The following is a 54,177-nucleotide window of genomic DNA, read 5'->3' on the forward strand; positions in this document are numbered from 1 at the left end:
CGGCCTGATCCAGCAGGAAACCGGGTTTGATGGCCGGCGTACTGCCTATGTCTACGACCTCGCCGGGCATCTGCTGGAAAAGACCGAATACGGCGATGACGGCAGTCAGTTGGTTACTGGCTATCAGCGGGACAGCGCCGGTCGCCTGGTAAGAAAAACCCTGCCCGACCGCAGCATTGTCGATTACACCTACGACCGCCTCGGCAACCTTATCAGCGTCGACGACGGCCACTGGCCGCTGCATTACGAATACGACCTGCAAAACCGCCTCACCGCCGAACACCAGGGCTGGGGCACGTTGCGCTACCGCTACGACGAATGCGGGCAACTTAACTACCTGCGCCTGCCCGACAACAACCGCCTCGCTTTCCACCACGAAAAAGGCGGCGACCTCGCCACCATCGAACTCAACGGCAACCTGCTCACCTCGCACCTGTTCAAATCCGGCCGCGAACATCAGCGCCAGCAAGGCCAACTCCTCAGCCACTACCACTACGACGACCAGGGCCGCCTGCACGCCCACGCCATCACCCAACAGGAACAACGCCACCAGCGCCGCCAATACAACTACGACAAACGCGGCAACCTCACCCGCATCCTCGACACTCGAAAAGGCCAGCACGACTACCACTACGACCCACTCGACCGCCTGACCCGCGCCAACCACTCGCACGACCTGCAGGAACGCTTCGTCCACGACCCGGCGGGCAACCTGCTGATGCAAGACCGCGTCGGTCCGAGCGTCGTCAAAGGCAATCGCCTGTTGATGCAAGGTGACCGCCATTACGACTACGACGCTTTCGGCAACCTCCTGCGGGAACGCCGGGGTCGGGCGCAGCAGTTAGTTACCGAATACAGTTACGACTGCCAGCACCGACTGATCAGCGTCACCCAACCGGACGGCACCCAGGCCAGCTATCGCTACGACCCGTTTAGTCGGCGTATTGCCAAAACGATAAAAAGCCAAACCACCGAGTTCTTCTGGCAAGGCGACACGCTGATTGCCGAACACAGTGCTGATCACCACCAAAGCTATATCTATGAACCCAACAGCTTTCGCCCATTAGCGCTGCTGAAAGGCTACGGCCCGGAAGACGCAAAACCCTTCCACTACCAACTCGACCACCTGGGCACCCCACAAGAACTCACCGCCTCCGACGGCGAAATCGTCTGGTCCGCGCACTACCGCGCCTACGGCCAAATCGCGAAGCTGGACGTCAACACCGTTACCAACCCGCTGCGCTTCCAGGGCCAGTACTTCGACCCGGAAAGCGGGCTGCACTACAACCGACATCGCTACTACAATCCGGATATTGGCCGCTACCTGACGCCCGATCCGGTGAAACTGGCGGGCGGGCTGAACGGATACCAGTACGTGCCCAACCCGACGGGGTGGGTGGATCCGTTGGGGTTAAGTACCTGTCCGGGAGGGGATGGGTGTAAACCAAGTGCAGGCGTAGAAAAACCGACTGCGAAAGTTGATGACAGCGAGCCGCCTCTACCCAAACAAACGCAAGCCGAGCGCCGGACAAAAATTGACGAGCTAACGGAGGCAAATGCAAAAAGGCGGGTATTAGAATTTGAAAAGAAATACGACATGCATACTGTAGTCAAGCATGGACCAGAAATACCGGGCAGGGCTATGAAGCAACGTGCGATAGATGGAACTAACCCAACCAATGGCAAAAAAGGAAAAATAAGTTCAAGCTCTCAATTTAAAAGTTGGAAAGTGCAGCTTCATGCAATCAATAAAGCTTTGTATAAGATGCAGGGTAAAAATCCTTCATCTACAGGTTTTGACAATGAAGGCAACCCAGTAGTCGTTATGGAGTTACCAAGAGCAGGACATGGATACAGGCCGAATAGTAAAGACAAACAAAATCCAAAATATTCGGAAAATATGAACAAAGCCGAAGTCCGGTTTGACAAAAACAACGTCAGCCGCCCCTTTACCGCATTCCCTGTGAGATAACAATGTTAAAGGTCCCATTTATAGATGCACCCTATGAGCCAAAGCTCTCTCACATACTGGGAGCGCTTTCGATATATGATCAAGAAGAAACTAAAGGCGAAGTACTTTGGCAATACAACCCTAACGACCCTGAGGATCGAGAAAAAATCATCAAGTCATTTATTTTAAAAGATCTTGAATATTTAACTTACAGACACCGACTTGTTTTAATTTCCGTTCTGAAAAAGGCACTTGAAAACCCCAGTACTGATTTTTCAAAAGAATTTGAAAGCGATCACGACAAACATATAACAATGGCTTGGGATGAAACAGAGATAGATGAGCCGCGAGTTTTTTTTGAAGAGATTTATAGATTAGCGAGCAATGATTGGGAGGAGGAACTTCAAAAAGCGAGCGTTGAGGATCGGTCTACTTGGTAGTTCTAATATTTTTAGCGCCTACCAAATCGACATCGCAGGCAAGCCAGCTCCCACAGTTGAGCTGTGTACGTCAATGAAATGCCTGCCCCCCCTATCCCACCTGATGCAACCGCCCAGCCCGAAAATCCTTCGGCGACACTTCAAACTGCTTCTTGAACGAGCGACTAAAGTGCGCCGAATCCGTAAACCCCCATTTATACGCAATCGACGTAATCGACTCACTGATGCAGAGACCGGCCAAATCAAGCAGTTCAGACATATCAGAATGAAAGACTTGCAGAACAACGAGATCCTTGACGAAAAAGGAAAAGTTATCCTTACTAGAGAGTATGAGTACACTCGCAACGACGGTTCAAAAGTTGTAATTCAAGAACATAGTGCCGGACACACGTTTGGGGCACCTGGCGGTATAGGTGATCAAGGCGCACATTTCAATCTGCGCCCAATCAGCAATACTCGAACTGGAAAACTGCCTGGCGCATACGATCACTACTACTTCGAGGTGAAAAAGTGAAATTCTGGAACGATTTTGACGGAAGCATTTTATTCAACAAAGTGTTCACTACCCCCATACCCATTGGAGAAATCACTTTATTCTCAGTAGACATCAATAACGATCACTCACACATCCACATAGCATTTGACATTTCTGAAGTCCCTGACAATCCACCTTTAAAATGGGTTACAGCAGGATTCAACACTTGCAGATTAGGGTTGAGTTGCGGCGGCCTTAGCGACGTACTAATAAAAAATATACCCAGCACTCAAAAAATGAAACTCACCATCGAAAAGCATGAAAGCTATTTTTTGGTTCGTGCTCAATCATCTAAGTCTTTGATCGAACTCAAAACTAAACATCCTTCGCTTTGCGGCCCATCGGTCTATACAAGTGCCCCTGAATCAGCATGCTATTAGTAAGGATCTAGCTAGCAACAGAAACGACTACGATGCTAAATACAAAACCAAAAACAGCGCCTTATCACAAATTTGACAACATAAAAAAACAAAATCTAGAAACCCTAATTCATGAGTACCTCACTCAAGTCGAAAAGGCGACCATTTTACTTGAACAAACGTTCGGAACAAAAAACATACTCCAGCTATGGCGCAGCAAAGAAATCCCGCAACGCGGGAGGATCACTGACAACATCTCCTACGAACTACACGGAATTGGCTGCAGAGTCGATTTTTCCGGAGTATGTATCGATTTCGACTATGGCCCAGACGAAAGAGTGGACGGCTTCGACCCATGGCGGCTTTACATTTACGCATGCGAATTACCACACCGGTACAAAAAGTACACCAACCAGAACACTCTCAAACTAGAATTCAATAATTATGTAGCGCAAGGAAAAGCACAAAAAATCACTGACTCCATGTCCAACCTATACTTCCTGAATCCTTGACCCTGCTCACCCCCTGACCAGCTGTCGCCAGGCGAACATTCGAGTTTACCCAGCGTAAAACTCACTCTTTCGCGGTAAACACTCCCCCTCAACTCCACGCCACCACCAACAACCCCGCCCCCAACACCAAACATAGCGGCGAGTAAAAAAATGTATCCAGCCGCGCAAACCGCGACCCGCCGACCTTCTTGAAAAAACCCACCAGCTCTGAATCCCCAATCGCCCGGGCAAACATCACCAGTGCTACTGCACTAATCCCCCACTGCAACGCATGGTTGGACACCGGCTCGAAATACAGCCCGGCCCGCAAACACACCAGCACCGCAATCGCCACCAACCCCACACCCACCAGCAACGTTCCCAGTGCCGACGGCTTGAACGCCGGTCGCGGCCCGCTGGCGAATTCACCCGGCAGCTGCGGAATAGCCGCCGTCACACCCAATTTGCCGCCGGCCGCCCAGTACAAATGCACCAGGCTGATAAAGCCAAAAACCCCGACGATCCATCGCGCGACTAAAAAGCTCATGGCTGGATATCCTTGGAAAAGTCCGAGAGAGGATAGCCCTCTTGAGATTTTTTGCAGGCAATTCGTCGGCGGCTGATGGTAAAGTGCCGCCCCATGAAACTCGCCCGTACCGACCGCTCGCTCATTGCCTGGATGCTCTACTGCTGCGTCCTGTTCAATGTGTTCGCCTGCAGCATCGGCCACGGGCAAATGGTCGGGATGCAGCTCAACGGCATCGGCGGCCAGTTCTGTACGGTGGACCCGCGCACCCAGGCGCCGGCGCCTTACAAGTCCACCGATGAATCCCTGCCCACGCTCTCGAAAGCCTTCGGTTGCCCGCTGTGCTCCACCGGCGGCATGGGCCCGGCGCTCAACTCCAGCCTCAACGTGGCGGTGCTTCCGCAACCCCATGCGCCGCCGCCCGCCATCGTTGCCAGTGCCGACATCCCTGCCCGCTTCACCTGGCCTGCGGCTAATCCGCGCGCCCCGCCCGCCTTCGCCTGATACCTGCGCTTTTCTGATTGGCCCACGCGGCTGCCTCCCCCGGGAGTGCGGACGGCACTGGGTTGTTTTCAAGCCAAGTTTTTCAGGATTCAACCATGAAACATTTACCCCTTTTGGCGGGCCTGTTCGGCTGCCTGCCTGTCAGCACCTGGGCGATTGAGCTGGCACCGACCACCATTGATGGCGAGCAAACCGGTGATGCCGGCCTGGCCCTGGATCAGTCCAGTGGCATGGCCTCGCGCCTGGGGCTGAGCGTGCGGGAAACCCCGGCGTCCATCAGCATTGCCAACCGCAATGACATCGAGCGCCGAGGCGCCAAGACCTTCCAGGACGCGGCCAATACCCTGCCCGGGGTCAACGCCAGCGCGCCGCCGGGGTTTGGCGGTTTCATTTCCTATCGAGGGTTTACCAGCAGCCAGATTACCCAGATGTTCAATGGCGTCGCGGTGTCCGGCGGCCTGGCTCGCCCCGTGGATGCGTGGATTTATGACCGGGTCGAACTGGTGGGCGGGCCCTCCTCGCTGATCAACGGCGCCGGCTCCGTCGGTGGTTCGCTGAACTACGTGACCAAGCTGGCCACCCGTGAGGAACAGGCCGCCGAAGGTCAGCTCACCTATGGCAGCTACGACACTGCCGGAATGGCCTTCGGCCTGAACCACGCCCTGACCGAGCCGGGCGCCGATGTCCAGCATTACGCGCGCCTGGACGTAAGCCGCAACACCAACCACACCTATATCGATCGCCAACAGCGCGATGCCTGGAGCGTGGCGTTTTCCCTGCTGAGTGATTTCACCCCGAACCTGTCCCACACCCTGGCCCTCGAATATCAGGACGAACACGAGGACAGCCCCTACTGGGGCACACCGGTGCTCAACCCGAAGTCGGGCGAGTTGAAGATCGACAAACACAACCGCTTCAACAACTACAACGTGGCCGACGGTCGTTATGAGCAACGCACGATCTGGGTGCGCTCGATCATCGACTACCGGATCAATGACAGCACCACGCTGAAAAATACCCTCTATCACCTCGACAGCCAGCGCGACTATCGCAACCTGGAAACCTACCAGTACAACGCCGATAACAGCGCGGTGAATCGCTCGACGGCCTATCAGGTGCGGCATCAGGGTGAGCAGAACGGCAACCAGTTCGAGCTGCGCCATGACGACACATTCTTCGGCTTGAGCACGACCTGGTCGGGCGGCTTTGAGTACAAGGTCAACAGCACCACCAACAACCCGTTGAACGTATCCGCCAAAAACACGGTGGACCCGAACAACTACGATCCGGGGCATTTCTATGATCTTCCCGGCACCAAGCCCGGCTTCGACCCGGACAAAACCAACGCCGTCACCACCAAGGCGTTGTTTGTCGAAAACCGCCTGGGTCTGACCGACAAACTGTCGCTGCTCACTGGGCTGCGCTACGACGCGATTGACCTTGAGGTCACCAACCACCGGGACATCACCGCCAGCAATCCCCGGCACGTCAAGCGCAGTTGGGAACCGGTGACCGGGCGCATCGGCCTGACGTATCAGTTCATTCCACAAGCCAATGTCTACGTGCAATACAGCACCGCCGCCGAACAGCCGAGCACCACCACCCAGGTGTTCGACGTGTCCACCGGCAAGCAATGGGAAGTGGGCAGCAAGTTCGATTACCTCGACGGTCGCGGCTCCGCCACGGTGGCCGCCTACCGGATCGAGCGCAAGGACTTCGCCGTCACCGACCCGCTGGACCCGACCAATAGCATTCCGGTGGGCGCGCAGACGTCCAAGGGTATCGAGCTGGCCAGTTCGTTGCGGGTCACGCCCAAGCTATTGCTGGAGGGCAACTATGCGTGGGTCGATGCCGAATACGAGGACTTCAACGAGAAAACCGCCAGCGGTGCCGTGGTGTCGCGCAAGGGCAATACGCCGACCAATGTGCCCAGGCAGGTGGGTAATCTGTGGCTGACCTATGACTTTGCGGAGGATTGGCAGGGAGGTGTGGATGCGCGGTATGTGGCGTCGGTGTACGCCGATAACGCCAACACCCTGACGGTGCCGGCCTATACCTTGTTCGGGACGTTTTTGACTTACAAGGTGGATCAACACACCTCCGTGACGGGCCGGGTGCGCAACCTGACCAATGAGGTGTATGCCGAGTTTGCCCATGTGTCGCCGGCGTATTACCTGGGGTCGCCGAGGACGTTTGAGCTGGCGGTGCAGACGAAGTTCTAAAGCGCAGCAAGTTTCAAGGCAAGAATGAGGTCAGTGTGGGAGCGGGCTTGCTCGCGAAAGCGGTGAGTCAGTCAATACAAATGTTGGCTGAAAAACCGCTTTCGCGAGCAAGCCCGCTCCCACATTTTTGATCGCAATCGGGCTGTTATATCGGTGTTACTTCAGGCTGGCTTCGACCTTCTGCGCCACATCCTCAGTCAGCCACGCCTTCCAGACTTCCGGATGATCCTTGAGAAATGCCTGGGCGACCTCTCGCGGCTGGCTGTGCTTCTCGCTCATTTCGGCCAGCGCCTTGTTCAGCGGCTCGATCGGAAAGTCGACCTTGGCAAAGAACTCGGCGATCTGCGGATGCTCCTTCTGGAACGGCGTGGACACTCCGATGCTCAGCTTGGAGGCCAGGGAACGTGTAGGTTTCGGGTCAGGATTGTCTGCATCGGTCAGCGTTTTCCACGCCTCGGCATCAAATGGTGGCTCTTCCAGCTGGATCAGCTTGTAGCGCCCCATCAACGGTGTAGGCGACCAGTAATAGAACAGCACCGGCTTGCCCCGACGGATCGAGGAAGCAATCTCGGCATCCAGCGCAGCACCCGAACCACTGCGGAAATTCACATAGCTGTCGTCAAGCCCATAGGCCTTGAGCTTTTGCTTGTTGACCACTTCCGAGGTCCAGCCAATCGGGCTGTTGAGGAAACGGCCCTTGCTCGGTGCTTCCGGGTCCTTGAACACGTCCTTGTAGCGCGCCAGATCCTTCACGCTGCGCAGGTCCGGCGCGAGGGGCTTGATGCCTTTGGCCGGGTCGCCCTTGACCACGTACTCCGGCACCCACCAGCCTTCAGTGGCGCCCTTGACGATATCCCCAAGGCCCACCACTTTGCCTTCGGCCTCGGCCTTGACCCACACCGGGCTGCGGCCGGCCCATTCTTCGCCGATCACCTGGATGTCGTTTTTCGCCAGGGCGGTTTCCAGGGTGATGGTGGTGCCGGGCAAGGTGTCGGTGGGCAAGTCATAGCCCTTTTCGACAATCACCCGCAGCACCTCGGTGATCAGGCTGCCGCTTTCCCAGTTCAGGTCGGCAAAATGAATCGGCGCCTGGGCCGCTGATACCGGCAGCGACGCCACCGACAGACTCAGGGTCGTCAGTGAGGCTGCCAACAGTGCTCGAATTCCTTTCATGCTTTGCACCTCATGCCTTACAGCAATCGCGAATGGCTTTGCTGTAACACCGCGAAGCCTCTGAATACTTAAGTCAACTCAACTGTAGTAGAGGTTCCGGGGAACATGGCAGGTTGCCGGTTTTTACGCAGGATTGTTCAGCCGCTGCAACTCGCGGCGCACCATGCTGGCGAATTCGGCGGGCTTGAGTTCATACAGTTGGCCGGCGACCCAGCTCAACCAGGCGCCCTGTAACTCGGCCTTGCGGGCAAACAATTGAGCCGCCGTGGCTTGGGCATCGAGCAGGTGGTGCTCGTGGAACTGCGCCCTACCCTGGCTCATTACTCGCTGGCCTTGAAGGTCACGAGTTCACCCTTGCGCCATTTGGCGGCCTTGCCGGTGACGGCCTTCAGGGTCTTGGTCAGGCCTTCTACCAATTGCTCATTGGCGGCAAACACCAGCATCACGCTGTGGCCTTCCTTGAACACGATGCCCTGGCCTTCGGCCGAGGACACAAAGGCGTAATCGCCCAGGCCATACACCGTCAACTTGATATCGCGAAACTTCAGTTCGAACTTGCCGCCTTCGCGGCTGGGCAATACAGCGGCCCGGAAATGATCACCGACCTTGAGTTCCAGGCGCGGTTTGTCGTCTACCACCAGTGCCGCTTCGGTATCGATCTCGGCGATATAGATACCTTCAGGTGTCTGCTCAGTGACGTAGACGAAACGGGATTGAAACTGCTTGACCAACTTTGCGCGCAAATCACCCAGCACGAATAACGCGTGCATATCCAGATTACTGACTGCCAAGGAAACGCCCCCACATCAAAAGGGTGCTGTCCGCCCAAGCGGGCAGCACAAAAAAACGGCCGGAAACGGCACGATCACACAACAAATCCACTGATAAAAACTGAAGAAGATCACGCTGCCAGGCCATGAGACTAGTACAGGCGTGCCCGACGCACCTTACGCAGGTCGCCAGGCGTTGCAGGAAATCACAGGTTTAACGACCAGAGAATACTGGCCGACCCACTTCAGACAATAACCCTTTAAAAAATGCAGTTTCCGACATCCAACACAGAAACTAATGCTTTGGATGGAACCGGACGCCGGACACTGACGACAATACTAAAACAGCAACACAGGTCAAAACCACTCGAAATACTGCGAGCGGGTACGCAATGTCGATCGACAGGAGCTGATTATGCAACGACCTCAACCGATTGCCACACCTTCGAACACAGGTTCATCTTTTATCGATGACGGGGAATTCTACTCCCTATACACCCACGACAGTTGCCTGCATTCGGCGCTCTATCGGGTAGTCCCCGCCGGGAGAAACTTTTTCCATATCCTTGAAGTGCCCAGTGGGCGGATCAAAGGTTTTCGCAGCGGCCATAGCCAGGCCTGCGAACTGGCCCGACAGCTGGAAGCCATCCTGCAAGCGCCACACGGCTGAGGCGCGGCTGGCGTTTCGTCATCTGGTTGACTTTACTGCGCCGCCAGCGCGTAACAACTGCCATACTGGTCCGTCCATTGAGATTTGTGCCCTTGCGGTTCAGGTTTCATCAGCGCAATTACCTCCAAGGGAAGGCTATACGTGACGGAATTTGATATTGGCGAATTTTTCATCCATGGCGAAGCCAGGGAAGTAGACGGTGAGTTCCAGGCCGTGATTGTGATGCGGGCCAAGGCTCCCCTGACCACCGTGACGACTCACCAGGTAGAAAAGGACCGCTGGTTCAAAACCGTAGACGCTGCCAACACGGCTGCCAAGGAAGCCGCAAAAGCCCTTAAGGCCGCCGTTGATTCCGGCGCGCTGACCTCCTGATTACCCGGCGCGACAATCCGATCGAACTCTGTCCCGCAACAACCCTCCCATGCATACGATGATCAGCCCGCATGGAGAACGATATGGAAGCGCAGACCTACACCCTCGAAGACCTGTTTGAACAACTTGGACTGGAATCGTCCCCCGAGGCGATTGACGCCTTTATCGGCAAACACACCCTGCCCAATGACGTAAAGCTGATTGACGCGGATTTCTGGTCACCGCAACAAGCCCAATTTCTTAAAGATGAACTGCGTGAAGACGCAGTCTGGGCAATTGCGGTCGATGAGCTGAACCAGCGCCTGCACCAGCAACCCTGAGCCTTCAATGCAGGCTGTCTGACTGCTCCAGGTGCAACAGCGCCTCCCAGGCAGCCCTGCACTCTTCAGCCTCATCGCGGCTGGCGAACGCCGTGCCGCGCTGCTCGCCATTGAGCAACACTACCCAACAGGCCTTTTGCCCCAGTGCACGCAGGGTGGGCGGTACGCCACTGCCAATCATCACAGCCACGTCGACTTTGGTTTGCATGGAGCGCCTCCGGAAAATTAGTTAGCTGGCTAACAATGTTTGCCATGCTACGGTTTTCTTCCAGTTGGAAAAAGCTATCCCCGGAATAGCTCCCTTGCATAACCTGCAACAATCCCCCGCTGAATCAGCGCCCCTCGGGTTTGTAGCCCAGGCGCAAGCCACCCCAATGCCGGCCATTGACCGTGATCGGCACCGACAGATCGTGCATCAACTCCCCGGTATCGCGAGTGTAGGTCTGCAACAACACCGCCTGCTGGTGGCTGCCGCAGCGGATTCCCGTGCGGTCTTCAAACTTGCGCTTGGTACGATTTTGTACCGCGTCCACTTGGGCATCGCCGGTCAACGCTTGGGAGAACACCTTGTTGTGGGTTGGCACATAACCCTGTGGCGTGCAGGCGATGGCGAATACCAGGCCCTCATGCCGGGGCAACAGGGCTTCCTGGATGGCCGGCAGCACCTGGTCGGTGTAGCCGTCAAAACGCGTGTGGTACTTGCTTGGCCGCGTGTTGGGAATGGCGGTATAGCTGCGGTCGAACAGGTCATCGAGGCTGATGCGGTTTTGCAGGACGTCGGCTTCAAACTGCGCGGCAATGCGGCTCGCGCCTTCGCGTGCCAGGTCATAGATGCGCTGGTGGTAGTCGTCCAGGCCGACCTCGGCGAGGCGTTCACTGATGGTTTCGGCCTGGCCTTCCATTTGTACGGCGGCGGCAGCCAACTGTTGGGTCTGCTGGTCGCTGACGGTCAAATCGCTGCGCATCTGCTCCACCGCATGGAACAGGCTGTCGAGTTGGGCCCGGTTGGTGTCGGTGCCCTGGGCGATTTCATTGACCTGGCCTTCGACATCAGCTGCCAGGCTGGCAATGCTGTCCAGTTGCTCGCCGGCGTGCTCCACCTGCTCTACACCGGATTGCAGATCGGCCGACAATTGCCGGATCTGCTCCACCACCTGGGCGGTACGCTGCTGGATATCCGCCACCATCACCCCGACTTCATCGGTCGCCGTGGCGGTTCGCCCTGCCAGGCCACGCACCTCGTCGGCGACCACCGCAAACCCGCGCCCATGCTCACCGGCCCGAGCCGCTTCAATCGCCGCGTTCAAGGCCAGCAGGTTGGTCTGGCTGGCGATCGACTGGATCACCAGGGTGACGCGCTGGATTTCTTCGCTGCGCTGGCTCAAGGCCTCGATCAATTGACGGCTGTCGTTGGCGCGCTGGCTGAGCTGGTGCATACGGGTGATGGACTGCGCCAGCACCTCGCGCCCTTCGGTACTGCGCTGATGGGCCTGGCTGGCCGCACCGAGGGCCTGGCGGCTCAGTTGCGAGGTGATCTGCTCGGTGCCGATCATCACTTCGGCACTGCTGACGATCTGCTTCGCCGCGCCCAATTGAGATTGCAGCCTGGCCGCCAGTTGCTTGACCGAATAGGCCACGCCGGCAGCAGACAGTGCGTTATGGCTGGTGGTGTAGGACAGGTCGCGGGTCAGCTCGCCGATCGCATCGGTGGCTTCGGACGCGGCAACGCTGGGGGTGCGATGTGTCAGGCGAGGTAGCCAGATCAGTAGCAGGGCCACCGGCAGGCACAGGTAAATCGAGAGTTGGGCGAACGCCAGGCCCAGCAGCAACAGCACCAGGGCGGTACTTTGCAAGAGCGGCGTCAACCAGCCGGGCAACTGTCGCGCCACCACGGGTGGTGACACTGCTGCGCCCATGAGAGATCCGTCTCCAGCCATGTTCGTTACCCCACTGCTTGTCGTTATTGTGACTGCATTAGACGCCACTATGTGGCCATTATCCATGGGCCTTTAGTGGGGGGCTTGCAGCAGATCAATAAACGGGGGGAAACGGCTGTTTTCTGCTGGGAACCGGGTAACCCGGCTCCAGCAGTTCACCGCATCAGGCTTGACGCTGGTGCTTGTCGATTTGCTCGTGGCGTTCTTGCGCTTCGATGCAGTACTTGGTGGTCGGGCTGATCAGCAGGCGCTTGAGGCCGATAGGCTCGCCGCTGTCGTCGCACCAGCCGAAGGAGTCTTCCTTGATACGGCCCAGGGCCTGCTCAAGTTGCGGCAGCATGCGCTGGTCGCGGTCGATGGCGTTCACCAGCCAGGTGCGCTCTTCTTCGACAGAAGCAGCGTCGGCCGGGTCTGCCGGGGTGTCCAGGCTTTCAATGGCGATGCGGTTCTGCTCGATGCGCTCGTGGTGTTCCACTTTCATGTCCTGCAACAACTTCTCGAAAAAAGCGTGCTGCTCGGCATTCATGTAGTCATCCGCCGGCATGGCCAGCAACTTTTCCTTTGTCATTGATTTCTCTATAAAAAATACGTGCATTAAGGCGAATAAGGGAGCGTTCCGGCCGACCTCTGCAGGTCTCGGAAAGGCGCCGTCCATTTCAAGCGCCACCCGGCACTCAATTTACGAGGGGCGGCAGTCTAAGGCCGACTTGAGGGCTCAGCAACTGAAATGACAGGCATTTTTTCCAAGATAACCCGCAAAGGCACCAGGACGGGCTCGGCGAATGGTCATCGGAGTGCGTTTATAGCAAGAAATTCAGTGTTGTGGAGCTATATAGAAGACAAACGGTTAAATGTGGGAGCGGGCTTGCTCGCGAAGGCAGTGTGTCAGTCACTGAATGTTTAACTGATACACCGTCTTCGCGAGCAAGCCCGCTCCCACATTTTGACCGATGCGGCCTTGAGGAACGTGTCAGCGCTTGAGTTTGCGCTTGTTGCGATACTGGTCGATCACCACCGCCACCACGATGATCAGGCCCTTGATGATGTCCTGGATGTAGGCATCCACGCCGACGAAGGTAAACCCGCTGGCCATCACGCCGAGGATCAACGCGCCGATCACGGTGCCGGTGATGCGCCCTACCCCGCCCGCCAGGCTGGTACCGCCGATCACCGCAGCGGCAATCGCGTCCAGCTCATAGGACATGCCCATGCCCGCCTGCCCGGTGGCCGCCCGTGCCGACGCCACTACACCGGCCAGGCCTGCCAGCAGGCCGGCGATGCTGTAGACGATGATCAGGTGGCGCTTGACGTTGATGCCCGAGGTGCGCGCCGCCTGCATGTTGCCGCCGATGGCGTAGGTGTACTTGCCGTACTTGGTGTAGCGCAGGGCGATATGGAAGATCACCGCCACCACCAGGAAGATCACCACCGGCATCGCGCCGTGGCCGATGGCCGTGTAGGAGTCCGAGAGCATGCTCACCGGCTGGCCTTCGGTGTAGTAACGCGCCAGGCCACGGGCCGAGACCATCATGCCGAGGGTCGCAATAAACGGTGGAATCCCGGTGACCGCAATGATACTGCCGTTGATCGCCCCCGCCAGCAGCCCCACGCCCAGGCCCATCGCCACCGGTATCCACACCGGCAGGTCAGTCAATGACGGAAACACCGCACGGGAAAAGTCGGAAGTCTGCGCCAGGCTGGCGGCGATCATCGCCGACAACGCCAGCACCGAGCCCGAGGACAAATCGATACCGGTGGTGATGATCACCTGGGTCACGCCAATCGCCAGCAGGCCGATGATCGAAACTTGCAGGATCATCAATACAAGGCGCTGGGAGTTCATCAGGAAGCTCTGGTCGCGCACGATCCAGCCGAACAACTCAAACACCAGGCCGATGCCAATCAGCACCAGCAGGATGCTCAGCTCGGTGGGCATGCGTCGACGGTGCTTGACCGGCGCCGCAGCGGGCTTCTTTTCCTCGGGTTTGCTTTCCAGTATCGCGTTCATAACCACTCACCTTTTTTATCGCGTTGCGCCGGCCACAACGGGCCGGCGCCGTCTGTTCGTTAGTGGACCGCCGTCATACCGGAAGCCAGTTGCATGACTTTTTCCTGGGTCGCATCCGCGCGGTCCAGGGTGCCCATCAGGTCGCCTTCGTGCATCACCATCACCCGGTCGCTCATGCCCAGCACCTCGGGCAGCTCCGAGGAAATCATGATCACCGCCATGCCTTCGCTGGCCAGGTAGGAAATCAGCCGGTAGATCTCGGCCTTGGCGCCCACGTCGATACCGCGAGTGGGTTCGTCGAGGATCAGCAGCCGTGGGTTGGTCATCAGCCAGCGGGCCAACAGGGCTTTTTGCTGGTTGCCACCGGACAAGGTGTCGATGCACTGCTCCAGCGACGGGGTTTTCACCCGCAGCTTGGTGCACATGTCTTCGCACAGGGCACGCAGGGCTTTTTGCTGGATAAAGCCATTGCCGGAGTAATGCGGCAGCACAGCCATCTCCATGTTTTCCAGCACCGACAGGCAGGGGAACAGGCCGCTGAGCTTGCGGTCTTCGGTCAGCAGCGCGAAGCCCTTCTCGATGGCCATGTGCGGGTCGGTGATGCGCACGGTCTTGCCGTCCAACTGGATCTCGCCGCCGGAGCTTGGGGTGATGCCGAAAATGGTTTCGGCCACATTGGTCCGCCCGGAGCCCATCAGCCCGGCGATACCGAGAATTTCCCCGGCATGCAGGTCGAACGACACGCCCTGGAATACCCCATCCAGGCGCAGGTCGCGCACCGACAGCAGCAGATTGCCGATGGGCTTGTCGCGCACCGGGAACAGCTGGCTCAGCTCACGTCCCACCATCATCGAGATCAGGCTGTCGCTGTCCATGCTGTCGGCCCGCTGCAGGCCGATATAGGCGCCATCGCGGAACACCGCAACTTCATCGGCGATGGCGAATACTTCGTTCATTTTATGGGTGATGTAGATGATGCCTTTGCCCTGGGACTTGAGGTCGGCAATGATCGAGAACAGGTGGGCCACTTCCTTGTCGGTAATGGCGGAGGTCGGTTCATCCATGATCAGGATGTCGGAGTCATAGGACACCGCCTTGGCAATCTCGACCATCTGCCGCTCGGCAATGCTCAGGTTGCCGACGTGTTCCTCCGGGTCGAGGTTGATCCGCAGCCGCGCCAGCAGTTCGGCGGTGCAGCGGTGCATTTCCCGATGGTTGACCATGTGCAGGCCGTTGAGCTGTTCGCGACCGATCCAGATGTTCTCGGCGATGCTCATGTGCGGCATCAGGTTGAGTTCCTGGTGGATCATCGCGATCCCGGCCTTCTGCGCTGCCAGCGGTGTTTCGAATTTGATCGGCTTGCCACGCAAGCGGATTTCACCGGCGTCGGGCTGATAGATGCCGGCGATGATCTTCATCAGTGTCGACTTGCCCGCGCCGTTCTCGCCCATCAGCGCCAGCACCGAGCCGGGGCGCACCCGCAGCTGTACATCGGCCAGGGCCACGACGCCGGGAAAGCCTTTGCTGATGTTGGAGATCTCCAGCAGATAGGGTTCTTCCAGTACCAAGGGCTGGATACCGGGAGGCTGGGAAGCAGTCGCTTGAGCAAACATATCGGGTACTCCGTCAGCAGGGCCGCCGTGGCTGCCCTGCCGGTTTATTGTTGTTATTAAGGGCTACTTGAAGTCTTTGACGTTGTCCGGGGTGATCAGCTTGAACGGGATCACCACGTTCTGCTCGACCGGCTCGTGCCTGGCCATCTTGCGCGCCGCTTCCACCGAACCCACGGCCTGGCCATTGGCGTCCTGGAACGCCGACGCGGCCATGTCGCCCTTGGTAATCGCGTTCAAACCGTCCGGTGTGCCATCCACCCCGGCGATCAACACGGTGCCCGGCTTGGTGCCCGCCGACTTCAACGCCATGGACGCACCGATGGCCATCTCGTCGTTGTTGGCCAGCACCGCGTTAAATTCACGGCCTTGGGTCAGCCAGTCGTTGACCAGGGTCATGCCCTTGTCACGCAGCCAGATGCCGGTCTGTTCCTGCTCGATGGTGATGCCTGGGTATTTGGCCAGGACTTCCTTCACCCCCTTGGTGCGGTTGGTGGTGGAGTTGTTCGCCAGGTCACCCAGCAGGATCACGATCTTGCCCTTGCCGCCGAGCTTTTCGGCGATGTACTGCATTTGCAGGCGACCCGCCTCGACGTCATTGGAGGTCACGGCCACGATGCCTTTGGGCAGATCCGTCTGGTCGGGACGACGGTTGACGTACACCAGCGGAATGCCCGCTGCGAGGGCCGCTTTACTGATATTGGCGGTAGACGCCGTGTCGACCGGGTTGACGATGATGGCGTCGACTTTCTGGCTGATAAAGTTCTCGACCTGGCTCAGTTGCTTGACCACATCGGCGCGGGCGTCTTCGAACTGCAGCTGCACGCCGTCACCCTTGGGGTAGGACTTGGCTTGCTTGTCCATGTCCTCGCGCAGGTAAGTCAGGAAGGTGTCATCGAACGCCGACATGCTCACGCCCACCTTGATATCGGCCGCCGTGGCGAAACCACTGGCGAGCATCATGGACAGGGCCAGCGCGGTAAAACGGATCGGGGTCTTCATGAACGGTCTGTCTCCAATTTCTTGTTGGTTTTGTGGACGTTGCGTTTTTCAGAGCGAAGCGGTCGGCAGTCGAACGATCGGCGCCCCCGGAATGCAGCACACCAGGGAACCCTTGCTTTCGACGCACAGGACATTCAGGAGGGAAAAGTAAAACGGCCGGGCGCGGGGCAGACCGCGAGGCTGGAGGGCAGGACGTAAAACTCGCAGTACAGCGTTGAAGATTTTCATCTGACGGTACCTGGTTGTTTTGATCTTGTTTTTGTCGAGTCGCCCGAATCGAGTCCGAACGTACTTTATGCAACCTGGAATGACTTTATTGGAAAATAATTTCCATATCAACCTGTTTTAGAATTTTATTCTATTTTTCATCCATGAGGCTCCATAGCCGCCATTTCCACTACCTGCTGGCGCTCTGAACTCAGGCGCGCGGCGTCCAGTACGCGGGTGGTTGCCAGCGCATCCAGGACGTTCACCGGCAACTCGCCGCGGCCTTCCACCGCGCTTTGCAGCTGACTGTAGAACTGATTCCAACGGCCCTTTTCCGACGGCACCCGCTCACGATCCGGCCCCTGCTCGAACCAGCCCCAGCGTCGATGTTCTTCAGCGCCCCAGTGCTCGCCTTCGGTTTTCGGGGTCTTGCCGGCCAGCAGCGCCTCTTCCTGGCCATCCAGCCCTTCGATGGTGTAGCAACCGGCCGTGCCATTCACCCGAAACCGCGGGGCCTGGCTGTTTTGCAGGGCGCTGCCCCACAGGTGTGAAATCACCCCGTTGGCGTGGGTCAGCGATACAAAGAAGCCGTGGTCCACGCTCCGCTCATCGGCGGTGTAGTGCAACTGCGCGAACACCCGGTCCACCGGGCCGAACAGTTGCATGGCCTGGTCCACCAAGTGGCTGCCCAAGTCCCGCAGGAAGCCGCCGCCGCTGGCATTGCCCACCGAGCCCGGGTTGTAGCGCTCCACCCGGGATTCAAAGCGGGTGACGGTGCCCAGGGCTCCGGCGTCGATCAGCTTGCGCACGGTGAGGAAGTCCGAATCCCAGCGCCGGTTCTGGTAGACGCTGAGCAGCACGCCCTGGCGCTCGGCGGCGGTGATCAAGGCCTGGGCCTGTTCGGCATTGCTGGCAAAGGGTTTGTCGCTGACCACCGCCACACCGTGTTCGATGGCCTCCAGCACCAGGGCCGGACGGCCCTTGAGGGTGGTGGAGATCACCAGCACGTCGACACCGGCCTCGGTGATCTGCCCGATACTGTCGAAGGCCTTCACACCGGGGTGATCCGTCGCCAGTTGCTGGCGACGTTCGGGTGACCGTGTCACCACGCCGACAAAGGTCGCCCCCGGCAGGCTGGCTATCAGGGGTGCATGAAATACACGGCCGCCTTTGCCGTATCCAACCAGTCCGATTCGCATACAAATACTCCTTGGTTAATTGTGGCGAGGGAGCTTGCTCCCGCTCGACTGCGTAGCAGTCGCAAGCTTTTGGGGGCGCTTCGCACCCCAGCGGGAGCAAGCTCCCTCGCCACAGGGCAAGCCACAACGGTCTAACAGCACAACTCGCGGGTCACCCGCTCCAGCATCATCCGGTTGGACTCATCCGGCCGGTCTTCCCAGGCAAACACCGACACCGTGGCAATGCCGTCGAACTTGATTTCCCGCAGAGTGCCGAAAAACGCCTCCCAGTTCACCTCGCCCTGGCCGATGTCCAGGTGCTGGTGCACGGTGGCGGTGACGCCCGGCGGGTTGACGATGTAGCGCAGGTTGGACGACGCCCGGTGGTTGTAAGTGTCGGCAATGATCAAGTGGCTGAGCTTGGAGCCTGCGTACTTGAGCATCGAGGCGATATCGCCCTTGCCGTCGTCATAGAAGAAGGTGTGCGGCGCGGCGTAGAGGTAGTTGATCCAGTCGCGGTCGAGGCCGCGAATGATGTCCACCGACTCGTTGTTGCGCTCGCAGAAGTCGTACGGATGCGCCTGGATATCCAGCTTGATGCCTTCGCGCTCGAACTCCGGCATCAGCTCGTCCATGGAGCGCATGAACTGGTTTTCGCACACCAACGGATTGTCGGACTGGCCGGTGAATTCGGTGTTGACCAGCTCGCAGTCCATTTCCACGGCGATCTGGATCGCGCGCTTCCAGTTGCGTACGGCGGCAACCCGCAGGCCTTCGTCGGCGGCGGCCCAGTGGTACATGGGCAGCAGGGATGAGAGTTGCACGCCGGCGTCGCTCAGGGCCTTGCGAAATTCCTTGATGCGCGCGCGGTCGACCCGGGGGGCCTTGTAGAACGGCAGGAAGTCTTCCCGGGGCGAGAGTTCGATGTGCTGGTAGCCGAGCTCGGCGGCCTTGTCGACCATTTGGCCGAGGGGCAGGTGGCGGTACATGTAGGGGTCTAATGCGATGCGCATGCTTGAGATCTCCCGAATCTGAGGTAGGAACTCGGTCAAATGTGGGAGCGGGCTTGCTCGCGAATGCGGTGGGTCAGTCGATGCAAATGTTGACTGAAAGGCCGCATTCGCGAGCAAGCCCGCTCCCACACTGACTGCGTTACATCAGTGAGGATTGTGGTTAGCCGTAGAAATGCGGACGCGGTGGCAGGCCCACTTTCACAATCTGCCCACTGTTCTGCGCCTCAATGCACGCATCCGCCGCCACCGCCGCGGCAAAACCATCCCACGCCGACGGCCCCCCCACTTGCCCTGCCCTCACACCGTCGATAAACGCCTGCAGCTCAACGTCATACGCCGCGATGAACCGGTCTTTCCAATCCATAAGGATCGCGTTCGACAGCTTGGCCCCGCTGCGCATCTGCACCTGGGACGGCTCCGGCAATTTCGCAATGCCAGTCTCCCCCACCACTTCGCACTGGATGTCGTAGCCGTACTGGCAGTTCACAAACACTTCCACATCGATGCGCGTGCCCTTGGCGGTTTCCAGCAGCACGATCTGCGGGTCACGCAAGTGCGCCAGCGCCTTGCTCGATTTACGCGGGAACACCACCTGCACCGACACGTAGTCATCGGCCAGCAACCAGCGCAACACATCCAGCTCGTGGATCAGGGTGTCGGTGATCGCCATGTCGGTCTTGTAGTTCTCACCCACCCTCGGGTTGCGGTGGGCACAGTGCAGCATCAGCGGCTCGCCGATCTGGCCGCTGTCGATCACGGCTTTCAAGGCGCGATAGCCTTGGTCATACGGACGCATGAAACCCACCTGCACCAGGCGCTTGCCGTGGGCCACTTCGGCCTCGACGATCTTGCGGCAGCCTTCGGCAGTCACCGCCAGCGGCTTCTCGCAGAACACGGGTTTGCCGGCCGCAATCGCCGCCAACACAAATTCTTCGTGGCTCGGGCCCCATGAGGTCACCAGGATCGCCTCGACCTGCGGCGAATTGATCAGCGCATGGCCGTCCGGGTACACCTCGGCGGTGAGTTTCAGGTCAGCGACGACCTTGGCCGCCTGCTCAAGGTTGATGTCGGTCACGGCCACCACCTGGCTGTTGAGCAAGGTCTGGCTGCAGCGACGAATGTGATCCTGGCCGATGGCGCCAGTACCGATAACACCCAACTTCAAAGACATGAAAACACTCCTCTTGTTATTAGTACTGCCGGGCCTTGGCCAGGCGTTCATTGAGTTGTTTGGCCACCGCATCGGTGCGCGCGCTGGTGGACACCTGCGCCACACCGACGCGCCACCACGACAGGTATTTGTGGATCATGGTTTTCGGCAGGACCTTGATATCAATCAGCGTCGACACGGTTTGCGTGCGCGCATCGGCCAGCGCCGCCTGCAACTGCTCCACGGTGTTGACCTTGTAGGTCTTGCAACCATAGGCCGCCGCACTCATGGCGAAGTCCACCGGCACAAAACCGCCGTCGAGCTTGCCGGTCTCGGGGTTGCGGAAGCGGAACTCGGTGCCGAAGCTGTCCATGCCGTGTTCCATCTGCAAATTGTTGATGCAGCCGAAGGTCATGTTGTCCAGCAGCACCACGTTGATCTTGCGCCGCTCCTGGATCGAGGTGGCCAGCTCCGAGTGCAGCATCATGTACGAACCGTCGCCCACCAGTGCGTACACCTCGCGCTCGGGCTCGGCCAGCTTCACGCCCAATGCGGCGTTGACCTCGTAGCCCATGCACGAATAACCGTATTCGACGTGGTAGGTGTTGACGCCCTTGCTGCGCCAGCTGCGCTGCAAGTCACCCGGCAGGCTGCCGGCAGCGGCGACGATGATTGCGTCGTCGGCCAGCGCTTCGTTGAGCACACCGAGTACGCGGCTTTGGGTCAGGCAGGAACCGGTCAGCTCGATAAACTCACGCAGCACCGCCGGGTCCATGTGGTCGTTGATTTCAGGGACGAAGTTTTCAGTCTGGTATTCCGCCTGGTAGATGCGGTCGACTTCGACGTCCAATTGCGCCTTGGCATCCCGTGGCTGATCCCCCCAGCTGGAACGGTAGTCGCCCAAGGCTTCAGCCAGTGCTTCCAGGCCAACCTTGGCATCCGCCAGCAACTGCACGCCATCGAGTTTCAGTGCGTCGCACGGGCTGATATTCAGGTTGAGGAACTGCACCTCAGGATGCTTGAACAGTGACTTCGACGACGTGGTGAAATCGGTATAGCGCGTGCCGATACCAATGATCAGATCCGCCTCGGGTGCCAGCAGGTTCGCCGCCAGGCAGCCGGTTTCACCAAGACCGCCGAGGTTCAGTGGATGGCTTGAAACCACCGCACTCTTGCCCGCCTGGGTTTCCGCGAAAGGAATGTCGAAGCGTTCGGCAAAGGCTTGCAGCGCGGCATTCGCCCCGGAGTATTTGACCCCGCCGCCACACACGATCAGCGGTTTGCGCTTGCCCTTGAACGCCGCCACGGCATCCCCCAGCATCGCTTCGGTCGCCGGGCGACGGTCGATACGGTGCACGCGTTTTTGCAGGAAGTAATCCGGGTAATCCCAGGCTTCGCCCTGTACATCCTGCGGCAGGGCCAGGGTCACGGCGCCGGTTTCCGCCGGGTCGGTGAGCACGCGCATGGCGTGGATCGCCGCCGTCATCAGCTGTTCCGGGCGGTTGATGCGGTCCCAGTATTTGCTGACCGCACGAAACGCGTCGTTGGTGCTGATGCTCAAGTCGTGGAACTGTTCGATTTGTTGCAGTACCGGATCGGGCTGGCGACTGGCGTAGACATCACCGGGCAACAGCAGCAACGGAATCCGGTTGGCGGTCGCGGTCGCCGCGGCGGTCAACATATTCGCCGCACCCGGCCCCACCGAGGAGGAGCACGCGTAGATCTTGCGGCGCAAATGCTGCTTGGCAAAACCAATCGCCGCGTGGGCCATGCCTTGTTCGTTGCGGCCCTGATGCACCACCAGGTCGCCGCTGTCCTGCTCCAGGGCCTGGCCCAGGCCCAGCACATTGCCGTGGCCGAAAATCGTGAAGATGCCCGCGACAAATTTGCTCTGCACACCGTCGACTTCGATGTACTGGTTATCCAGAAACTTCACCAGGGCCTGGGCCATGGTCAATCGGGTTGTGGTCATGAGGTGCCCCTTATCGTTTCTGCAGGTGGGCGATACTCGCCCCCAACGCCTGCTTGATATCTGCCAGGCCGTGCACGCTTTCGGCGAACGGTTCGAATGACAGGTGGCCGCTGTAGCCGGTGCTGAGCAGCGTGTCGATCTGCGCGGCATTGCCGAGGATGTCAGCCTCGCCCACCAGCACGCGGTGGCCGTCGCGGATCGAGTTCAGCGGTGCGTCGGCATCTTCCACACCGGAGATATGCACCAGCCCGGTCAGTTCGGGGAAGAACTCATGTTCACTGGCCAGGTGGTGGTGGAAGGTGTCATGCACCACGCGGAACACATCCAGCCCGCCGATGGCCTTGATCGCATCCACTGCCACGCGCTTGCGGCGCAGGGAGCATTCTTCAAACCCCAGGGGTTCGACAAAACCGAGAATCCCGTATTCCCGCAGGATCGGCGCCAGTTCACTCAAGGCGGTGCGCAAACCGGCCGCGCGCTGGGCTTCGTTGCGCGAGTCGGCGCGGTCGTTCAACGGGCACATCACCAACGCCTGCGCGCCGCATTCGCGGGCATAGGCCGCCAGCTTGATGGCCTGGGCGCGGCGTTCGTCATTCCACACATCGAAGGGGTACAGCGCGTTGATCGACAGCACCGTGATGCCATGCACCGCGCACAATTCGCGCACGCGGCTGGCAGGGGTGCCGTCTTCAATCTCGACGCCCTTGAGGTCGTTGCGGATCTCGATGGCGTCGCATTTCAGGGTCACCGCCAGCTGGATAAAATCCGCCAGGGAAAGGCTGGGGGCGACCATGCGGTTCAGGGCAAAACGTAGAGGCGACTTCATTATTGTTGTGCTCCACACTCGAAAACGTTACTTGGCAGTTGGCATGCTGAATTCAGGGCCCTTGGCGATGCTGTCGGGCCAGCGTTGCATGACGCTCTTGTAGCGGCTGTAGAAACGAATGCCTTCTTCGCCATAGGCGTGGTGGTCGCCGAACAGCGAGCGCTTCCAGCCACCGAACGAATGCCAGGCCATCGGCACCGGAATCGGCACGTTGATGCCGACCATCCCGACCTTGATGGTGCGGGCAAAGGCACGGGCAATGCCGCCGTCGCTGGTAAAGCACGACACGCCGTTGCCGAACTCATGGGCGTTGATCAAAGCCACGGCGCTGGCAAAATCCGCCACCCGCACGATGCCCAGCACCGGCCCGAAAATCTCTTGCTGGTAGATGCTCATTTCGGTGGTGACGTTATCGAACAAGGTCGCACCGACGAAGAAACCACCCTCCGCGCCCGGCACCTTGAAGCCACGACCGTCGACGATCAGCTTCGCGCCCTGGGCCACGCCCTGGTCGATAAACCCTTCGACCTTGGCCTTGTGTTCGGCGGTAACCAGCGGGCCCATCTCGCTGTCTTTTTGCATACCGTTGCCGACCTTCAACTGGTCGATACGCGGCAGCAGTTTTTCGATCAGCCTGTCGCCGACATCGCCCACCACCACGGCAATCGAGATCGCCATGCAGCGCTCGCCGGCCGAGCCGTAAGCCGCGCCGATCAAGGCGTCAGCCGCCTGATCCAGGTCGGCGTCGGGCATCACGATCATATGGTTCTTCGCCCCGCCCAACGCCTGCACACGCTTGCCGCGCTGAGTGGCCTGCTGGTGGATGTACTCGGCAATCGGCGTGGAGCCAACAAACGAAATCGCCTCGATATCCGGGTGCTGCAACAGGCCGTCTACCGCGCTCTTGTCACCCTGCACCACGTTGAACACACCGTCGGGCAGACCGGCTTCGGTCAGCAGGCGGGCCATCAGCAAACTGGCGGACGGGTCGCGCTCCGACGGCTTGAGGATGAAGCAGTTACCGGTGGCCAGCGCCAGCGGGATCATCCACAGCGGCACCATCACCGGGAAGTTGAACGGGGTGATGCCGGCGCACACGCCCAGTGGCTGACGCAGGTTCCAGTTGTCGATGCCGCCGCCGATGTTGTCGCTGAAATCGGTTTTCAACAGGTTTGGCGCGCCGCAGGCGAACTCGACGATCTCGATACCACGGGTGACTTCGCCCTTGGCGTCGGAGAACACTTTGCCGTGTTCGCGGCTGATGATTTCAGCCAGCTCATCGTGGTGCTGGTCGAGCAATTCCTTGAACTTGAACAGCACCCGCGAACGGCGCAGGGATGATTGCTCGGACCACGCCGGGAAGGCTTTCAGCGCCGACGCCACGGCCTCATCGACGGTCTTCTGGCTGGCCAGCCCGACGCGGGCCTGGACTTCGCCGGTGGCCGGGTTGAACACATTGCTGAAACGCTCACTGGCGCTGTCGTGCACCTGGCCGTTGATGTAATGGCCGATTACCGGGGCGTTGCTCATTATTGTTCTCCGTCGAAAGTGCTTAAAGATCCAGCAGCCAGCTGTGCTGCGGGTCGTTATGGAAATGCCAGGCGCGCTTGGGGCCGGCCATCACGTTCAGGTAGTAGGACTCGTAGCCATACGGCACGCTGACGGGGTGATACCCCTTGGGCACCACCACCAGGTCGCTGTTTTCCACGGCCATGGCCTGGTCGATGCTGCGGTCGTCGGTGTAGACGCGCTGGAACACAAAGCCCTGGGGCGGGTTGATCTGGTGGTAGTAGGTTTCTTCGAGAAAGCTCTGGTGCGGCAGATCGTCGGTGTCGTGCTTGTGGGGCGGGTAGCTCGACGAGTGACCGGACGGCGTGCGCACTTCCACCACCAGCAGCGAATGGGCAGGCTCGCTGTCGGGCAGGATGTCGCACACATAGCGGGTATTGGCGCCCTTGCCGCGTATGCTGCGCTTGCATTGCTCGGGGCGAATCAGACGGGGTGCCAGACCTGCGTCGGTTGAGCCGGGAGCGGCGCAGACGGCAATTTGCACGTCGCTCAGCGCGGTGACCTGGGCGTCGGTGCCTGGCGGCAAATAAGCGGCGAAGGGCGACTTGTCTTCGAACACCGAGTGGCGATCACCGAGGTTTTCCCAGTTGAAGCCTTCGCCCTGGATAGTCACCCGGCCGCTGAGCAGCACCAGGCACAGTTCCTTGTCGCCGGCGGTGACTGGCAAGGTTTCACCCAGGCTCAGGCGGTAGGCGGCGAAGCCCACGTATTCCAGGCGCCCTTCTTCCAGCGCCACCATGGTTTGCCCGCGCTTGCTGCTTTTGACCAACAGGCTCATTGTCCAGTCCTCTCGCTCAACAGTGCGCGCAGGGTGTCGTAACCCTTCTTCGCATAGATGTAGCTCGGCGCCACGGCAGGATCCTGCTCGGCCTCCACTACCAGCCAACCCTGGTAATTGGCGGCCAGCAGCACGTCCAGCAGCGCGGCGAAGTCGATATCGCCGTCGCCGGGCACGGTGAAGGTGCCGTTGACGATGCAATCCGGGAAGCTCCACATCTGGTTGCGTGCCAGTTGCACCACCGGCTTGCGCACATCCTTGAAGTGCACGTGGCAGATGCGGGCGATGTGTTTGCGCAGCACCTCGATAGGCTCTCCGCCGCCCATGTAGCAGTGGCCCGAATCAAACAGCAGGCCGACTTCCGGGCCGGTGCGGCGCATCAGTTGGTCGATGTCTTCCGGGGATTCGACGTAGGCGCCCATATGGTGGTGGTACGCCAGGCGCACGCCCTGGGACAGGGTGAAACGCGCCAGTTCGGTGAGTTTGTCGGCGTATTCCTGCCAGGCCTGTTCGCTGTGGAAGCGCGGGCGTTCGATCAGGCGCACCGGCGAACCCTGGATCGAGTCGGCGACTTCTCCATACACCAACACGCTGGCGCCGTTTTCACGCAGCAGTTCGACGTGGCTGGCGATGGCTTCGATTTCTTCCGCCACCGAGCGCCGGGCCAGGCGACTGGAGTACCAGCCGGAGACCAGTGCCAGGTCGTAAGGGCGCAATACATCGCCGACACCTTTGGCGTCCTTGGGGAATTTGCCGTTGAGTTCAAAGCCTTCGTAGCCGATGTCCTTGCCTTCGCTGAGGGCCGTGCTCAACGGCGTTTCACCGCCCAGGGCCGGCAGGTCGTCGTTGCTCCAGGAGATCGGGTTGATGCCAATTCGGATAGCGGGCATGGCTGCACCTATTATTGTTTTTTCAGAGTTGCCTGAGATCTGCTTTATGTGGGAGCGGGCTTGCTCGCGAAGGCGGTGGTTCAGTTGGTGTATCAGTCGACTGACACTCCGCTTTCGCGAGCAAGCCCGCTCCCACATTTGACCGTGATTAACTTCGAGAACTGCGCCAAGCCTTAATCAATTGCTCAAAGATGCACTGCACCTGCTCAATCAAGGCTTGATCGTCAATCTCCCCCGCCAGCCAGGCTCTGCTCGGTTCCTGGAAGATCGTGCGACCCACGGCGAACCCGCGGCAGGTCTGGCTTTGGCTGGCTTGCTGGAAGCCATCGGCCAGGCATTCGGCGGAAGCGTTCAGGCCCAGCAGCACCACGCCCCGGCAGTAGGGATCGCGCTCCTGGATAAGCTCGTCGAGCTTTTTCCAGTCTGCGGCCGACTGCGCCTCGATCTTCCACCACGCCGGGTAGATGCCCAGGTTGTATAGGCGCTTGAGGCTGCGATAGAGCACGTCGGGATAGGTGGACGGGTGATCCTTGGGGGGCACGACTTCCAGCAGCAGCTCATGGCCGCTGACCAGGGACGCCTGATACAGGGCCTTGAGTTGCGCTTCCTGTTCCAGGCGCAGCAATGGCTCGTCATCGGGGTGAAATTGCACCAGGCACTTGATGATCTGCTCCCGGGGCCAGGCAATCAGGTTGCTGCCCACCGAGCGCCCGTGTTCAAAGGCCAGCGGCCGTGAGTTCTGGACTTCCACCGGGCGGGCGATCCACCAGCCGCGACCGCTGGCGGCGTTCAGCGCGTCCTGGCCGAAGCGTTGGTCGGCCAGAATCCCGACGTCAGCCTCGACGCCCTGCTCCGCCAGTTTGCTTTCAACCCGTTCCACGGCCTGGATGAACAGTTGCTTCAGGGCGCTGATGCGCGCCGGGTCCTGGCCGCCCTTTTGTGCCAGTTCCACCAACTGCCAGCGGTGGTCGAAGGCAAATACAAACAGCTGCTTCCAGACCTTGCGCGGCACGCTGACCTGGTGCAGGCGTTGCAGCACCGCGTCCTGGTCCGGGCGGGTAATCGGCACCGGGCTGTTGAACAGGTAATCAAGTTCGGCGCGGGTCGGCATGGCCGGCGCGCAGGCATGGCGCGACACCACCAGGCCGCCGCAGGCATTCGCCAACTGGCTGCAGCGCTCGTCGCTGGCGTCTTCAAGCCAGCCGCTGAGGAAGCCGGACATGAAGGCATCGCCGGCGCCCAGCACGTTGAGTACTTCCACCCGTACCCCGGGGTAGATCGCGCCGTCTTCAAGGCGGGCCGGGATGTCGCCGTGGATCACCGTGCAGCCCTGGGGGCCAAGCTTGACCACCAGGGTGGCCGAGGTCAGGCCACGCACCGTGCGCAATGCCGTGAGCAAATCTTCACTGCCACCGGCAATCAGGAATTCTTCTTCGGTGCCGACGATCAGGTCAAAACGCGGGAGGATTTTCTGCACGTGCTGGCTGACATTCTGGTCGGCCACAAACCGGGTTTCGCCATCGGCCTTGCCGGCCAGGCCCCAGAGCACCGGGCGGTAGTCGATGTCGAGCACGCGTTTGACGTTGTGCTTCTCGGCGTAGTCCAGGGCCTGGATGCTGGCCTTGTACACGCCGTCGGTGGAGAAGTGGGTACCGGTGATCAGCAACGCCTTGCTGGAAGCAATGAACGCTTCACTGATGTCTTCGGCGCGCAGGGCCATGTCGGCGCAGTTCTCGCGGTAGAACACCAGCGGGAAGGTTTCGCGGTCCTTGAGGCCCAGCAGCACCAGGGCGGTGAGGCGTTCCGGGTCGACCTTGATGCCGCTGACGTCACAGCCTTCGCGGGCCAGGGACTCCAGCAGGAAACGCCCCATGTGGTCGTCCCCTACCCGGCTCAACATCGCCGACTTGAGCCCCAGCCGCGCGGTGCCGAACGCGATGTTGGCGGAGGAACCGCCGAGGTACTTGGCGAAGCTCGAGACATCCTCCAGCCGTGCACCCACTTGTTGTGCGTAAAGGTCGACGCCCAGGCGTCCCAGGCAAATCAGATCCAATTGACGCCCACTGGCAAAACGAGTCTGGCCCATGCTGGCTCCTGTTATTTTTATCAGCCTGCGTGTGCCGTCGCTGTGGCGGCATACGCTCTTGGTGCAAGCAGACTAGAACGTCTGGTGACGCCAATCAATATTTATTCTATAAATATTTTTTGTGGAATATATTTTCCAATACGCCATCATCGGTATGTTCCAGCCGCAGTGCATCGTTTCAGCTGCACCGTGGGGCGGGATGCCGAGGTATTTTTTTGCGCCTACCCTGTAGACTTGCGCACATCGACTTATTGTCAGGGGCGCCTCGACGCGTCCTATAAGAACAAGCCAGAAGGATTCCCTATGTCCCAGAGCGCCCCGGAAGACGCACTCGCCAGCCCGCCGCTGAACGCCGAGCGGTTGTTGCAGCTGATCACCGATGAATACGAGAGCCTGCCGCGCCAGCTCAAGCGCATCGCCAGCTACATGAGCCAGCAGAGCGACCGGATCATGGTCGACCGCATCAGCGACATCGCCCGTGAATGCGAAGTGCACCCGTCGGCCATCGTGCGGTTTTCCCAGCGTTTCGGGTTCAGTGGTTTCAGTGAAATGCAGGCGCTGTTCCGCGAGGCCTACACCCACAAGACCACGCCGGTGCAGAACTACCAGCAACGCATCCGCAGCATGATCGCCAACAAGTCGCAGAAAGCCAGCGGCGGCGACCTGGCGCGTGAGTGCGTGAATGCCACCCTCTCCGGGATCGAGCGCCTGGGGCTGGAACTGGATGACGCAGCCTTCGACAAGGCCGTGGACCTGGTGGTGAATGCCGACAATATCTACGTGGTGGGCGTGCGCCGCTCGTTCGCCGTTGCGGATTACCTGGTGTACAACCTGCAGCACACCAACAAGCGCATCCATCTGGTCTCGGGGTTGGGCGGCAGCTATCGTGAGCAGATGCGCAGTGTGCGGGCCAACGACCTGGTGATTGCCATCAGCTTTACGCCATACGGCAAGGAAACCCAGCACTGCCTGCGGATTGCCCAGCACCATCAGGCCAAGACCCTGATCATTACCGACAGCAACCTGTCGCCCCTGGCCAAGCGGGCAAGCACGGTGCTGCTGGTGAATGAAGGCTCGTCGTTTGCGTTCAGGTCACTGAGTGCGACGCTGTGCCTGTGCCAGGCGTTGTTCATTGCCGTGGCGTATCGGCTGGAGTTGAAGGTCGATGAGATTCATGAGCAGGTGGGGTTCGACGACTGACTGCGACCGTTCAGCCACCAAAGATCAAATGTGGGAGCGGGCTTGCTCGCGAATGCGGTCTGTTAGTCAACATCTCCATCGACTGTTCCACCGCATTCGCGAGCAAGCCCGCTCCCACATTTTTGACCGCGTTCACTCAGGCTTAGCGCAGTGCCCGGCGCAACACCTTGCCCACCGTCGTCTTGGGCAACTCTTCAGTACGAAACTCGACAAACCGCGGCACCTTGTACCCCGTCAAATATTCCCGGCAATGCGCCAGAATCTGCTCCTGGGTCAAACTTGGGTCCTTGCGCACCACGATGATTTTGACCCGCTCGCCGGTCACCCCATCCTCAACCCCGATCGCCGCCACTTCCGCCACGCCCGGATGCAACGCCACCACGTCTTCGATCTCGTTGGGGTACACGTTAAACCCGGACACCAGGATCATGTCTTTCTTGCGGTCCACCAGGCGGATGAAGCCCTGCTCATTCATCACCCCGATGTCCCCGGTAGACAGCCACCCTTCGGCATCCAGCACCTCGGCGGTTTCCGCCGGGCGTTTCCAGTAACCCTGCATCACCTGCGGGCCGCGTACTTGCAGTTCGCCCTGCTCGCCCAGTTCCGCCAACTCACCGTCCTCACGAATGAACCGCACCCAGGTCGACGGCAACGGCACGCCGATGCTGCCAGTGAATTCCATCTCGCGCATGCGTGAGATGTCGATGGGGCTGATGCTCACCACCGGCGAACATTCAGTGAGGCCGTAGCCTTCGATGATCGGCAAGCCGGTGACTTCCTTCCAGCGCTTGGCCACAGCGGTATGGGTGGCCATGCCGCCGGCGATCACCATGCGCAAATCGGAAAAATCCCGGGCGCAGAATTCCTTGTTTTCCAGCAGCCCGTTGAACAGCGTGTTTACCCCGGCAATCCCGTTGAAACGCTCCTTGCGCAGGATCATCTGCACCCGCTTCACATCCCGTGGGTTGGCGATCAGGATGTTGCGCCCGCCCAGGCACATGAACATCAGGCAGTTCACCGTCAGGGAAAAGATGTGGTACAGCGGCAGCAGGGTGACGTTGGTTTCCTGCTGGTTCTGATCAAGCTGATCACCGACCCACGCCTTGGCCTGCAACAGGTTGGCGATGATGTTGCGGTGGCTGAGCATGACGCCCTTGGCATCGCCGGTAGTGCCGCCGGTGTATTGCAGGAAGGCCAGGTCTTCGCGGTTCATCGGCACGGCGAGATGGGTTTGCCCGCGTCCCTGTTTCAACACCTGGTTGAAACGCACGGCCCCCGGCAGGTTGAAACGCGGCACCTGCTTCTGCACGCTGCGCAGGATGAAGTTCATCGCCGCGCCCTTGAAGGTGCCGAGCAGGTCACCGATGGCCGCAACCACCACACGTTTGACGGTACTGGCGGCCACCACTTTCTCCAGGGTGTGGGCGAAGTTTTCGAAGATCACCAGGGTCTCTGCGCCACTGTCCTTGAGCAAATGCTGCAGCTCCCGGGCGGTGTACAGCGGGTTGACGTTGACCACCACCGCACCCGCGAGGATCGTGCCCAGCAGGCAGATCGGGTACTGCAAGCAGTTGGGCATCATCAGCGCCACCCGGTCGCCCTTCTTCACACCCTGGGCTTGCAGCCACGCAGCAAAGGCGATGCCCTGCACCTCCCAGTCGGCGTAGGTCATTTCGGTGCCGATGCTGACGTAGGCCACGCGGTCGCGGAATTTGTGCAGGTGCTCCAGGAATACCTCGCGCAACGACGGGTAGTCCTCGATGCCCGCATCGATGTCTGCCGGTACGCCGGGCAGGTAAGCGTTCAACCAGAGGCGTTCGGTCTGTTCCAGGCTTACAGCGTTCATGGCAGTCTCCTTGTTGTTTTTATGGTGGGAACTACTTTTCGACGATAGCGGTAATGCCCAACCCACCCGCCGCGCAGATCGAAATCAGGCCGCGGCCGCCGCCACGCTGGTGGATCGCTTTGGCCAGTGCCGCGAGTTGCCGGCCACCGGTGGCGGCGAAGGGGTGGCCGCAGCCGAGGGAGCCGCCGTTGACGTTCATCTTGCTGCGGTCGATGCTGCCCAGCGGCGCGTCGAGGCCCAGGCGGTCGCGGCAGTAATCCGGGTCTTCCCAGGCCTTGAGGGTGCACAGCACCTGAGCGGCGAAGGCTTCGTGAATCTCGAACAGATCGAAGTCGGCGAACGTCAAGCCTTCGCGCTTGAGCATGCGTGGCACGGCGTAGGCCGGGGCCATCAGCAGGCCTTCGGTGCCGTCGACGAAATTCACCGCAGCGGTTTCACCGGTTCGCAGGTACGCCAACACGGGCAAGCCGCGCTCGGCGGCCCATTCCTCGCTGGCCAGCAGCACCACCGACGCGCCGTCAGTCAGGGGCGTGGAGTTGCCGGCGGTGAGCGTGCCGTTCTGGCGGTCGTAGGCCGGTGACAGGCCGGCAAGTTTCTCCAGGCTGGCGTCGGCCCGCAGGTTGTTGTCCCGGGCCAGGCCGCGATACGGGCTGATCAAATCATCGAAGAAACCCTGCTTGTACGCCGCATCCAGCCGCTGGTGGCTGGTGAGGGTCAACTCGTCCTGGGCCAGGCGCTTGATCTGCCAGCGCTTGGCCATTTCCTCGCAGTGTTCACCCATGGACAAGCCGGTGCGCGGCTCGCCATTGCGCGGCAGCAGCGGCTTGAAAAACATCGACGGGCGCACCCCCATCAAGGCCTTCAACCTGGCGCCGGTGCCCTTGGCGCGGTTGGCTGAAAGCAAGGTGCGGCGCAGGGACTCGTTGATGCCGATGGGCGCGTCGGAGGTGGTGTCGGAACCACCGGCAACGCCCACTTCGATCTGCCCAAGGGCGATCTTGTTCGCCACCAGCAACGCCGCTTCCAGGCCGGTGCCGCAGGCTTGTTGCAGGTCGTAGGCCGGGGTTTCGGGAGACAGTGTGGTAGACAGCAGGCTTTCCCGGGCCAGGTTGAAATCCCGGGAATGCTTGATCACCGCACCCGCGGCAAACTCGCCCAGGCGCAGGCCGTGAAGGTTGTAGCGGTCCACCAGGCCTTGCAGGGCGGCGACCAGCAGATCCTGGTTGCTGTCATGGGCGTACACAGTGTTGGAGCGGGCGAACGGGATACGGTTGCCGCCGATAATCGCCACGCGGCGCGTCGGGGCCGGGTTGAAACTGTAGTCACTCATCGATCGGTCTCATTCCAGATAAACAGCCCACGCATATGGGGTTTGTCACCGGCGAAATTGCGCACTTCAAACTCACGGCGCGGGCCGGTTGGCGGAACGTTCCACAGCGCCACCTGGCCGGGCAGGAAGATCGGCAGCTTGAAGTCGCAATGGGCCTCGGCCTGGTCCAGTCCGCCGGGGGGTTGCTGGGCGGCCAGGGCGCGGCCAAGGGTCCACATGCCGTGGGCGATGGCCCGGCGAAAGCCGAACAATCGGGCGCCGATCACCGAGGTATGAATGGGGTTGAAATCCCCCGAGACCCTGGCGAAACGCCGCCCCAGATCCGCCGGCAGCACCCAGCGTTGAGTGCGCAGCAAACCTTCTTCCTGCAAGGGCAACGCGTCGTCCCACGGCTCGCCAACCGGCGCGTTTACGTCACGGCGCAGGTACAGGCTGTCGCTCTCCCATATCAGGGCGCCCGCGCTGTAGGCACGGGTGGCGATGCTCAGGGCCTGGCCCTTGGGATGGGCGACCCAGCGTTCGCAATACACCTCCAGGCGCAAGGCCTGGCCCGCCTCCAGCCGTCGATGCTGGCGGATGCGATTGGCCAAATGCACCATGCCGCTGGCCGGGTACGGGAAACTCGGGCGGGTCAGCAACATCAGGTGCAAGGGGAACGCCAGCACATGGGGATAGGACAGCGGCACGCCTTGCTCATGGCGGAAACCACAGGCCCGACCGTAAGCCGCGATCCCTTGGGCAGACAGCTCGACGGCCGAACGCACCAGGCGTTCTTTCGGCAACGTCGGCTCGCCTTCCAGCTTCGGTTTGCGCAGCCCCAATACCCCGTCCAGCAACAGCCGCGAGCGCGAGGGCGGCGGGTCAATAATCTGCGTCACATAGTCCATGCTCAGGCTCCCAACAGGCTTTGGCCGCAGACCCGCACCACCTGGCCATTGACCCCGCCGGATGCCGGATGCGCCAGCCAGGCGATGGTTTCTGCCACGTCGATGGGTTGCCCGCCCTGGGACATCGAGTTCATCCGCCGCCCCGCTTCGCGAATCATCAGCGGGATCTTCGCGGTCATCTGGGTTTCGATAAAGCCCGGTGCCACGGCATTCACCGTCACTTGCTGCGCCGCCGCCTGCGGGGCCAGGCCTTGTACCAGGCCGATCACCCCGGCCTTGGAGGTGGCGTAGTTGCTTTGCCCGAGGTTGCCGGCGATACCGGAAATCGATGAGACACACACGATCCGCCCGCCCGGATTCAGGCCCTGGCTTTCCAGCAGCGCCGTGCTCAGGTGCAACGGTGCTTCCAGGTTGATCGCCAGTACGCTGCGCCACGCGGTCTCAGTCATCTTGGCGATGGTCTTGTCGCGGGTAATCCCGGCGTTGTGCACCACCACGTCGAATGCACCGTGTTGGCTGACATGGGCGTGCAACTGCTGCGTGGCATCGGTGGCGGTGATGTCCAGCGCCAGTGCGGTGCCTGCGACACTGCCGGCCGCCTGTTGCAGCGAATCCTGGGCCTGGGGCACATCCACGCAGACCACATGGGCTCCATCGCGGGCCAGCACCTGGGCGATTGCCAGGCCGATGCCACGGGAGGCGCCGGTGACCAGGGCACGGCGGCCGCCGAGGGGTTTGTCCCAGTTGATTTCGGTTGGGCTATCGACGGTTTTTTCGAGGCGCACCACCTGCCCCGAGACATAGGCCGAGCGCCGCGACAGGAAGAACCGCAGGCTGCTTTCCAGCCCGTCCTCGGCACCCGGTGCGACGTAGATCAACTGCACGGTGATCGCCCGGCGCAACTCCTTGGCCAACGAACGCACCAGGCCCTCAAGGGCACGCTGGGCAATGGCCTGGGGCAGGTCCTTGCACAACTCCGGCGCGGTGCCGAGCACCACCACCCGGGCGTGCTGCCCAAGGCGCCTGGCGTTGGCGTGGAAGAATTCGTAGAGCTCGTCCAACTGCTTGAGGTCGGCAATGTCGCTGGCGTCGAACACCGCGCCCTGGACCTTGACCGTGGAGGGTGCCTTGAGGGTCGCAGCGGTGGCGGTCACTGTATCGGTGGCGGTGAAGATGCGCTGGATTTGCGCCCCCAGGCGCCCTACCCCCGCGACGATTACCGGGTTGGCCAGGCCTTGCTGGCCGCTGCGGTGACGTTGCAATGCCAGGGGTTGGGGCAGCCCGGCAGTGCGGGCCAACCAGGCTCCCCAGGGGGAATTGACGAAAGAGAGGTAGCTGTCACTCATGGATAAATTCACTCACAAACACGGTGTTGCCATGGAAACCCGATCCTTGTAGGAGCTGGCTTGCNNCAAGCCAGCTCCTACAGGGGTCGTGTTCCTCCAGTTCCAGTCAGTTGACCGGCGCGTTTTCGCCTTGGTTGGCGCGGCGTCTTGCGCTCGGTTTGGCGGCCTGTTCCAACGCCTGCTGGCGCTGTTGCAAGGCTTCCAGCAAACCGAAGTCCTGCGGGAAGTCGTCCACCTGGATCGCGTGATCGCCATATTCCACATAGCGCGCGAGCAAGCTGTCGTCTTCCTCGCTGATCAGGTCCAGCGCCCGCGCCTTGACTCGCCACGGAGTAAACGCCGCACTGGAAATCGGCATTGGCTCGATCAGGCCTTGCTTGATCGCCCCCTTGAGCCGCGCCTCGATCAGCTCCACTTGCGGCAACAGGCGCAAGGCCAGCTCGCCGTAAGCCAGCTTGTCGATTTCCGGCCGAGGAATGTAGGAATTGCCCAGCAAGCGGTCGCGGGTTTCCCCCGGCACCTGCACCAGTTCCGCCACTTGCGCCAACAGGCGATCCGACGGTTTGCGCTGTGGAATACCGAACGGGAACGTCAAGCCACGCACCACCGCCGCCGCGGCTTTCGACGGGTAGTTGTCGAGCACTTCGGCCAGGGCCTCATGGGCGCGCAGCAACGCGTCCTGGGCCGCCCAATGCACCAGCGGCAAATCTGCCTGTGGCCGGCCATCATCCTCAAAACGCTTGAGCACGCAGGACAGGATGTACAGCTGGGACAGAATGTCCCCCAGCCGCCCGGTGATGCTTTCCTTGCGCTTGAGGGCACCGCCCAGCACGCCCATGGAAATGTCCGAGATCAACGCCAACACCACCGACAGCCGATTGGCCTGGCGGTAGTAGGACGCCAGCGCCGGATCGGTCTTGCCCGGCACGGAAATCAGCCGTCCGCCCGTCAGCGAATACACTGCGGCACGCACGGTATTGGCCAGCACGAAGCTCAGGTGACCGAACATTGCGCTGTCGAAGTCCACCAGGGCCTTGCGCCGGTCCGTATTGCGCGCCGCTTCCATCTCGCGGAACACATACGGATGGCAGCGGATCAGGCCCTGGCCGTAGATGATCAGGCAGCGAGTCATGATGTTCGCGCCTTCCACCGTGATGGCGATGGGGCTTTGCTGGTAGGCCCGGGCGAGGAAGTTGTTGGGCCCCATGCAGATGCCCTTGCCGGCCACGATGTCCATGCCGTCGTTGACGATGATGCGTGCCCGCTCGGTAACGTGATACTTGGCGATGGCCGAGATCACCGAGGGTTTTTCACCGGCATCCAATGACGCTACCGAGACCTTGCGCACCGCGTCGCAGGCATACAGATGCCCGGCCATGCGCGCCAGGGGCGCCTGCACGCCTTCGAACTTGCCGATGGGCAGGCCGAATTGCTTGCGCATCGCCGCATAAGCGGTGGTGCCGCGCACAGCCACCTTGCCCAGGCCGACGTTGGCCGACGGCAGGGAAATCGCCCGGCCAGCCGCCAGGCATTCCATCAGCATGCGCCAGCCGTTGCCGACTTGCTCGCGGCCGCCGATCACCCATTCCAGCGGGATAAACACATCCTTGCCGGTGGTCGGGCCGTTCTGGAATACCGCGTTGAGTGGCCAGTGACGCCGGCCGCTGTTCACCCCCGGATGGGTGGTGGGGATCAACGCGCAGGTGATGCCCAGGGAACCCGGCTGGCCGAGCAGACCGTCCGGGTCTTCGGCGCGGAAGGCCAGGCCGAGCACGGTGGCGATTGGGCCGAGGGTGATGTAGCGCTTGTCCCAGGTCACGCGAAAACCCAGTACTTCCTCGCCTTCGTGCACGCCCTTGCAGGCGATGCCCAGGTCTGGAATCGCCCCGGCGTCGGAGCCGGCATACGGGCTGGTCAGGGCGAAGCACGGGATGTCTTCGCCACGGGCCAGGCGTGGCAGGTAGTAGTTGCGCTGGGCGTCGGTGCCGTAGTGCAGCAGCAGTTCGGCCGGGCCCAGGGAGTTGGGCACCATCACTGAAATCGCCGCCGCCGAGCAGCGGGTCGAGAGCTTCATCACCACTTGCGAATGCGCATAGTGAGAGAAGCCTTTGCCGCCGTACTGCTTGGGAATGATCATGCCGAGGAAGCCGGCATCCTTGGTGTACTGCCAGCCTTCGGGGGACATGTCTTGCCAGACCTGGGTAGTTTCCCAGTCGTTGGACATGTCGCACAGGGTCTCGACTTCGTTGTCGAGGAAGGCCTGTTCTTCAGCGCTGAGGCTGGCCGGTGCGGCTTGCAGCAGGCGTTCCCAGCGGGGTTTGCCGCTGAACAGCTCGGCGTCCCACCACACGGTGCCGGACTCGATGGCGGCGCGCTCGGTGTCGGACATCGCCGGCATGATGCCGCGAAAAAGGCCCAGGGCCTTGCTGGTCAACAGCGCGCGGCGCAGGGGCTTGATTGTCAGCAGCAACGCGGGCAACACCACCAGCACCGCCACCACGCCGGCGCCGAAACCGGCGACTGCGTTGAACAGGTAACCGACCGCCAGCCAGACCAGGCCGGCACCCAGCCAGAGGGTGGCAGCGGCTTGTCGATACGCCAGGGCGATCGCTGCTGCGAGTCCCGCCAATAACCAGATAACCATGGGGATACCTCTACTCAATTCAGGGTACGGCAAACGCCCGGGCAGATCGGAATGACCTGTGACGTAAAGCCACACTACAAACTTGAAAAGATAAATTCAAATTTTGTTTTGAAATTTTTATTTAATGCTTGGGCGAAAAAAATAGCGGCTGAACGGGGTCAGCCTTGCAGGTTAAGCGCAAGGATTCGACATCGGGCGCCAGGGCTACCCATCAATAGACGACAGCGTGGAGCCGGGCAGCAAGATGCGCTGGCTGCCCTTCTCCACGACTGCCCTCGACAACCTTAGAACTTATAGGTTGCCGACAAGCTGACCACATCCCCCGAGGATTCAGCCTCGCCGTCCAACTGCGCCGCACCGAGACGATCAACGTTCTTGGTCTTCAGGTTGACCTTCTGCACGAACTGGTGCGAGTACGCGGCATCCACCGACAGGCCAGGAACAGCCTTGATGTCATAACCGGCACCAAATGCCAGGAAGTAACGGTCACCGTCCGGGATTCGCGGGTCCCGGGTAGAGTTGCGGGTAGGTGTCTGGTCGTAAGCCACACCGGCGCGCAGGGTGAGTTCGTCGGTGGCTTTGTAGTCGCCGCCAATCGAGGTCATCCAGGCGTTTTTGTAGTTGTAGGGAATGGCAACAATGGTGGTGCCCTGGGATTTGAGCGTCAGGTCCTGGAAGGAAGACCATTCAGTCCAGGTAGCACTCACCCCCAACGTCCAGCGGTCGTTGAACTGGTGAACCCAGTCAACCGAAGCGGTAGCCGGGATATCCAGTTGGGTACTGGCGTGGGCACCGTCCGGGAACAGCTTGAGACCTGGGTAGGCGATTTCAACCAGAGTTTCGCCGTTCGGACCGATCGGATTGGTCATCGCGTTACGGCCGACGGCATCTGTATAGATGTTGTATTTGCCGGTCATCTTGTTTTTGATCTTGGCGTGATAGTTCAAGCCAAGTGTGTCTTGCAGCGTCGGCTTCCAAACCACGCCACCAAACCAGCCCACAGAGATGTTATCGACTTTCACGCGCATCAAGGAATGCCCCAGCCCCGTGGGGAGACCCGCGCCGCCAAGTCCTGGAGACACATCCGCAGCGGCCAGCAAATCAACGTTCTGGCTGACGAACCCTTGACTGCGCTGGACGATGGCACCACCACCGACCGAGAACTGATCATTGACCTTGAACGACAGGGAACCGGTCAGACCGATGGTCTCGATTTTGGTATCAACCGCGAAATCCCGCAGTTTGGAGTCTTCGTTCCAAGTGGTTTTCATACCCTGTGGCACGACCTGGCTCAGACCAAAGGCGAAACGGTCGCCCATGGGAATCACCAGAAAGCCCGTCGGCAGCCAAGCGGTGAAACCGCCTTGCCCACCATTGTTAGTGTTGAGGACCGGGTCGCCCGTATTGCCCAGGTCATCCAGTACGGGCGTATTGGTCACCGGGTTGCCCGCGTAGTCATAGGCCTGGCCGGTGTATTTGATCTTGATCCGAGCATAGTCAACGGTCTGCTGCGCGATGGTTGAATCGATAAAGGCCATGGCTGCCGGGTTGTTGTACGCGGCACTGGGGTCATTTTTGAACAGTGAACCACCACCAAACGCACGACCCCATCCTGGCGCGCCGAAGGTCGGTGTGGAGAACCCACCCGCCTGCACTTGCCCCGTGGTCATCAGGCCCCCCAGCAGGGCCAGTCCCAGTAACGTGTGAGCGTGTTGTTTCTTATTGTTCATGCGGTACTCCTTATTATTATTTACACCCGGCCCCTGCCGGTGGGTCGTGTAACCACAGAACGTCTTTCAAAGAACGCCTGTCCTGGAATGGTGTAACGGTGTATCGGTATTCAGGAATGGGTGGTGAGCGAGCCGGTCAGCGTGGCGTTCAACGACACCAAAGTGCAGTAGCCACTCATGGCTTGATTGGTTGCGCTCAACACGTGGGTAGAAACGTCGACGGCAGCTTCAACACAACACTGCCTTTGGTTACGCTGAACGGACCCGGCGGGCTGAAACCCGCCGCAACCGCAATGAATGAGGCAACGCCCAGAGCCGCTGACATCGAACCCAGGCGTGCTGTTTTCACAAGGCTTTGCATTGTCATGTTCCCCAGACAATAAATACCGTATCCAACCGGTGCCTCACACGAGGCACCGGTCTTTCAACGGGGTGATCAGCCCTTTACGGAGTCGCGCTTACGGGTTAACGGTCAGCGTTGGGGCAACAACACTCAGCGAAACCACGGTGCAGTTGCCGGTCAGCGCCTGATTGGCTGCCGAAAGCGTTTTGGTGCCTGGAGTCCAGGTAACAGCGATGGTGGTTGGCCCGCAGTTGGTGGCCGGGATCGAGGTGATCTTGTAGCCGACGTTGGTTACGCTACCGGTGGTACCCGTTGCAGCCGTCAGTACCCAAGGCAGGTTGGTCAGCGTTGGCAGGCCACACAGACCGCCACCGGTCAGGGATGCGCCATTGATCGAGGCCACGCCACCGCTAACGTTGCCGGTAAAGGTGATGCCGCAGGTCACGGCTGCACCGAAGGACGAAGGCGACTTCACGACGATGGTGCCAGCGTTGGTCGAGAACGGACCATCCGGGGAGATGGAAGCCGCGCTGGCCATGGAAGCTGCGCCGAAGCACACTGCGAAAGAAGTTGCACAAACGAGGGTTTTCAAGCTTTTCATTGTTTTTCCTCACATGTTATGGCGAGTCATTTCGCCAGGGGTAATGGCCATGATCGAGAGGTCACGGTGAATCTGCAGAACTTCCCTTTCCAGCCAAATTTCAATTCAATTACCGCTACAAATTCGGGGGTTTTATTCAACAACTTTGAAAGTCGGGGGCATCTTGATCGACACCGTTTTAATCGTGCAGTCCTCGCCAATAGGCACATTGGCAGCTTCTAACTTGCCCGTGGCGTTATCCCAAGTGCCATCGGCGGTAGAGGGTCCGCACTTGCCGCCCAAACCAAAGGCATGCACATCCACGGCGATCTTCGACATCGAGCCGCTCCTGGTATCTTTAGCCACTAATACCCAAGGCAAGTTGATGGCTTCGACCCGGCTGCACTTGAGCCCGCCGTCGAATTCAACTTTGTCGACATTCACCGACGAGCCATCCGCCGCCACTTTGCCGGCGACCTTGATGGTGCAATCCGCGCTGATCAGCGCGCCTTTGGAAAAGCTGATGGGGCCCTGGGCAGTAAACGCGCTGCCGGCAGGTTCGATACGGGCGGCCTGGGCCTGGTGGTAAACGATCAGGCCCAGGGCGGCCAATACAATGTGCGTGGTGAACTTGGCAGGGGTTTGCATGGTGTACGTCCTTCCCTTCATTTTATTTTTGTTCGGGTCAAACAACGTTCTTGCAACTAAGCCGTACTCGAAACCGGTAAAGCCCGGGCGATGAAAACCTGCGCGATACACAGATCCCGAGTACGCCCTACAACTGACTGTTTCGTTAGAAGGGTCTGGTGGTGTTGCTGTACTTCTCCAGGTACTTCAAACGTTGTGAAGGTTGAAGATTGGTCAGGGTGATATCCCCGGCGTAATGATTAAGTACCCGGTGATCCATGCGTCGTCGCCACAAGTACGGCACATACGCCCAGACAATCATGCTGGCATAACCGTATGGAAGTTGCGGCGATTCATCAAAATGACGCAGTGACTGATAACTTCTGGTTGGGTTGGCGTGATGGTCGGAGTGCCGCTGCAGTTGGAACAGAAAGATATTGGTGACAATCCGATTACTGTTCCAGGAATGGCGTGGCGAGCAACGTTCATAACGACCGTTGGGCAACTTCTGGCGTTTCAGGCCGTAGTGCTCGACATAGTTCACCACTTCCAGCAGCGAGAAACCGTAGATGCCCTGGATGATCAGGAATGGAATCACTGCCGCGCCCAGCCAGGCAATCATCGCGCCCCACAACACCACACTGTACATCCAGGCGCTGAGTACGGCGTTCTTCCAGTGCCAGGCCGGCAGGCCGAGTTTGCGCAGGCGTTCACGCTCCAGGTTCCACGCCGAGCGGGCGCTGAACCATACCGAGCGCGGCAGGAAGGCCCAGAAGCTCTCCCCCAACCGCGAACTGGCCGGGTCTTCCGGGGTGGCGACGCGCACGTGGTGGCCACGGTTGTGTTCGGTGTAGAAGTGCCCGTAGAAGGTCGGCGCCAGGGTGATCTTGGCCAGCACGACTTCCAGCAGGCGCGGCTTGTGCCCCAGCTCATGGGCGGTGTTGATGGCGATGCCGGTGGCAGCGCCAGTGGACATTGCCATGCCCAGGTAGGTGAACCAGCTCACCTCGCCATGCAGCTCGGTGCGCGCGGTGATGAACGCGGCGGTTTTCGCCAGCCAGCTCGACGGGTCCAGGGTGGCGGTGGCATGCAACAGGCCGCCATTGATAATCCAGTCGATGCCGCCTGCGGCCAGCCACCCGGTGACCACCAGGGATGAGATGACAAACAGCACGCCGGTGTAGACGATCCAGCGGTAGTAGCTTTGGGATTCGAGGTTGCTGACGGCGGACTCGGGCGGGTTGCTGACGTCTTCACCCAGCAGGCCGTCGATCAGCGGGATCAGGCCGAAGATCACCAGCACACCGACCCACCACAGTTGTTGCACGCCGGTAGTGATGGCCAGGGCGCCAGAGAGAATTGGGGTTGCCAGGGGCATGATGCCGAGCCACCACAGGTGGCGCTTGCCGTCGGTCCAGACGTTCGGGGCAGCCAGGGTCTGATTCATGGCAGCCTCCGCACGACGCAGGTAGGCAGGGAGCAAAAATCAACACTGGACAGGTACACGGAGCGGTGACTGCCCCGAGAATTCAACCATGCGATAAAAGGCGTTTTTTTCATTATTTTATTCGCTCTTAGGCATTTCAAAAATTGTTTCAAATTAGACATTGAAATAATTTTTTTAAATAAATAGCGCGGAATCGTTAGGTCGTCAACTAGTTTCTTGAACCCTTTTGAACGTGACCGGGCAGTCTCTTTTTCAGCCGTTTGGTCAGGTGTCTAGGGCAAGCATTGACGAGTTCGAACCGCGGTTTCAGTCGCACAATTATTTACTCGCCAACGCAAACGGCGGGTGCAACACCGTGGCGCTTTCCGGCGGCCGGACGCGCTTGGCTATCTGCTCGACCATCGCCGCGACACGCTCGGTGGCCGTGATCGGCAACATATGCCCGCGCCCTTCCACCAGCTGCAGCTTCAGGCCCGGCACCAGGCTGGCCAGGGCCTGCCCGTGTTTGCGGAAATCCAGCACCTTGTCCTGCGCGCCATAGATCAGCCCGATCGGCAACGTCAGCTGCGGGTAGCGCTTGACCATGTCCGGCAGGAAATCGTTGACCAGGTTGATCTCGGTGGAGGCGGCATAGAAGTTCTCGGGCCGCATGCCCAACAAGCCGCCACCACGGGTGGCGAAGTCTTCCGGGGCCGGGTCGGGGGCAAACACGCCCTTGACCACCGAGCCTTTGGTCAGCAATCCGATCGGCATGGTCAGGGTGTGCGACATAAAGCGTCGCAGCCATCCCGGGCGTATCGCCAACGACATAAACACCAGCGGCAGCAGGCGCTGGGGATGGGTCAGGGGCGCCACCAGGATCAATCCGGACACCGCGTGGGGATGGTCCAGGGCCAGTGCCAGGGCAATCGCCCCGCCGAGGGAATGCCCCAGCACCAGCGGCTTATCCAGGTCCAGCGTCTGGATAAAGCTGGCGACTTGCCGGGCCTGGCCAGGCAGGTCCGCGGCCGTGCCGGAATGCCGGGTGGAATAACCCGACCCCGGACGATCCACGGTGATCACTCGAAAGTGCTCACGCAATTGGGCAGACAAGGCGTACGTCAAGTTGCGACTGCTGCCCATCAGCCCGTGGATCATCACCAGCGGTGGGCCCTTGCCCTCGTCTACATAATGAAAGCGCTCGCCGTTGATCTCCAGAAAGCGCCCGTTGATCGGAACAGCAGCCTCTATACGCCGTGTCATCCGGGCACTGAAGGCCCACAACACTACGCTTAACCCTACACACACACCCGCAGCGACAACCCACTCGACAGCCATAGCTCGGTCCTCTGCATCCCTGCGTTGCTGGCGGCCCGACCGGTATTGGTCAAGGCCTCAGCCATCGTCCACCCTGGACCTTAACTGTGTGCGTACAAGCTCTCGTCCGTCGGATAAGTCGCACATGAGGAACTGGGTCGTAGCCTAGACGATATTTTCAGGTAGATTATTTAAAATCTTTTTTAAAATAAATAATTCAATTTTCCTTTGCAATGGTGTTCTATCTAAAAAGCCAAAACAAAAATAAGGAGCACATCCGATGTCGACACCCGTAAGGCGCCACCGGCCCACGAGGGACAGCCTATGAATGCCCATGACACCATCGACATCGCCATCATCGGTTCCGGATTTGCCGGGCTGTGCATGGCGATCAAACTCAAGGAAGCCGGGTTTCACGACTTCTTTATTGCCGAACAGGCCGATGCTCTCGGCGGCACCTGGCGGGACAACCACTACCCCGGTTGCGCCTGCGACGTGCAATCCCATGTCTATTCGTTTTCCTTTGCGCCCAACCCGGACTGGACCCGTCAATTTGCGCCACAGGCGGAGATTCGCGCCTACCTGGAGCAGTGCGCCCGGCGCTTCGAACTGGCGCCGTTCCTGCGCTTTGGCATGGGCCTGGAGAAGGCGGTATTTGATGAGGCGCAACAGCGCTGGAGCCTGAGCTTCAGCAATGGCCGCCAGGTGAGTGCGCGGGTGCTGGTGTCGGGAATGGGCGGCCTGTCGCGCCCGGCACTGCCGGATATTCCGGGCCTGGACAGCTTCAAGGGCAAGCGCTTCCACTCCCAGCAGTGGGACCACGAGTATTCATTGAAGGGCAAGCGCGTGGCGGTGATCGGCACCGGCGCCAGTGCCATTCAGTTCGTGCCGCAGATTGCGCCGCAGGTGGCCCACCTGGACCTGTTCCAGCGCACCCCGCCGTGGATCATGCCCAAGCCCGACCGGCCGATTTCACGCTTCGAGCGCTGGGCCTTCAAGCACCTGCCGTTCACCCAGCGCCTGGTACGCGGCGCGTTCTATTGGGCACTGGAAGGCCGCGTGGTGGGCTTTGCCCTGCACCCGCGCCTGATGAAAATGGTGCAGAAAATCGCCGTGCGCCACCTGCACAAACAAGTGGCCCGCCCTTCCCTGCGCAAGACCCTGACGCCGGACTACACCATCGGCTGCAAGCGCGTGCTGATCTCCAACGACTACTACCCGGCCCTGTCCCGCAGCAATGTGCAGGTGGTAACCGACAACGTGCTGCGCATCGAGGCCGACGGGGTGATCACCGCCGACGGCATCAAGCACCCGGCTGACTGCCTCATCTTCGGCACCGGCTTCCAGGCCACCGATCCGCTGCCCCGCAACTGCATCATCGGGCGCCACGGCATCGACCTGATGGACACCTGGCAAGACGGCGCCCACGCCTACCTGGGCACCACGGTGCCGGGTTATCCGAACCTGTTCCTGATCGTCGGCCCCAACACCGGGCTGGGGCATAACTCGATGATTCTGATGATCGAGGCGCAGGTCACCTACATCCTCGATGCCCTGCAGCAAATGCAGCGTCATCGCATCGCCACGGTGGACGTCAAGCCGGCGGTGGAACTGGCCTACAACGCCAGGCTGCAGGAAAAACTCAACGGCACCATCTGGTCCACCGGCGGCTGCAAGAGCTGGTACCTCGACCCACGCACCGGCAAGAACACCACGCTGTGGCCCGGCTCCACCTGGCGTTTCAAGCAGGTCACCCGGCATTTCGCCCTCAAGGACTACGTCGCCAGCCTGGTGCCGATACCGTCCACCGCGCGCCCGGCCGCAACGCCCCACACCACCGCAGAAGGGAGCCTGTCATGAAGTCATTCAACGGCCGCGTGGCGGCCATTACCGGCGCCGCTTCCGGCATGGGCCGCGCCTTGGCCCTGGCGTTGGCGCGTGAAGGCTGCCACCTGGCGCTGGCGGATAAAAACAGCCAGGGCCTGGAGCAGACCGTCGCACTGATCAAGGCCCAGGTGCTTGCACCGGTGCTGGTCACCTCGCAGGTGCTGGACGTTTCCGAGCGCCAGGCCGTGGAAGACTGGGCCGCCCGATGCGCCGCCGAACATGGCCAGATCAACCTGATCTTCAACAACGCCGGCGTCGCGCTGTCGAGCACCGTCGAAGGCGTGGACTACACCGACCTGGAATGGATCGTCGGGATCAACTTCTGGGGCGTGGTGTACGGCACCAAGGCCTTTTTGCCGTACCTCAAGGCCAGCGGCGACGGGCATGTGGTCAACACTTCCAGCGTGTTCGGCCTGTTCGCCCAGCCGGGCATGAGCGGCTACAACGCTACCAAGTTCGCCGTGCGTGGTTTTACCGAGTCCTTGCGCCAGGAACTCGACCTGCAAAAAAGCGGGGTCTCGGCCACCTGCGTGCACCCTGGCGGGATCCGCACCGACATCTGCCGCAGCAGCCGGATCGACGCCAACATGACCGGCTTCCTGATCCACAGCGAACAGCAGGCCCGGGCCGACTTCGAAAAGCTGTTCATCACCGACGCCGACCAGGCCGCCAAAGTGATCCTGCAAGGCGTACGCAAAAACAAACGCCGCGTGCTGATTGGCCGCGACGCCTATTTTCTGGACCTGCTCGCGCGCTGCCTGCCTGCCGCCTATCAAGCGCTGGTGGTGCTCGCCAGCAAACGCATGGCGCCCAAGCAACGCAATGCGCCCTCGCCCGTCCTTGAAACCAACGAAGAGCACCGTCTCTGAACTGGAGTACCGACCATGCTGCCGATTCGCCGCGACCTCCGTTTTGCCCTGCCGGCCGAACGCATCAAGGACTGGCATGAACAAGGCCCGTTCATTACCCACTTTTTCAACGCACTGTCGTTGCTGTTTCCCCAGGGCGAACTGTTCTTCATGGACAGCGTGCGTCACTACCGCCAGCGCATCGAAGACCCGGAGCTGAAGAAAGAAATCCAGGGCTTCATCGGCCAGGAAGCCATGCACAGCCGCGAGCACGTGGCCTACAACGACCTGCTGCAAGCCGCAGGGCTGCCGGCGAATACCCTCGACCGTCGGCTGAAGATGATCCTCGACGCGCAAAAGAAATACCTGCCCGCCTCCTTCAACCTGGCGGTGACCATTGCCCTGGAGCACTACACCGCGATGCTCGCGGAAATCCTCCTCAGCGACCCGTCGCGGTTCGGGGATTCGGTCAAGGGTTACCAGCAGATGTGGTACTGGCATGCCCTGGAAGAAACCGAGCACAAGGCGGTGGCGTTTGATGTGTGGAACAGCGTGATCAAGCCCGGGCCCAAGCGTTATCTGCTGCGCACTTCCACCATGCTCATCACCACGGGGCTGTTCTGGCTGACGATCCTGGACTTTCACCTGCGCCTGTTGTTTGCCGACCGGCGTTCGGGCGGGCATTTGAAGGGCTTCTGGCGGATGCTCAAGTTTCTGTACGGACCCAAGGGCGTGTTCCCGCGCATGGCGCTGCCCTGGTTGCATTACTTCAAGCCCGGGTTCCATCCCTGGGACCACGACAACCGGGCACGCCTGGCGGGCATTGACCGCCTGGTGGAGGAGATCGAGCAGGCCCATAAAGGTTATGGGCCCGCCTGAGTCCGCTTAGCGCTGGGTCGGGATCCGAATATCGCCATCCCGGCACTGGCTCTTGACGCTGCGCGGGCAGCCGGCAAACGCCAGGTCCTTGGTCAGGCACACCCGCACCTCGGTCAGCACGGCACCCTTGCAGATCACCGCAAGGCCATGGTTGCCCATGGCCGGGTTGCTCTCGCGAAACAGCGCTTCGATGTCCCGCGCGCCCAGGCCGCTTCGGACATTGAAGGGCTCAAGCTGCTGCGGGATCTTGACCACGCTGAGCGCTGCATCGGTCTTGTCCAGGTAAGCCGAAGCCTCAAGGCCGCTGCAGGTGCCGTGCTTGGCCCATTCATGCCTGAGCAGTTTGGGCGACGGGAACAGCGTCCTGCCCCGGGCGAAGTCTGCATCCGACAAGCGCGACTGCGGCTCACACGAAGCCGGCCAGCCGCCCTTCGCGTACTGCGGCCACAGCCCATGCAGGACAAAACCGTAGCCCTTGCCCGAACACTGCTGGTCGTCCGGGTGCGTCAGGCAGAAGGTCGGCGACCAGGACAGCGACAACACATAAAAGTCAAACTCCCCGGCCTGCCCCTGGGCCCGTGGTGCTGCTGTCGCGGCCCCGGCCAACGCCAGGCAAAGCACAATCCAGGCTGCTTTCATTTTCATCCGTTCATTCCTTAAAAAGACAAAATCAAAGCACCGCTAGACCGCCAGGTTGGGGTTACGTTGTAGCACCCGGTCCATGACCCGGTCGGTCTTCAACGCCTCGATCGCCAGTGCCGGGTGTTTGCTCTCGCCACGAATATGCGCATTCATCCCCAGCACGTGATGCCACTGGATATGTGCATGGTTGGGCACCTCCAGCACCTCGCTGGTCTCGCCCTCAAGCCGCAACGGCGCCTCATCGAACACCGAAAACGTGATGCGGCCCTTGCTGCCGATCATCTCCACCCGGTCTTCGCGCCGGTCGGCGACAAAGTTCCAGCAGCCCATGCCCAGCGCGCCCGAGGCGAACGTCCAGCAGGCGGTGACGGCATCTTCGGCGGCGTAGCGCCCGGCCTGGCGCGCGGTAAACCCGGCCACATCGACGATATCCCCGACCAGGTACTGGAACAGGTCAAAACCGTGGCTGGCCAGGTCGGCAAAATACCCGCCGCCGGCAATCGCCGGGTCGGTGCGCCAGTTGGCACTGCTGGCATCGTCTTCCGAAGGCGGCTTGCACAGGGTCCAGGTCAGATGACGCAATTCGCCGATGCGCCCGTCCTGCAGCCAGTCCCGCACCTGCTGGAAGCGTGGCAGGGAACGCCGGTAATAGGAGACAAACAGGTGCAGCCCGGCCTGTTCGAAGGTGCGTTGCATCAGCGCGCTTTGCTCGGCATTCAGGGACATGGGCTTCTCGACGCAGCAATGCTTGCCGGCAGCGGCCACCATCAGGCTGTATTCGAGGTGGCTGTCGGGCGGTGTGGCGATGTAGACCGCCTCCACTTCCGGGTCGTCGATCAGCGCCTGGGCGTCAGTGTAGAAACGGGCAATGCCGTGGCGTGCCGCATAATCGCGCACGGCCTCCTCGCGCCGCCCCATCACGGCCACCAGCGCAGAACCTGGCGCTTTGTAGAAGGCGGGTCCACTCTTGAGTTCAGTGACATCGCCACAGCCGATCATGCCCCAGCGTACGGTGTTCATCTGCATCTCCTTCAGGTGAGTTTTTTTCGATGGGGCAGTATCGGTGTTTTCCGGCCCCCTCTCCACCCTGCCGGATAAAGACTGAGCATGACAATTGCATTACACTTTTATGACAATCATCCAGCTGCGGGGGCACAGACGATGAAAATAAGGGCCACGGTGATTTGCGAGCACGACGGGCACATCCTGTTCGTGCGTAAAGCCCGATCGAAATGGGCATTGCCCGGCGGCAAGGTCGAGCGCCATGAGCGCCCGGCAGGTGCTGCCGCACGAGAACTGGAAGAGGAAACCGGGCTGAACGTGGACGGTTTGCTGTTATTGCAGGAGCTGAAGGCCAGCGACACCCTGCACCATGTGTTCGAGGCGTCGGTGGTGAATATCGAAGATGCCCGGCCCCTGAGTGAAATCAAGGAATGCCAGTGGCATCCCTACAGTCGCCTGGATGACCTGGACACCACCCAGGCCACCCAGAAAATCGTCAAATCCTTCCTGCGCCGTCTCTAAGGCGCCGCCAGTTCCGGGCTTTGCCCGCTGCACAACAACGCCTGTCTTACCAGACCATTGGCTTTCTGCCGTTCGACAAAGGATTTGACGAACGCGGCAGCGGCTGCGTGCGCTACCGGTACCGCGACCGCCTGGCTGATGCTCATGAAGTCATCCTCCAGCAGGCGCCAGCGCTCATCCAGCCGGGTTCGCAGGTAATCCCGAACCCCGGCCGCGGCGTTCAGGCCTTGCTCGATAAACAGGTCTACGGCACCCGCCGAGGTCGGCGCGCGTACCAGTTCGGCATGCTGCACCGTGCGGCTCAGGTACAGGTCATACGCGGCACCCTGGCCGACGGCGATGCGTTGGCCCGGAGCATCGAGTTGGGTCACGCTGCCCAGGGGTGAATCCACCGCCACCAGGTACGTACCCTTGATGATCACGTAGGGCGCGCTGAAGGCGATTTCCTGCTCGCGCACCGGTTCGATGGCCAGGAATGCCACGCGCCAGCGGTCATCGCCCAGCGCGGCGAAGACCTTGCCCGCCGCATCAAAAGTGATCAACTCAAGGTCGACCGCCAACTCATCGGCCAGGGCCCTGGCCAGCGCCACCGACACGCCCTGGGGCTGGCCGTCCTCGCCGCGCTGGGCCAGCACCGGGTTGCCAAAGTTGATGGCAGCCCTGAGCACACCCTCGGGGGCCAGTTGTTGCAGTACCTGCGGGTCAATCATTACGCGCTCCTTGAACGGTTCTTTGCACGGTCTTGCGAATGACGAAGGGCAAGACGCCGCCGTGTTCAAGGTAACCAACCTCCTGCAACGAGTCGAGGCGCAAGGTCAGGGTGGTACGCGTGGTTTCACCGGTGGCGCGGTCAATCTGCAAGGTGATCGGGTTCTCGCCGACCTGCAACGCGTCCAGGCCGAGGAAGCTCAGGGACTCACTGCCGTCGAGGTTCAAGTCCTGCACCGATGCGCCTTCGTCGAACACCAGCGGCAACACGCCCATGCCGATCAGGTTACTGCGATGGATTCGCTCGATGCTGCGGGCCACCACCACCTTGATCCCCAGCAGGGTCAGGACCTTCGCTGCCCAGTCGCGGCTGGAGCCGGCACCGTAGTTGATCCCGGCGAACAACACGGTGGGTGTACCGGCGTAGCTTTGCGCGGCGAGGTACAGCGGCAGGTAGTCGCTGCGGTCGGCATTCCAGGCCCAGACACCCTGGCGCGGGGGCTGGTCGCAGGACAGCAGATTGTTCAGGCGCGGGTTGGTAAACGCGCCGCGCACCATCACTTCGTGGTTGCTGCGCCGGGTCGAATACTGGTTGAGGTCCGCCAGCGCTTCACCGCGCTCCCGCAGCCAGTGCCCGGCCAGGCTGTCGGCCGGAATCGTGCCAGCCGGGGAGATATGGTCGGTGGTGACGTTATCCCCCAGCACCACCAAAGCCCGGGCGTTGCTGATGGCCAAGGACGCGGCCGGCACCGGCGTTACCCCGGCAAGGTACTGCGGGCGGCGCAGGTAAGTGGAGGCCGGGTGCCAGGCAAACTGCACGCTGGCGTCGGCTTCCAGCGCCTGCCAATGGTGAGTGCCTTGCCACAGCAGTGCCTGGCGCTGGTGAAACAGCGCCGGGCGCACCACCGCCGCCACTTGCGCGGCCACCTCGGCTTCGCTGGGCATCAACTCATGCAGGAACACCGGCTGGCCGTGGGCATCCATCGCCAGCGGCTGGGCCGACAGGTCGGTGTCGATGCTGCCGGCAATCGCATAGGCCACGCACAACGCGGGCGAAGCAAGGTAGCCGGCAGGGACTTTCGGGTTGACCCGGCCTTCGAAATTGCGGTTGCCCGAGAGCACCACCACGCCTTTCAAGCCCTGCTCGGCGAAGGTCTCGACATGGCGTTCGAGGCTGCCGGAATTACCGATGCAGGTCATGCAGCCAAAGCCCGCCAGGTCGAAACCCAGCGCGGCGAAATCCTCCAGCAAGCCGGCGGCTTCCAGGTAATCGGCCACCACCCGTGAGCCTGGCGACAGCGACGTCTTGACCCACGGTTTGCGCGTCAGCCCACGGGCGCGGGCGTTGCGGGCGAAGAGCCCGGCCTGGATCATCTGCGCCGGGTTGGCGGTGTTGGTGCAACTGGTGATGGCCGACATCACCACCGCGCCATGGGTGATCGGCACCTGGAATGACGGCTCGAAGAAATCCTGCTTTTGCGCGCTTACATGCTGATGAAACGACGCCCCGGCCTGGGCCAGGGACTGGCGCTGATGGGGCTGATGCGGGCCGGCGACACTCGGTTCAACCTGCGCCAGATCCAGCTCGATCAACTCATCGAACACCGGCTCGGGATCGTCGTCCCGGCGCCACAGAGATTGCGCCGACATGTAGGCCGAGACCTTGTTGATCAAGGCCTGCGGGCGCGCACTCAGGGTCAGGTACGCCAGCGTCTCGTCATCAAACGGGAAAAACACCACGGTCGCACCGTATTCCGGCGCCATGTTCGCCACGGTGCCCCGCGCCGCCCAACTCAGGGACGCCAGGCCCGGTCCGGTGAACTCGACAAACTTGCCGACCATGCTGCGCCGGCGCAGCAGTTCAGTCACCGTCAGTGCCAGGTCAGTGGCCGTCACGCCGTCGCGCAACGCATTGGTGACGCGAATGCCCACCACCTGCGGATAAGGAATCGGCACCGGTTCGCCGAGCATCGCCGCCTGCCCTTCCAGCCCGCCAACGCCCCAGCCCAGCACGCCGATGGCATTGATCATCGGCGTGTGGCTGTCGGTGGCGACCATGCAGTCGGGGTGCAACAGCACGTGGCCGTTGCGCGGCGCGCTTTCCCACACCACCTGGGCGATGGACTCCATGTTCATCTGGTGGATGATCCCGGTGCCCGGCGGGATCACCTTGAAGTTATCCAGGCTGGCCTGGGCCCACTTGATAAAACGGTAGCGCTCGCTGTTGCGGCGAAAATCGATGTCTAGGTTGGCATCCACCGCGCCCGCCTCGGCGTAGTGCTCGACGATCACCGAATGGTCGATGGTCAGCACCGCCGGGATCGAGGGGTTCACCGCCCGGGGATCACCGCCCAGTTCGGCCACCACATCGCGCATGCCGGCGAAATCCGCCAGGGCCGGCAGGCACGTGGTGTCGTGGAACATCAGCCGGTTGGGCTGGAACGGCACCTCGCAATCCGGCCCTTCGCCGATGGCCCGCGCCGCTACCTGTGGCAACGAAGCCGGGGCGCAGCGGGCAATGTTTTCCAGGAGAATGCGCACGGAATACGGCAGGCGCTGCAGTTGCGTCGGGGTCAGCAACTGGTGCAGGTCGATCCAGGCAAAGCGCTGGCCGTCGATGTCGAGGTGACTGAGATACTCACTCATAGCTGTTTGAATACCCGCTCGATACGCTCAAGGCCCCAGTCCAGTTCTTCGCGGGTAATGGACAACGGCGGTGCGATGCGCAGTACGTTTTCGTGGGTTTCCTTGGTCAGCAGCCCTTCGGCCAGCAGCGCTTCGCAGATGGGCCGCGCATCGCGGTCCAGTTCCACGCCGACCCACAAGCCACGCCCGCGAATCTCGCGGATGGCCGGCGAGTGCATGGCCTTCAGGCGCTCCACCAGGTAGTGGCCCAGTTGCGCGCTGTTATTGATCAAGCCCTCCTCTTCCAGCACCTTCAACGCTTCCAGGCCAATGGCCGCCGCCAACGGGTTGCCGCCGAAGGTCGAGCCGTGGCTGCCGGCGTCGAACAGGTCCATGATCGAATGATCAGCGACGAACGCCGACACCGGCATGATCCCGCCGCCCAGGGCTTTGCCGAGGATCAATGCATCGGGGCGAATGCCTTCGTGCTGGAAGGCAAACCACTTGCCGGTACGGCCCAGGCCGGACTGGATCTCATCGAGGATCAGCAAGGTGTTGGTCTGGTCGCACAGCTGGCGCAGTTCCCGCAGGAAACCTGCGGGCGGCACGCGAATGCCGGCCTCGCCCTGGATCGGCTCGATCAGCACCGCGCAGGTGTCGGCGGTAATGGCCTGGCGGAAACTCTCGATGTCACCGAAGCGCGCCTCGGTGAAACCGTTGCAGAATGGGCCGAAGTCGGCCTTGTAGTCCGCCTCCGACGAGAAGCCGACGATGGTCGAGGTGCGGCCGTGGAAATTGTTGTCGGCCACCACGATGTTGGCCTGATTGGCCGGGATGCCCTTGATCCGGTAGCCCCAGCGTCGCGCCGCCTTGATCGCGGTTTCCACAGCTTCGGCGCCACTGTTCATCGGCAGGGCCGAGTCGAAGCCCGTGATGCGGCACAAGGTCTTGAGGAAGTTGCCCAAGGGTTCGCTGTAGAACGCCCGGGACACCACGCTGATCTTGTCGATCTGCGCCACGGCGGCGGCGCGGATGCGCGGGTGGACATGGCCGTGGCTGACGGCGGAATAGGCCGACATCATGTCCAGGTAGCGCTTGTCATCATCGCCAATGGCCCAGACGCCCTCGCCCTTGACGATCACCACCGGCAAGGGGGAATAGTTGTGGGCGCAGAATTGGTTTTCGAGGGTGATTGCCGGGTTGGGGTGCATGGTGGGGATGTCCTGCCG

49 protein-coding genes and 1 pseudogene are annotated in these 54,177 nt (G+C 60.8%); 15 read left to right on the forward strand and 35 right to left on the reverse strand.

The genetic code is table 11. The annotated features are described in order from the left end of the window. Positions 1-1,972 (forward strand): RHS repeat domain-containing protein (locus HX786_RS24590; protein WP_178912710.1); only part of this gene is annotated, 1,972 nt, incomplete at its 5' end. Between the two features lie 2 nt (positions 1,973-1,974). Next, a complete protein-coding gene (locus tag HX786_RS24595) occupies positions 1,975-2,391 on the forward strand; it encodes a hypothetical protein (RefSeq protein WP_003214727.1) in 417 nt (138 codons plus the stop codon). 91 nt (positions 2,392-2,482) lie between these two features. On the opposite strand, the pseudogene HX786_RS24600 reads toward HX786_RS24595, so the two are convergent. Continuing rightward, positions 2,483-2,611, reverse strand: a pseudogene (locus HX786_RS24600) (helix-turn-helix domain-containing protein); the annotation flags it as partial. A 45-nt stretch (positions 2,612-2,656) separates the two neighbouring features. On the opposite strand from HX786_RS24600, the gene HX786_RS24605 reads away from it, so the two are divergent. Genes HX786_RS24605 through HX786_RS24615 form a run of 3 tightly spaced genes read left to right on the forward strand, consistent with a single transcriptional unit; the run spans position 2,657 to position 3,797 of the window. After that, positions 2,657-2,905, forward strand: a complete 249-nt coding sequence (locus HX786_RS24605) for an HNH/endonuclease VII fold putative polymorphic toxin (RefSeq protein ID WP_178912711.1) — start codon at positions 2,657-2,659, stop codon at positions 2,903-2,905. 41 nt (positions 2,906-2,946) lie between these two features. Beyond that, positions 2,947-3,306 carry an Imm50 family immunity protein gene (locus HX786_RS24610; protein WP_372847395.1) on the forward strand — a complete coding sequence of 120 codons (360 nt, stop codon included), beginning with the start codon at positions 2,947-2,949 and terminating at the stop codon, positions 3,304-3,306. A gap of 32 nt (positions 3,307-3,338) precedes the next feature. After that, a complete protein-coding gene (locus HX786_RS24615) occupies positions 3,339-3,797 on the forward strand; it encodes a hypothetical protein (protein ID WP_178912713.1) in 459 nt (152 codons plus the stop codon). Between the two features lie 88 nt (positions 3,798-3,885). Here the strand turns inward: HX786_RS24615 and HX786_RS24620 are convergent, their stop codons facing one another. Continuing rightward, positions 3,886-4,323 (reverse strand): DUF3995 domain-containing protein, encoded by a 438-nt coding sequence (locus tag HX786_RS24620; RefSeq protein ID WP_003214721.1) that lies wholly within the window; start codon positions 4,321-4,323, stop codon positions 3,886-3,888. Positions 4,324-4,416: 93 nt separating this feature from the next. Here HX786_RS24620 and HX786_RS24625 point away from each other — a divergent pair, with 93 nt between their 5' ends. Beyond that, entirely contained in the window at positions 4,417-4,806 is a 390-nt protein-coding gene (locus HX786_RS24625) for a DUF2946 domain-containing protein (protein WP_003214719.1), read from the forward strand. 95 nt (positions 4,807-4,901) lie between these two features. Next, on the forward strand, positions 4,902-7,028 hold the full coding sequence (locus tag HX786_RS24630; RefSeq protein ID WP_178912714.1) for a TonB-dependent siderophore receptor: 2,127 nt from the start codon (positions 4,902-4,904) through the stop codon (positions 7,026-7,028). Between the two features lie 156 nt (positions 7,029-7,184). Here HX786_RS24630 and HX786_RS24635 read toward each other — a convergent pair whose 3' ends face one another. The 3 genes from HX786_RS24635 to HX786_RS24645 all read right to left on the reverse strand — a co-directional run bounded on the left by HX786_RS24635 (position 7,185) and on the right by HX786_RS24645 (position 8,971). Next, complete coding sequence (locus HX786_RS24635; RefSeq protein WP_008437166.1) at positions 7,185-8,201, reverse strand: ABC transporter substrate-binding protein; 1,017 nt, start codon at positions 8,199-8,201, stop codon at positions 7,185-7,187. Positions 8,202-8,324: 123 nt separating this feature from the next. After that, on the reverse strand, positions 8,325-8,522 hold the full coding sequence (locus HX786_RS24640; protein ID WP_178912715.1) for a hypothetical protein: 198 nt from the start codon (positions 8,520-8,522) through the stop codon (positions 8,325-8,327). Continuing rightward, entirely contained in the window at positions 8,522-8,971 is a 450-nt protein-coding gene (locus tag HX786_RS24645; RefSeq protein WP_003214715.1) for a hypothetical protein, read from the reverse strand. Before HX786_RS24645 ends, HX786_RS24640 begins: the two co-directional genes overlap by 1 nt. Positions 8,972-9,386: 415 nt before the next feature. On the opposite strand from HX786_RS24645, the gene HX786_RS24650 reads away from it, so the two are divergent. The 3 genes from HX786_RS24650 (at position 9,387) to HX786_RS24660 (ending at position 10,333) form a co-directional block, all read left to right on the forward strand. Beyond that, on the forward strand, positions 9,387-9,641 hold the full coding sequence (locus HX786_RS24650; RefSeq protein WP_177008200.1) for a hypothetical protein: 255 nt from the start codon (positions 9,387-9,389) through the stop codon (positions 9,639-9,641). 141 nt (positions 9,642-9,782) lie between these two features. After that, positions 9,783-10,013, forward strand: coding sequence for a hypothetical protein (locus HX786_RS24655; protein WP_003214713.1), 231 nt, complete (start codon positions 9,783-9,785; stop codon positions 10,011-10,013). An 83-nt stretch (positions 10,014-10,096) separates the two neighbouring features. Beyond that, positions 10,097-10,333: a DUF2789 domain-containing protein gene (locus tag HX786_RS24660; RefSeq protein WP_087694069.1), complete on the forward strand. Its 237-nt coding sequence runs from the start codon at positions 10,097-10,099 to the stop codon at positions 10,331-10,333. Between the two features lie 4 nt (positions 10,334-10,337). Here the strand turns inward: HX786_RS24660 and HX786_RS24665 are convergent, their stop codons facing one another. From HX786_RS24665 to iolC, 15 genes are all read right to left on the reverse strand, one after another. Then, entirely contained in the window at positions 10,338-10,541 is a 204-nt protein-coding gene (locus HX786_RS24665) for a hypothetical protein (protein ID WP_003214710.1), read from the reverse strand. Positions 10,542-10,665: 124 nt separating this feature from the next. Next, positions 10,666-12,336 (reverse strand): methyl-accepting chemotaxis protein, encoded by a 1,671-nt coding sequence (locus HX786_RS24670; RefSeq protein WP_372847385.1) that lies wholly within the window; start codon positions 12,334-12,336, stop codon positions 10,666-10,668. A gap of 97 nt (positions 12,337-12,433) precedes the next feature. Then, complete coding sequence (locus tag HX786_RS24675) at positions 12,434-12,838, reverse strand: TraR/DksA C4-type zinc finger protein (RefSeq protein ID WP_003214706.1); 405 nt, start codon at positions 12,836-12,838, stop codon at positions 12,434-12,436. 402 nt (positions 12,839-13,240) lie between these two features. Continuing rightward, a complete protein-coding gene (locus tag HX786_RS24680) occupies positions 13,241-14,278 on the reverse strand; it encodes an ABC transporter permease (protein WP_003214704.1) in 1,038 nt (345 codons plus the stop codon). A 59-nt stretch (positions 14,279-14,337) separates the two neighbouring features. Further along, complete coding sequence (locus HX786_RS24685) at positions 14,338-15,891, reverse strand: sugar ABC transporter ATP-binding protein (RefSeq protein ID WP_008437161.1); 1,554 nt, start codon at positions 15,889-15,891, stop codon at positions 14,338-14,340. 63 nt (positions 15,892-15,954) lie between these two features. Next, positions 15,955-16,890, reverse strand: coding sequence for a sugar ABC transporter substrate-binding protein (locus HX786_RS24690; RefSeq protein ID WP_003214701.1), 936 nt, complete (start codon positions 16,888-16,890; stop codon positions 15,955-15,957). A gap of 365 nt (positions 16,891-17,255) precedes the next feature. Next, a complete protein-coding gene (locus HX786_RS24695) occupies positions 17,256-18,296 on the reverse strand; it encodes a Gfo/Idh/MocA family oxidoreductase (RefSeq protein WP_178912717.1) in 1,041 nt (346 codons plus the stop codon). A gap of 131 nt (positions 18,297-18,427) precedes the next feature. Beyond that, positions 18,428-19,288 carry a sugar phosphate isomerase/epimerase family protein gene (locus tag HX786_RS24700; protein WP_003214697.1) on the reverse strand — a complete coding sequence of 287 codons (861 nt, stop codon included), beginning with the start codon at positions 19,286-19,288 and terminating at the stop codon, positions 18,428-18,430. 160 nt (positions 19,289-19,448) lie between these two features. Further along, positions 19,449-20,459, reverse strand: a complete 1,011-nt coding sequence (locus HX786_RS24705; protein WP_008437157.1) for a Gfo/Idh/MocA family protein — start codon at positions 20,457-20,459, stop codon at positions 19,449-19,451. 19 nt (positions 20,460-20,478) lie between these two features. Next, positions 20,479-22,410, reverse strand: a complete 1,932-nt coding sequence (iolD, locus tag HX786_RS24710) for a 3D-(3,5/4)-trihydroxycyclohexane-1,2-dione acylhydrolase (decyclizing) (protein ID WP_087694124.1) — start codon at positions 22,408-22,410, stop codon at positions 20,479-20,481. Positions 22,411-22,420: 10 nt separating this feature from the next. Further along, the gene (locus HX786_RS24715; protein ID WP_178912718.1) at positions 22,421-23,236 is read right to left on the reverse strand and encodes a TIM barrel protein; all 816 of its coding nucleotides are present in this window, start codon (positions 23,234-23,236) and stop codon (positions 22,421-22,423) included. A gap of 27 nt (positions 23,237-23,263) precedes the next feature. Further along, the gene (locus HX786_RS24720) at positions 23,264-24,766 is read right to left on the reverse strand and encodes a CoA-acylating methylmalonate-semialdehyde dehydrogenase (protein ID WP_102605498.1); all 1,503 of its coding nucleotides are present in this window, start codon (positions 24,764-24,766) and stop codon (positions 23,264-23,266) included. A gap of 22 nt (positions 24,767-24,788) precedes the next feature. Further along, positions 24,789-25,583: a 5-deoxy-glucuronate isomerase gene (gene iolB, locus HX786_RS24725; RefSeq protein ID WP_177022789.1), complete on the reverse strand. Its 795-nt coding sequence runs from the start codon at positions 25,581-25,583 to the stop codon at positions 24,789-24,791. After that, the gene (iolE, locus tag HX786_RS24730) at positions 25,580-26,473 is read right to left on the reverse strand and encodes a myo-inosose-2 dehydratase (RefSeq protein WP_087694126.1); all 894 of its coding nucleotides are present in this window, start codon (positions 26,471-26,473) and stop codon (positions 25,580-25,582) included. Before iolE ends, iolB begins: the two co-directional genes overlap by 4 nt. 148 nt (positions 26,474-26,621) lie before the next feature. Then, positions 26,622-28,559 carry a 5-dehydro-2-deoxygluconokinase gene (iolC, locus tag HX786_RS24735; protein ID WP_102605499.1) on the reverse strand — a complete coding sequence of 646 codons (1,938 nt, stop codon included), beginning with the start codon at positions 28,557-28,559 and terminating at the stop codon, positions 26,622-26,624. Positions 28,560-28,862: 303 nt separating this feature from the next. Here iolC and HX786_RS24740 point away from each other — a divergent pair, with 303 nt between their 5' ends. After that, entirely contained in the window at positions 28,863-29,759 is an 897-nt protein-coding gene (locus HX786_RS24740; protein ID WP_003214679.1) for a MurR/RpiR family transcriptional regulator, read from the forward strand. Positions 29,760-29,901: 142 nt separating this feature from the next. Here the strand turns inward: HX786_RS24740 and HX786_RS24745 are convergent, their stop codons facing one another. The 10 genes from HX786_RS24745 to HX786_RS24790 all read right to left on the reverse strand — a co-directional run bounded on the left by HX786_RS24745 (position 29,902) and on the right by HX786_RS24790 (position 43,856). Then, on the reverse strand, positions 29,902-31,605 hold the full coding sequence (locus HX786_RS24745; RefSeq protein ID WP_178912719.1) for an AMP-binding protein: 1,704 nt from the start codon (positions 31,603-31,605) through the stop codon (positions 29,902-29,904). Between the two features lie 31 nt (positions 31,606-31,636). Then, on the reverse strand, positions 31,637-32,935 hold the full coding sequence (locus HX786_RS24750; protein WP_102369297.1) for an acetyl-CoA C-acetyltransferase: 1,299 nt from the start codon (positions 32,933-32,935) through the stop codon (positions 31,637-31,639). Further along, positions 32,932-33,822 (reverse strand): MaoC/PaaZ C-terminal domain-containing protein, encoded by an 891-nt coding sequence (locus HX786_RS24755; RefSeq protein WP_008437150.1) that lies wholly within the window; start codon positions 33,820-33,822, stop codon positions 32,932-32,934. Before HX786_RS24755 ends, HX786_RS24750 begins: the two co-directional genes overlap by 4 nt. Before the next feature lie 2 nt (positions 33,823-33,824). Next, complete coding sequence (locus tag HX786_RS24760; protein ID WP_178912720.1) at positions 33,825-35,168, reverse strand: 3-oxoacyl-ACP reductase; 1,344 nt, start codon at positions 35,166-35,168, stop codon at positions 33,825-33,827. 106 nt (positions 35,169-35,274) lie between these two features. Then, on the reverse strand, positions 35,275-37,812 hold the full coding sequence (locus HX786_RS24765; RefSeq protein WP_178912721.1) for an acyl-CoA dehydrogenase: 2,538 nt from the start codon (positions 37,810-37,812) through the stop codon (positions 35,275-35,277). Positions 37,813-38,096: 284 nt separating this feature from the next. Next, entirely contained in the window at positions 38,097-39,542 is a 1,446-nt protein-coding gene (locus HX786_RS24770; RefSeq protein ID WP_177117207.1) for an outer membrane protein transport protein, read from the reverse strand. Between the two features lie 458 nt (positions 39,543-40,000). Next, complete coding sequence (praB, locus tag HX786_RS24775; RefSeq protein WP_177022784.1) at positions 40,001-40,486, reverse strand: alkane oxidation protein activator PraB; 486 nt, start codon at positions 40,484-40,486, stop codon at positions 40,001-40,003. A 132-nt stretch (positions 40,487-40,618) separates the two neighbouring features. Then, positions 40,619-41,113: an alkane oxidation protein activator PraA gene (gene praA / locus HX786_RS24780; protein ID WP_177022799.1), complete on the reverse strand. Its 495-nt coding sequence runs from the start codon at positions 41,111-41,113 to the stop codon at positions 40,619-40,621. A gap of 145 nt (positions 41,114-41,258) precedes the next feature. Continuing rightward, complete coding sequence (locus HX786_RS24785) at positions 41,259-42,539, reverse strand: alkane 1-monooxygenase (protein ID WP_087694132.1); 1,281 nt, start codon at positions 42,537-42,539, stop codon at positions 41,259-41,261. Positions 42,540-42,857: 318 nt separating this feature from the next. Continuing rightward, complete coding sequence (locus HX786_RS24790; protein ID WP_177117205.1) at positions 42,858-43,856, reverse strand: alpha/beta fold hydrolase; 999 nt, start codon at positions 43,854-43,856, stop codon at positions 42,858-42,860. Positions 43,857-44,159: 303 nt separating this feature from the next. Between HX786_RS24790 and HX786_RS24795 the strand changes: the two genes are divergently transcribed. Genes HX786_RS24795 through HX786_RS24805 form a run of 3 tightly spaced genes read left to right on the forward strand, consistent with a single transcriptional unit; the run spans position 44,160 to position 47,449 of the window. Further along, positions 44,160-45,695, forward strand: a complete 1,536-nt coding sequence (locus tag HX786_RS24795) for an NAD(P)/FAD-dependent oxidoreductase (RefSeq protein WP_003214655.1) — start codon at positions 44,160-44,162, stop codon at positions 45,693-45,695. After that, complete coding sequence (locus HX786_RS24800) at positions 45,692-46,591, forward strand: SDR family oxidoreductase (protein WP_003214652.1); 900 nt, start codon at positions 45,692-45,694, stop codon at positions 46,589-46,591. Before HX786_RS24795 ends, HX786_RS24800 begins: the two co-directional genes overlap by 4 nt. Positions 46,592-46,606: 15 nt before the next feature. After that, positions 46,607-47,449 carry a metal-dependent hydrolase gene (locus HX786_RS24805; RefSeq protein WP_003214649.1) on the forward strand — a complete coding sequence of 281 codons (843 nt, stop codon included), beginning with the start codon at positions 46,607-46,609 and terminating at the stop codon, positions 47,447-47,449. 6 nt (positions 47,450-47,455) lie between these two features. Here the strand turns inward: HX786_RS24805 and HX786_RS24810 are convergent, their stop codons facing one another. Beyond that, positions 47,456-48,094 (reverse strand): ribonuclease T2, encoded by a 639-nt coding sequence (locus tag HX786_RS24810; protein WP_003214647.1) that lies wholly within the window; start codon positions 48,092-48,094, stop codon positions 47,456-47,458. Positions 48,095-48,130: 36 nt separating this feature from the next. After that, the gene (locus tag HX786_RS24815; RefSeq protein ID WP_102369304.1) at positions 48,131-49,111 is read right to left on the reverse strand and encodes a Gfo/Idh/MocA family protein; all 981 of its coding nucleotides are present in this window, start codon (positions 49,109-49,111) and stop codon (positions 48,131-48,133) included. A gap of 141 nt (positions 49,112-49,252) precedes the next feature. Between HX786_RS24815 and HX786_RS24820 the strand changes: the two genes are divergently transcribed. Beyond that, positions 49,253-49,615, forward strand: coding sequence for an NUDIX hydrolase (locus HX786_RS24820; RefSeq protein ID WP_177035985.1), 363 nt, complete (start codon positions 49,253-49,255; stop codon positions 49,613-49,615). Here HX786_RS24820 and HX786_RS24825 read toward each other — a convergent pair. The 3 genes from HX786_RS24825 to rocD all read right to left on the reverse strand — a co-directional run. Next, positions 49,612-50,325 carry a transporter substrate-binding domain-containing protein gene (locus HX786_RS24825; RefSeq protein ID WP_003214641.1) on the reverse strand — a complete coding sequence of 238 codons (714 nt, stop codon included), beginning with the start codon at positions 50,323-50,325 and terminating at the stop codon, positions 49,612-49,614. The two genes, HX786_RS24820 and HX786_RS24825, sit on opposite strands and share 4 nt — an antisense overlap. Next, entirely contained in the window at positions 50,318-52,969 is a 2,652-nt protein-coding gene (gene acnA / locus HX786_RS24830) for an aconitate hydratase AcnA (RefSeq protein ID WP_178912722.1), read from the reverse strand. The genes HX786_RS24825 and acnA overlap by 8 nt, the downstream gene beginning before the upstream one ends. Beyond that, positions 52,966-54,177: ornithine--oxo-acid transaminase (gene rocD, locus HX786_RS24835; RefSeq protein WP_306172583.1), on the reverse strand; the 1,212-nt coding region annotated here is incomplete at its 5' end. The genes acnA and rocD, both read right to left, overlap by 4 nt.

The organism is Pseudomonas sp. 21615526 (assembly GCF_013386245.1).
In the GTDB taxonomy this organism is placed as follows: Bacteria; Pseudomonadota; Gammaproteobacteria; order Pseudomonadales; family Pseudomonadaceae; genus Aquipseudomonas.

Excerpts from the sequence above, each read along its gene's own strand:
- HX786_RS24595 (WP_003214727.1), top strand. The coding sequence starts at position 1,975 with ATGTTAAAGGTCCCATTTATAGATGCACCCTATGAGCCAAAGCTCTCT.
- HX786_RS24605 (WP_178912711.1), top strand. The coding sequence starts at position 2,657 with ATGAAAGACTTGCAGAACAACGAGATCCTTGACGAAAAAGGAAAAGTT.
- HX786_RS24615 (WP_178912713.1), top strand. The coding sequence starts at position 3,339 with ATGCTAAATACAAAACCAAAAACAGCGCCTTATCACAAATTTGACAAC.
- HX786_RS24620 (WP_003214721.1), bottom strand. The coding sequence starts at position 4,323 with ATGAGCTTTTTAGTCGCGCGATGGATCGTCGGGGTTTTTGGCTTTATC.
- HX786_RS24625 (WP_003214719.1), top strand. The coding sequence starts at position 4,417 with ATGAAACTCGCCCGTACCGACCGCTCGCTCATTGCCTGGATGCTCTAC.
- HX786_RS24630 (WP_178912714.1), top strand. The coding sequence starts at position 4,902 with ATGAAACATTTACCCCTTTTGGCGGGCCTGTTCGGCTGCCTGCCTGTC.
- HX786_RS24635 (WP_008437166.1), bottom strand. The coding sequence starts at position 8,201 with ATGAAAGGAATTCGAGCACTGTTGGCAGCCTCACTGACGACCCTGAGT.
- HX786_RS24640 (WP_178912715.1), bottom strand. The coding sequence starts at position 8,522 with ATGAGCCAGGGTAGGGCGCAGTTCCACGAGCACCACCTGCTCGATGCC.
- HX786_RS24645 (WP_003214715.1), bottom strand. The coding sequence starts at position 8,971 with ATGCACGCGTTATTCGTGCTGGGTGATTTGCGCGCAAAGTTGGTCAAG.
- HX786_RS24650 (WP_177008200.1), top strand. The coding sequence starts at position 9,387 with ATGCAACGACCTCAACCGATTGCCACACCTTCGAACACAGGTTCATCT.
- HX786_RS24660 (WP_087694069.1), top strand. The coding sequence starts at position 10,097 with ATGGAAGCGCAGACCTACACCCTCGAAGACCTGTTTGAACAACTTGGA.
- HX786_RS24665 (WP_003214710.1), bottom strand. The coding sequence starts at position 10,541 with ATGCAAACCAAAGTCGACGTGGCTGTGATGATTGGCAGTGGCGTACCG.
- HX786_RS24670 (WP_372847385.1), bottom strand. The coding sequence starts at position 12,336 with ATGGATAATGGCCACATAGTGGCGTCTAATGCAGTCACAATAACGACA.
- HX786_RS24675 (WP_003214706.1), bottom strand. The coding sequence starts at position 12,838 with ATGACAAAGGAAAAGTTGCTGGCCATGCCGGCGGATGACTACATGAAT.
- HX786_RS24680 (WP_003214704.1), bottom strand. The coding sequence starts at position 14,278 with ATGAACGCGATACTGGAAAGCAAACCCGAGGAAAAGAAGCCCGCTGCG.
- HX786_RS24685 (WP_008437161.1), bottom strand. The coding sequence starts at position 15,891 with ATGTTTGCTCAAGCGACTGCTTCCCAGCCTCCCGGTATCCAGCCCTTG.
- HX786_RS24690 (WP_003214701.1), bottom strand. The coding sequence starts at position 16,890 with ATGAAGACCCCGATCCGTTTTACCGCGCTGGCCCTGTCCATGATGCTC.
- HX786_RS24695 (WP_178912717.1), bottom strand. The coding sequence starts at position 18,296 with ATGCGAATCGGACTGGTTGGATACGGCAAAGGCGGCCGTGTATTTCAT.
- HX786_RS24700 (WP_003214697.1), bottom strand. The coding sequence starts at position 19,288 with ATGCGCATCGCATTAGACCCCTACATGTACCGCCACCTGCCCCTCGGC.
- HX786_RS24705 (WP_008437157.1), bottom strand. The coding sequence starts at position 20,459 with ATGTCTTTGAAGTTGGGTGTTATCGGTACTGGCGCCATCGGCCAGGAT.
- iolD (WP_087694124.1), bottom strand. The coding sequence starts at position 22,410 with ATGACCACAACCCGATTGACCATGGCCCAGGCCCTGGTGAAGTTTCTG.
- HX786_RS24715 (WP_178912718.1), bottom strand. The coding sequence starts at position 23,236 with ATGAAGTCGCCTCTACGTTTTGCCCTGAACCGCATGGTCGCCCCCAGC.
- HX786_RS24720 (WP_102605498.1), bottom strand. The coding sequence starts at position 24,766 with ATGAGCAACGCCCCGGTAATCGGCCATTACATCAACGGCCAGGTGCAC.
- iolB (WP_177022789.1), bottom strand. The coding sequence starts at position 25,583 with ATGAGCCTGTTGGTCAAAAGCAGCAAGCGCGGGCAAACCATGGTGGCG.
- iolE (WP_087694126.1), bottom strand. The coding sequence starts at position 26,473 with ATGCCCGCTATCCGAATTGGCATCAACCCGATCTCCTGGAGCAACGAC.
- iolC (WP_102605499.1), bottom strand. The coding sequence starts at position 28,559 with ATGGGCCAGACTCGTTTTGCCAGTGGGCGTCAATTGGATCTGATTTGC.
- HX786_RS24740 (WP_003214679.1), top strand. The coding sequence starts at position 28,863 with ATGTCCCAGAGCGCCCCGGAAGACGCACTCGCCAGCCCGCCGCTGAAC.
- HX786_RS24745 (WP_178912719.1), bottom strand. The coding sequence starts at position 31,605 with ATGAACGCTGTAAGCCTGGAACAGACCGAACGCCTCTGGTTGAACGCT.
- HX786_RS24750 (WP_102369297.1), bottom strand. The coding sequence starts at position 32,935 with ATGAGTGACTACAGTTTCAACCCGGCCCCGACGCGCCGCGTGGCGATT.
- HX786_RS24755 (WP_008437150.1), bottom strand. The coding sequence starts at position 33,822 with ATGGACTATGTGACGCAGATTATTGACCCGCCGCCCTCGCGCTCGCGG.
- HX786_RS24760 (WP_178912720.1), bottom strand. The coding sequence starts at position 35,168 with ATGAGTGACAGCTACCTCTCTTTCGTCAATTCCCCCTGGGGAGCCTGG.
- HX786_RS24765 (WP_178912721.1), bottom strand. The coding sequence starts at position 37,812 with ATGGTTATCTGGTTATTGGCGGGACTCGCAGCAGCGATCGCCCTGGCG.
- HX786_RS24770 (WP_177117207.1), bottom strand. The coding sequence starts at position 39,542 with ATGAACAATAAGAAACAACACGCTCACACGTTACTGGGACTGGCCCTG.
- praB (WP_177022784.1), bottom strand. The coding sequence starts at position 40,486 with ATGAAAAGCTTGAAAACCCTCGTTTGTGCAACTTCTTTCGCAGTGTGC.
- praA (WP_177022799.1), bottom strand. The coding sequence starts at position 41,113 with ATGCAAACCCCTGCCAAGTTCACCACGCACATTGTATTGGCCGCCCTG.
- HX786_RS24785 (WP_087694132.1), bottom strand. The coding sequence starts at position 42,539 with ATGAATCAGACCCTGGCTGCCCCGAACGTCTGGACCGACGGCAAGCGC.
- HX786_RS24790 (WP_177117205.1), bottom strand. The coding sequence starts at position 43,856 with ATGGCTGTCGAGTGGGTTGTCGCTGCGGGTGTGTGTGTAGGGTTAAGC.
- HX786_RS24795 (WP_003214655.1), top strand. The coding sequence starts at position 44,160 with ATGAATGCCCATGACACCATCGACATCGCCATCATCGGTTCCGGATTT.
- HX786_RS24800 (WP_003214652.1), top strand. The coding sequence starts at position 45,692 with ATGAAGTCATTCAACGGCCGCGTGGCGGCCATTACCGGCGCCGCTTCC.
- HX786_RS24805 (WP_003214649.1), top strand. The coding sequence starts at position 46,607 with ATGCTGCCGATTCGCCGCGACCTCCGTTTTGCCCTGCCGGCCGAACGC.
- HX786_RS24810 (WP_003214647.1), bottom strand. The coding sequence starts at position 48,094 with ATGAAAATGAAAGCAGCCTGGATTGTGCTTTGCCTGGCGTTGGCCGGG.
- HX786_RS24815 (WP_102369304.1), bottom strand. The coding sequence starts at position 49,111 with ATGAACACCGTACGCTGGGGCATGATCGGCTGTGGCGATGTCACTGAA.
- HX786_RS24820 (WP_177035985.1), top strand. The coding sequence starts at position 49,253 with ATGAAAATAAGGGCCACGGTGATTTGCGAGCACGACGGGCACATCCTG.
- HX786_RS24825 (WP_003214641.1), bottom strand. The coding sequence starts at position 50,325 with ATGATTGACCCGCAGGTACTGCAACAACTGGCCCCCGAGGGTGTGCTC.
- acnA (WP_178912722.1), bottom strand. The coding sequence starts at position 52,969 with ATGAGTGAGTATCTCAGTCACCTCGACATCGACGGCCAGCGCTTTGCC.